The following is a 57,671-nucleotide window of genomic DNA, read 5'->3' as shown; positions in this document are numbered from 1 at the left end:
GTGAGGAGGGGGCTGCGTCGGGTGATGGCGATGCTGTGCCGGATGGCGGGCCGCTGGCCGCCTTCCTGGCGCATGCCTCGCTGGAGGCCGGCGAGCATCAGGCGGGCGAGGGACAGGAAGCGGTTCAGTTGATGACCGTGCACGCCGCCAAGGGCCTGGAGTTCGATGTCGTCTTCATCTCCGGCCTGGAGCAGGGTCTTTTCCCGCACGAGAATGCCGCGCTCGAACGCGACGGCCTGGAGGAAGAGCGGCGGCTGATGTACGTCGCCGTCACGCGTGCCCGCCACCGGCTTTATCTGAGCCACGCGCAGACGCGCCTGCTGCACGGGCAGACCCGCTATTGCCTGCCATCGGCGTTCCTCGACGAACTGCCGCCGGAACTGCTGCGCAAGGTCGGTCGCGCCGCCACGGTCGCGCGTCCGGCGGTTGCCGTCAGCGGGCAAGCGACGGCCCCGGCCGGGGCCGGGGCGCTGCGGGTCGGCCAGAACGTGCGGCATGCCCGGTTTGGCGTCGGTGTCATCGTGTCCGCCGAAGGTTCCGGGCCGGAAGCGCGCGTGCAGGTCAATTTCGGCGCCGGCGGCATGAAGTGGCTGGCGCTCGAGTATGCGCGGCTGGTACCGCTCTGAGCCGAGCGGCGAGCGCGAGAACCGGCCGGCCGACGAAGCTGCTGCCGTGCATCGGCAAAGGCATTTGCGCACGGATTGTGTGCATAAGCCTGTGGAAGGACTGTCCATGCAGGGTTCAAGTGGCAGACAGCAATGGTTTTTTTGCACTTGCCCAGAAAGCGGGCAGACCACTAGACTGTAGCCTTAAACCAGAGGAGGAGATAGTCATGCCGTTTGCCATTCGTATGCACCAGACCGGGGGCCCCGAAGTCATGTGCTGGGAGGAGCTTGAGGTCGGCGACCCGGCGCCCGGGGAGGCGCGTGTGCGTCACCAGGCGGTCGGTCTCAACTACATCGACATCTATCATCGTAGTGGCCTCTATCCGTTGCAGTTGCCGAACGGTCTCGGGCTCGAAGCCGCCGGCTGCGTCGAGGCCGTCGGCGCCGGGGTCAGTGATCTGCATCCCGGCGACCGGGTCGCCTACGCCGGGGGACCGGTCGGCGCTTACAGCCAGGTGCGCTGCCTGCCCGCCGACCGTCTGCTCAAGCTGCCCGAGAACATCGATTTCCGTACCGCGGCGGCGATGATGCTGCAGGGTTTGACCAGCGCCTATCTGCTGCGCCGTACCTATCACGTGCAGGCCGGCGATAACGTACTGATCCACGCGGCGGCGGGTGGCGTTGGCCTGATTGCCTGTCAGTGGGCCAAGGCCCTGGGTGCCACGGTGATCGGTACGGTTGCAGGCGCAGCCAAGGCGGCGCTGGCCCTGGCGCACGGCTGCGACCACGTGATCGACTACTCGCGCGAGGATTTTCCCCGGCGGGTCCGTGAAATCACCGCCGGCGAGGGCGTGGCCGTAGTTTACGATGGGGTCGGCAAGGACACCTTCGGCGGCTCGCTCGACAGCCTGCGGACCTGCGGGATGATGGTCAGCTTCGGCAACGCCTCGGGTCCCGTGCCGCCTTTCGATCCCCTGCTGCTGTCGCAGAAGGGCTCGCTGTTCCTGACGCGCCCGACGCTGATGCATTACACGGCCAGGCGTGCCGATCTGGTTGCGCTGGGCGCCGAGCTGTTCGAGGTCGTCGGCTCGGGCAAGGTCAGGATCGAAGTCAACCAGACCTACCCGCTGGCAGAAGTGGCGCGCGCGCATCGCGACCTGGAAGCACGCAAGCATACCGGATCGACCATCCTGTTGCCTTGATGAAGCGCCTGCAGGCCCGCCTGGTTGCACTGCGCTACCTGCTGGCGACGGCATGGCCGATCGTCCTGATCACGGCCATCGGCCTTGCCGTCGCTTACCAGTTCGTCGAGCCGGAACCGCCCCGACGCATCAGCATCAGCACCGGTAGCGAGAACGGCGCCTACTACGCCTACGCGCAACGCTATGCCGCGCTGCTGGCCGGCAAAGGCATCACCCTGGAGATCATGACCTCGGCGGGTTCGCACCAGAACCTCGAGCGCATCGAAAATGGCGAGGCCGACGTGGCCTTCGTGCAGGGGGGCATTGCCCTGCGGGCGCCCGACGATGACGAGGAAGCGGGTCCTCTGCGTTCGCTCGGCAGCGTCTCTTATGAGCCGGTGTGGGTGTTCTATCGGGGTGCGCAGCGGGTCGACAAGCTCCACCAGCTCGGCGGCAGGCGCATCGCCGTCGGCGAGGAGGGCAGTGGTATTCGGGGCCTCGCCCTGCAGTTGCTGGAAGCCAACGAAATTCCCGCCAACAGCCCGAACCTGCTGCCGCTTGCCGGCTTGAACGCCGCCGAAGCGCTGCAGCAGGAACAGATCGACGCCGCGTTCATCGTCGCCGCGCAGGAAGCGCCGGTGGTGCAGGTGATGCTGCGTTCGCCGGGATTGCGGGTGGTCAGCCTGAGCCAGGCCGATGCCTACCTGCGACGCTTCCCGTTCCTGTCCAAGATCGTGCTGCCGCGCGGGGTCGTCGACCTGGTGCGCGACGTGCCGCCCCGGGACACCGTGCTGCTGGCGACGACGGCCAACGTCATCGTCCGCGAAGACCTGCACCCGGCCGTCGCCGGCCTGCTGTTGCAGGCGATGACCGAGGTTAACGGCAGGGGCGGTTTCTTTCAGCGCGCCGGTGAGTTCCCGGCGTACAAGGACCAGAGCTTTCCGTTGTCGAGCGACGCGGCGCGCTACTACAAGTCTGGTCCGCCCTTCCTGCAGCGTTATCTACCGTTCTGGATGGCGGTGCTTGTCGAGCGCCTGTTGGTGATGATCCTGCCGCTGCTGATGTTGTCGCTGCCGCTGCTGAAGTTCGCACCTGCCCTGTACAGCTGGCGAGTGCGCTCGAAGATCGTGCGCTGTTACGGTGACCTGAAGTTCCTCGAGAGCGACCTGCGCCGGAACTACGAACCGGCCCGCCGGCAGGAGTACGTGCAGCAGCTCGACCGCATCGAAAACGACGCCAGCACACTCAATATCCCACTGGCTTTCAGTGATCTGCTTTACACTCTGCGTGAGCATATCAACCTGGTTCGTGAGGAGCTTCGCCGGCTTGCCACGGTCCATGACAAGGACAATAGAGAATGATGAAATCCTTCCTGATTGCGAATCCCAAGGGCGGTTCCGGAAAATCGACGCTGGCGATCAACCTGGCCGGCCATCTCGCGCGCAGTGGGCATCGGGTGATGCTCGGTGACGTCGATCGTCAGCAGTCGTCGCGGGAATGGCTGCGCTTGCGGCCATCGATCCTGCCGACGATTCGCAGTTGGGAGATCGAACCCGGAAAAACCGCGCGCCCACCGAAAGGGACCACGCATGTCGTGCTGGACACGCCGGCAGGCCTGCATGGCAAGGCGCTCGACACGGTCGTCAAGCAGGTGAACCGGGTGATCGTTCCGGTCCAGCCGTCATTGTTCGACATCCTCGCGACCCGCCACTTCATCGAGGCGCTGCTCGAAGAAAAGGCCGTGCGCAACGAACACGCGTTCGTGGCCGTCGTGGGCATGCGGGTCGATCCACGCACCCGCGCTGCCGCTGAACTCGAGCGTTTTCTCGCCCAGTACGACCTGCCGGTGCTCACCCATCTGCGCAATACGCAGCTCTACGTGCAGACGACGTTGAACGGGATGACCATGTTCGATCTGTCGGCGTCGCGTGCAGCCAAGGATCTCGAACAGTGGCAGGCGATCATCGAGTGGGTGAACAGCTAGCCGTGGGCTGGCACGGTCCTCGTCGCGGCGCCTCTCCGGGCTTGACCGCTGCGGTCAGCACCGCCGACTGAATCGCGCGCCGCGCTGCGATCGTCGCGTTGGGCATTCCGCCTCGGGGTAAAATGGCGGGATGCCTGAAATCCCGTTCATCCACCTTCGCCTGCACAGCGAATACTCGATCACCGATGGCATCGTTCGCCTGAACGACGCGGTCGCACGCGCTGCCAGCTACGGCATGCCGGCGCTGGCGCTGACCGATCTCAGCAATCTCTTCGGCCTGGTCAAGTTCTATTACACGGCACGCAGCAAGGGAATCAAGCCGCTGCTCGGCAGCGACGTCTGCATCGCCAACGAAACCGATCCCGATCGTCCCAGTCGCCTGTTGCTGCTCTGCCGCTCCCGGCAAGGTTACCTGCAGCTCTGCGAGTTGCTGTCGCGTGCCTACCTCGCACCGCGCGTGCGCGGGCGGGCCGAAATCACGCGCCGGATGCTGCAGGAGGTCGGCGTCGATGGCCTGATCGCGTTGTCGGGCGCCGCTGCCGGCGACGTCGGCGAGGCCCTGCTGCAGGGCAACCGCGAACAGGCGGCAAGTCGCGCACGGCGTTGGGAGGAACTGTTTCGCGGTGCCTTCTACCTCGAAGTGCAACGTTATGGGCAGGCGCAACAGGATGTGCTGGTCGCTGCCACCGCCGATCTGGCGGCGGAACTCGAGTTGCCGCTGGTGGCCACGCATCCGATCCAGTTTCTCGAACGCGACGATTTCAAGGCGCACGAAGCGCGGGTGTGCATTGCCGAGGGCTACATGCTCGGGGATGCCCGCCGTCCGCGCCTGTACACCGAGGAACAGTACTTCAAGTCGGCCGCTGAAATGGTCGAGTTGTTTGCCGACCTTCCCGATGCGCTGGCGAACGCGGTGGAAATCGCCAAGCGCTGCAATCTGCAGATCACGCTCGGCAAGAGCTACCTGCCGGATTTCCCGACGCCACCGGGGGTGACGCTCGACGATTTCCTCCGCCGCGAGGCGGTAACCGGCCTTGAGGTGCGCCTGCAGCAGCTCTTCCCTGATCCTGCCGAGCGGGCGGCGCAGCGTCCTGCCTACGATGCGCGCCTGCAGCTGGAAACCGATACCGTCGTGCAGATGGGGTTTCCGGGCTACTTCCTGATCGTTGCCGACTTCATCAACTGGGCCAAGCACAATGGCTGTCCGGTCGGTCCCGGACGCGGCTCGGGCGCCGGTTCCGTCGTCGCTTATGCTCTGGGCATTACCGACCTCGACCCGCTGCGCTACGCCCTGCTCTTCGAGCGCTTCCTGAATCCCGAGCGGGTTTCGATGCCCGACTTCGACATCGACTTCTGCCAGGACAATCGCTGGCGGGTGATCGAGTACGTGCGCCGGAAGTACGGGGCGGCGGCCGTGTCGCAGATCGTCACCTTCGGCACCATGTCTTCGAAGGCGGTCATTCGCGACGTCGGGCGCGTGCTCGACCTGCCGTACAGCTTTTGCGACCAGTTGTCCAAGCTGATTCCGGTCGAGACCAACAAGCCGCTGTCGCTGGCCAAGGCGATTGCCGCCGAGCCGCAACTGAAAACGCGCATCGAAAGCGAGGAAGAAGTCCGGGATCTGTTCGACCTGGCGGCGCGTCTCGAAGATCTGACGCGCAATGTCGGCATGCATGCCGGTGGAGTATTGATCGCCCCCGGCAAACTCACCGATTTCTGCCCGGTCTATTCTGCCGATGGCGGCGGCTCGGTGGTTTCCCAGTACGACAAGGACGACGTGGAAAAAGTCGGCCTGGTGAAGTTCGACTTCCTCGGCCTGCGCAATCTGACGATCATCAAGCTGGCAGTCGACTACGTCGAAAAACTGAGTGGCCAGCGCCCCGATCTGGCGGCGCTGGCCTTCGACGATCCGCGGGCCTACCAGATCCTCAAGGACGGCAACACGACGGCGATTTTCCAGGTCGAATCGGAGGGCATGAAGAAGCTGGTCAGGAAGCTCGCGCCCGACCGTTTCGAGGACATCATCGCCGTGCTTGCCCTCTACCGGCCGGGTCCGCTCGGTTCGGGGATGGTCGACGACTTCATCCTGCGCAAGAAGGGCCAGCAGAAGATCGACTACTACATCGACGATCTGAAGGTCTGCCTCGAACCGACCTACGGGGTCATCGTGTACCAGGAACAGGTGATGCAGATCGCCCAGATCATCGGCGGCTATACGCTGGGTGCGGCCGACCTGTTGCGGCGGGCAATGGGCAAGAAGAAGGCCGAAGAGATGGCCCTGCATCGCGACCTGATGCGCGACGGGGCGAAGAGGAAGGGCTACGACGAAAAGCTGGCGATGCAGCTTTTCGACCTCATGGAGAAGTTCGCCGAGTACGGCTTCAACAAGTCCCATACCGCGGCCTACGCCGTCGTCACCTACCACACGGCCTGGCTGAAGGCGCACCATTGCGCCGCCTTCATGGCGGCAACGCTGTCGTCGGACATGGACGTTACCGACTCGGTGAAGATCTTTCACGACGACGCCGTCGCCAACGGTCTGCGCATCCTGGGCCCCGACGTGAATGCCTCCGAATACCGGTTCACGCCAGTCGACCGGAGCACGATTCGCTATGGCCTCGGGGCGGTCAAGGGAACCGGGGAACAGGCGGTGAACGCGATTCTCAAGGTGCGCGAAGCCGGCGGCGCATTCAAGGACCTCTTCGATTTCTGCCGGCGCGCCGACAAGCGGCTGGTCAACCGGCGCACCATCGAAGCCTTGATCCGCGCCGGCGCATTCGATTCGCTGGACAAACATCGAGCGCGCCTGCTGGCTTCGGTCGGCATCGCCATGGAAGCCGCCGAGCAGGCCGAACGCAACGCCATGCAGGTCAGCCTGTTCGACATCTTCGACGCCGCCGACTGCGGCGGCGAACAGGGACCGAGGTACGTCGACGTGCCGCCGTGGAGCGAAAGGCAGAAGCTCAACGAGGAGAAACTGGCATTGGGCTTCTACTTTTCGGGTCACCCCTTCCATGGTGTCCAGGCCGAAGTGTCGCGCTTCGTAGGCCGGCCGCTGGCCGCACTCGAAGCCAGGAAGGAGACGCAGTTGCTTGCCGGCCTGGTAGTCGGCGTGCGCAGCAAATTCACGGCGCGCGGCAAGATGGCCTTCATCCAGATCGACGACGGTACCACGGCGCTTGAAGTCTCGGTGTTCAACGAATTGCTGGAAGCCGAGCGCGCCAAGATCAGGGAAGACGAGGTGCTGATCATCGAAGGCCGTGTCCAGCGCGACGATTTCGCCGGCGAGGGCCGGGTGAAGATCGTCGCCGATCGCCTGCTGACGCTCGCCGAAGCGCGCAGCCGCTTTGCCCGTCACCTGCGCCTGTCGCTCAATGGCCAGGCCAGCGGCAGCAATGCGCGCAGCGCCGCGCAGCGCCTGCGCAGCCTGCTCGCCCCATACACCCCCGGTGATTGCCCGGTACGCCTGTCCTACCGCAACGCTGACGCGGCCTGCGAACTGGCTTTCGGCGACGCCAACCGGGTTCGCCTCGAAGACGATCTGCTGGCAGCGCTGCGCGAGTGGCTGAGCAGCGACAATGTCTGCATAGACTATGCCTGAGTTGATCCCGGAACCGCAAGTGAGTGCGCTACCGAAAATCCCGCTGCTGATCGACCAGGCGCTGCTCGACGCCGTCAGCCTGGCAGCCAGCGCCAGTCCGCGACGACGTCGGAACTGCAACTTCCACGCTGGCGACGCGGCACCCGCGCATCGTCTGCTCAACGCCATCGAGCCGGGCTCGTACCTGCCTCCACATCGTCACCTCGACCCGAACAAGGACGAAACGATGGTCGTCGTGCGTGGCCGACTCGGTGTCGTCTTTTTTGACGATCAGGGGCAGGTATGGCAGACGGCGGTCCTGGCCGCGGCGGGAACGGTATGCGGCGTCAACATTCCGTATGGTCTCTACCACACCGTGCTGGCCCTCGACCCCGGCACGGTGATGCTCGAAGCCAAGGCGGGCCCCTATCTGCCGCTGCTTGAAAACGAACGTGCCACATGGGCGCCCGGCGAAGGTGAGCCGGCAGCCGCGGCCTATGCGCAGTCGCTGCGCGAGCGCTTTGCCGAAGCCTGACCACCTTCCTTGACCAGAGCCGTGTCGTCGGCACGGCCACCCGCGGTCAATCGTCGAGTACGACGCTGGTGTACACCTCCTGCACGTCATCGAGGCTGTCGAGTACGTCGATCAGCTTCTGCATGCGCAGCGCTTCGTCACCGGTGAGTTGTGTTTCGTTCTCGGCCTTCATCGTGACGTCGCCGAACTCGGCCTTGAAGCCGGCGGCGGCGAGCGCGTCCCTGACCGTCATGTAGTCGCTGGCGGCGGTGATCACTTCCACCGAGCCATCGTCGTTGGTCAACACGTCGTCCGCCCCGGCTTCGATCGCGGCGTCCATCAGTGCCGCCTCGTCGGTGCCCGGGGCAAACAGCATCTGGCCGCAGTGCCTGAACTGGAAAGCGACGCAACCATCGGTGCCGAGGTTGCCGCCATGCTTGTTGAAGGCATGCCGGACGTCGGCGACGGTGCGGGTCTTGTTGTCGGTCAGGCAATCGACGATCACCGCCGCACCGCCGATACCGTAGCCTTCGTAACGAATTTCCACGTATTCGACGCCTTCGAGCTCGCCGGTTCCCTTCTTGATCGCGTTGTCGATCTTGTCCTTGGGCATGTTGACGCCCTTGCCCTTGTCGATCGCCAGCCGCAGGCGCGGGTTGAACGACGGGTCGCCGCCGCCCATCTTGGCGGCTACGGTGATTTCCTTGGCGATCTTGGAAAAGGATGCGCTGCGCTTTTCATCCTGGCGGCCCTTGCGGTGCTGGATGTTGGCCCACTTGGAGTGTCCTGCCATGCTGACCTCTGATGTTTGCTGGTTTGGTGCGGGTGTTGCCCGGAGCAACAAAGCTGACCGCAAATGGTTGATAATCAAGCCCCGCATTCTAGCACTTCCGGTATTGTCCGCCCTCTCTGTCACCATTTCCCGGAGCTCATCATGGTCAAACCTCTTCTCATCGCCAAACACGAAGACATTGAACTGGCGCTGCTGCCGGCGCTGGCCAACCGGCACGGCCTGATTACCGGGGCCACCGGTACCGGCAAGACGATTACGCTGCAGCTTCTGGCCGAACGCTTTTCAGCGATCGGTGTGCCGGTGTTCATGGCCGACGTGAAGGGCGATCTGTCGGGCCTGGCGGCGCCTGGCAGCGTGACGCCCAGGCTGCAGGAGCGCCTGCAGGCGCTCGGCGTCGAGGACTACGCGCCGGCGAAATGTCCGGTCACCCACTGGGATGTGTTCGGCGTGCAGGGACACCCGGTGCGGGCGACCATTTCCGACATGGGGCCGGTCCTGCTCGCGCGTCTGCTGAATCTGAACGACACGCAGGCCGGCGTGCTGCAACTGGTGTTCCGCATTGCCGATGACAATGGCCTGTTGCTGCTCGATCTGAAGGACCTGCGGGCGATGATCCAGTATGTCGGGGAGAACGCCAAGAGTTTTACCACCGAATACGGCAATGTCTCGGCGGCTTCCATTGGCGCCATCCAGCGCGGCCTGCTGACTCTCGGCGAGCAGGGTGCCGAGGTATTCTTCGGCGAACCGATGCTGGACATCGCCGACCTGATGCAGACCGACGACGGCCGGGGAGTGGTCAACATCCTTGCCGGCGACAAGCTGATGGGGTCGCCGCGTCTCTACTCGACGTTCCTGCTGTGGCTGCTTTCCGAGTTGTTCGAGCAACTGCCCGAAGTCGGCGACCTCGACAAGCCGAAGCTGGTCTTCTTCTTCGACGAGGCGCACCTGCTGTTCAACGAGGCGCCTGCGGCCCTGCTGGAAAAAATCGAGCAGGTGGTGCGGCTGATCCGCTCGAAAGGGGTGGGCATCTATTTCGTCACGCAGAATCCGCTGGACATTCCCGACACCGTCCTCGGGCAACTCGGCAACCGCGTGCAGCATGCCCTGCGGGCCTTCACGCCGCGCGACCAGAAGGCGGTGAAGGCCGCTGCCCAGACCTTGCGGGCGAACCCGAAATTCGATGCCGAGACGGCGATTACCGAACTCGGTGTCGGCGAGGCGCTGGTTTCCTTCCTCGACGACAAGGGTAGGCCGGGTGTCGTCGAGCGGGCCTCCATTCTGCCGCCGGCGTCGCGCATCGGTCCGCAGACCGCCGCAGAACGGCAGGCGACGATCACTACTTCGGCGATCTATGGCCATTACGAGAACGTGATCGATCGCGAATCGGCCTACGAGAAGCTCAAGGGCCCAGCCGCCGCGACGCCGCAGAACGCTGATGCCCCGGCGCCGGTCGGCGCGCAGCCAGGCGGTGGTGGCTGGCTCGGCGGCCTGAGCGATCTGTTCGGTGGTTCCGGCGGCGGTCGGGCACGCGCCGGCGACTCGGTGATCGAGACCGCGGCCAAGAGCGCCGCGCGAGCCATCGGATCGCAGGTGGGCCGCGAGATCATCCGGGGTGTGCTGGGTTCGATTCTCGGTGGTGGTAGCGGCGGTTCGCGCCGCCGCTGACCGGTCGCCGTTGGCGGATTTCGTCCTCTTGTGGTCCGGTTGCGGTATCGTCAGGCCAGTCATTGCCGTTTAAGATCGCCTCACACCCAACAAGAGGAGGTCCTGAAATGTCCGCTGATGATCATGTCGTGGGGAGGCGCCGTTGCGCGCTGCTGGTGATCGACGTGCAGGAGTCGTTCCGCCGGATGCCGTTCTGGTCCGAGGCCGACGTACCGGCCTTCAAGGATGCCTTGCTGCGGCTCGACGCCGGCTGTCGCGCACAGCACGTGCCGGTGATACACATTTTTCACGTCGGTCAGTCGGGGCCATTCACCGAGGACTCCGGCTACGTACGCGCGCTCGACTGGTTGCCGGGTTCGCCTGCGGTGAGCTTCGACAAGCACACCCACAACGCCTTTTCGGATACCGGGCTTGATTTGTGGTTGCGCCGCCGCGGCATCGAGCGGCTGATCATTGCCGGCATCCGCACCGAGCAATGCTGCGAGACGACGACGCGGGTCGCGTCGGACATCGGTTACCTGGTCGATTTCGTGACGGAAGCGACGCTGACCTTCCCGATGACGCACGCGTTCAGCGGCCGGACCTATACGCCTGCGGAAATCAAGGAACATGCCGAACTCGTGCTGGCCGGACGCTTTGCGCGCATCGTGAACGTCGAAGACTGCCTGGCTGGCCTGGGAGACGGACGTGCTTGAACTGCGCCCCAACTGCGAGGCCTGCAATCGCGACTTGCCGCCCGATTCGCCGGAGGCGATGATCTGCTCCTTCGAGTGTACGTTCTGTGCCGATTGCGTGCGCACACGCCTGGCCGGCCGCTGCCCGAACTGCGGTGGCGAGTTGCAGCGCCGGCCGATTCGCCCCGCAGACAGACTGGCGCGCCATCCGGCGTCGACGCGGCGCGTCTTCAGGCCGCTCGCCGGCACGCCGAGCGTCGCGACGGCCGGCGTCGCCGAAACGGCGGCGCGCTGAATCGATGCGACCGCTGGATCTGGTGCTGCTGGTGGTCAACCTCTTCGCCACCCGCCTGCTGGCCTGGCTCAGGAACCGCGCATGACCCTCGCGGTGTGGTTTGTGCTGACGCCCAACGTCCTGATGCTCGACTATGCCGGCCCGGCCGAGACGCTGCGCATGGCTGTCGAGATAGGCGGCCAACTGGTCGTCCATACCTGTGCGCCGGTACCCCGGCTGCGTACTTCGCTCGGTGTCGAACTGTCCGGACTCGCGGCCTTGCCGGCGCATCTGCCGCCGCACAGCCTGGTGATCGTTGCCGGCAACAGCCATGAAGCCGATGACTACGCGCGTCCCGAGGCGCACGCAGTGGTCTCCTGGCTGCGCCGTGCGCCGCAGCCCGATACCCGCGTTGCCAGCATCTGCTCTGGTGCGCTGCTGCTGGCCGCGGCCGGTCTGCTCGATGGCCGCCATTGCACCACGCACCACAGCCTGATCGAGGAGTTGCGCGCAGCGGCACCGACGGCGAAGGTCGAGGAGAACCGCGTCTTCGTCGAAGACGGGCCGGTCCTCACCAGCGCCGGCATTACCACGGGTATCGACCTGGCCCTGTACCTGATCGAACGACACGCCGGCACTGAACTGGCCGCTCGCGTCGCACGTCGGCTGGTCGTATATCAGCGCCGCAGCGGCAATGACCCGCAGCTTTCCGCGTGGCTGGACCATCGCAACCACCTGCACCCGGCTGTGCACCGCGCGCAGGACGCCATCGCGCAGGATCCTGCCCGCTCCTGGTCGCTCGAAGAACTGGCCGGACAGGCGCATGTCAGCGCCCGGCACCTGACACGGTTGTTTGCCGAGCACGCAGGGATCAGCGTCGTCGGCTACCAGCAAGGGCTGCGTATCGCCCGCGCGCGCGAACTGCTTGCCGACCGGCAACTGTCGGTCGAGCGCGTCGCCGAGCTGGCCGGTTTTGCCTCGGCGCGCGATTTCCGGCGCGTCTGGCGACGTTACGAAGCCCGCACGCCAAGCGCATTGCGGGCTGCCGATGGCTGAAGCGCCACCGTCGAGGCCGATCACCGTTTGCCCCATGCCGCCATTTCCGGCAAAACCAGCCGTTGATGCGGCAAGCCGACGTAATATGCCAAATAGTACGCCCATGGCCCTGCGGAGCATCCCGAGTTGTCCGACAAGAGGAAGTTCTCCGAGCGAGACATCTGCACCCAGTACATCAACCCGGCCCTGCAGTGTTCGGGGCGGGACCTCGCCAGCCAGGTGCGTGAAGAGGTCAGCTTCACCAAAGGTCGCATCATCGTGCGCGGCAAGCAGAAACATGCCGACCATGTCCTCTATTACGCGCCCAACCTGCCGATCGCCGTGGTCGAGCCCAAGGACAACAGGCACACGCTTGGAGACGGCAGTGGCTAGGCTCCACGCCACTACCAGGTGATTGCCATCAACCGCACCATCGAAGCCATCGCCAGGGGCAAAGGCGCCTCCTGCTGGTCATGGCGACCGGCACCGGCAAGACCTATACCGCCTTCCAGATCATCTGGCGGCTGTGGAAGTCAAAAGCCAGGAAACGAATCCACTTCCTGGCGGACCGCAACATCTTCGTCGATCTGACCCGGACGAACGATTTCAAACCCGTCGGCCCGGCGATGAACAGGAAGCCAAGGCCGAACTCGAGAATTTCTTCAACCCGGAAAGCCGTTCCCCTGTCATCGTCACCTCCAGCAAGCTGCTGACCAACGGCGTCAATGCGCAGAACTGCAAACTCGTCGCCCTCGACCAGCGCATCCTGTCGATGACCGAGTTCAAGCAGTTCGTCGGATGCGGCACGCGCATCAACGAGGATTTCGACAAGTACTGGTTCATCATCATGGATTTGAAGAAGGCGACCGAGCTTTTCGCCGACCCGGCCTTCGATGGCGATCCGGTGCAGAACTTCGAGCCGCAAGGCGATAGATCTCCCGTGCCTCCCGATGATCCTGGCTTGCCCGGAGATGACGCAGCGCCGCCGCCCGAATCGCCACTGTCGCCCGAACCGCCGGGCGAAGGGCGCGTCAGGTACGTCATCGGCGGCGAAATCGTGGTCTACGTCGTCGCCAAGCGCGTGCAGTACTACGGCCCCGATGGCCGGCTGATCACCGATTCGCTCAGGAACTACACCCGACCCGAGGTGCACAGGGAATTCGCTTCACTCGATGACTTCCTGCACCGCTGGAGCAGCGCAGGAAGCAGGCCGTCGTCGAAGGACTCAAAGCCCAGGGCGTGCTCCTCGAAGCGCTGGCTGATGAAGTGGGCAAGACACTCGGGAAGTCCTTCGATCCGTTCGACCTGATCTGCCACGTCGCCTTTGACCGTCCGCCACTCTCCCGCCGGGAGCGCATCGAGCAGATCAGAACGCGGGACATCTTCAGCCGATACGGCGAGCAGGCCCAACGGGTCCTGGCCGGTCTGCTCGACGAGTATGCCTACGCCGGGATTCAGGACCTCGAAAACATCTGTATCCTCACCCTCGACCCCTTCAACCGGCTCGGCACTCCGCATGAGCTGGTCCGCGCCTTTGGCGAAAAGCCCGCTTACCTCAAGGCCGTCCACGACCTCAAGCAACAACTCTACGCCTGAGCCCTTCACTCCATGTCGAACAGCACCACTATCAAGTCCATCCAGGACATCATGCGCAAATGCTGGTGTGTTCATGCCGGGAGGTAAGGTACAGTGATGGCGCGCGTTGACAGCCCTTGTGCCCTTGCCTATAATCCCCGGGCTTCCCGGGTTGGTAGCTCAGTCGGTAGAGCAGTGGACTTTTAATCCATTGGTCGAGGGTTCGAATCCCTCCCGACCCACCAAGCAAAACAAGCACCCAGGCCACCTTCAAAGGTGGCATTTTTGCTTTCGGCGCGGGTCTGTTTTCCGGCACCGGCACGGCTGTCGAAATGACCGAGGTCTTCGGCGTGGCACCTGGACAGGCGCCCTCCCCGCATACGCGCCATTTTTGCCCTACTTATCCCACACCAGGGCGCGGGGCGTTACAAGACGAGCCTCCGTCGGCGTGGTGGCGCAGCCCACCGTCAGGCAGGCAGCACCGGCCACTGCCATCATGGCCAGGCGCATCACGTGCCGGACTCCCGTTTGAGAAGCGCTGCAATTTTTCTGGCGTGGGCCATGCGCTTGGCTGGCTGCCGGCGTTGTAGGCGCCCGCAGCCAGCCAGCCATAGCTCAGAAGATCGATGTTCCGCGCCAGAATCCAGGCGCCAACATAGGTATTGGTGCACGGGTCGAGCAGCGTTTGTTCGCTGATGCCGTGCTGCTGGAGCACCGGTGGCCAGCGGCTGTTGATCTGCATGTTGCCTGATGTCATGGCTACCGTCAGCGTTCCGGTGGATCGGACCTGGATTGCCGGAAGACTCCACCCTGGAAATCGCCTGGAGAAGCGAAGAGGGAACCCGGTAGCGCGCCGCAGCCTCCTCGAACAGGTGGCGTTGCTGGTTATCGGGGGATCAGGAGAAACGGGAGAATGGGCCATGACCTGAACATCCCCGAGATGCTACAAATTCAGCATCCGATATCGACGGGGAAACGCGCACCAAAAGGAAGTGTTTCCGACGCGGCGGTTGGTTCGGCATCGACCCGTCACAACAAGGACACTTTGACCACCTCACGCCCATAAGTGGAGAACTTGCAAAGGCCTCCTCAACCTGACGTTGGATCAATCAACTGGGAATTTGGCAGCAATCCGGAGAAGCGACCGGCCGCTTCCGTGTAGCGCTGGAAGTCACCCGCTGCAGGCAAGTCGAAGGCACGCCGCTTTTTGGAAGGGGGAAGCAGGCGGATGGGGCGCTGGCTCATCCAGATCGACGTGGGCGTTTCGATGCTGATGGAAATAACATCTTGCGCATAAGGACTGGCACCGACCGAGCCGTACTTGTGGAGAATGTCCTTGTAGAGGTGGGCATGCTTCTGCGGCAAGCTCCAGGATTCCATGAGTACGCAGATGTAGTCGGCTGCGTAAATGGCGGCAAGCTGCTTGATGTGGTAAGCCCAGCCATCTTTCTCGTCGTCCGAGTTGCCACTGAAAACAATGGGAATCGTCTGCCCAGTCGAAAACGAGCCGAGAAATGCGGCAGGGTGCAGGCGCTCACCCTTCTTGAGGGTGTCAAGCGCTGTCCGGAAAAACGGACTGACGGCATCCAGATATTGTTGCGGAAGGATCATTTCCCGGCCATCTCCCTGGCGACGCCGTATTCTTTGTCCAGGCCGGACCCCGTCGCCGCCGTCGGGTCGAAGTACTTGATTCCCACATGCATGTAGCAAAGGAGCTGGAGGCCGGAGAAATCGCCTTCCAGGTTTTCCAGCCTATACCGGCGTAAAGGGTCATTGATGGCCAGACCCTGTTCTCCGAGCCTGGCGATCTCGAGCACAGCATTTCCCACTTTTTCGCGGGGTAGCATGTCGAACAGGCGAAACGCGGAGAGCATGTATTCCACTGCGTCGAGGCGGTAGCCCCCGTCCACGGCCTTGCGCAAATCGTCTTGCCCCTGCTTGTTTAATGTGAAAGAACCCAGTCTCCAAGCGCGCGAGTACCTGACCGCGAGCGGTCATGGAGATCGGTTGTCGTGAATCAAGCGGCTGCGGGGATGAAGCCGAAGCGAGTTAGCGCCTTGATCCAGCGAGAGGCGTTGCGCTGCACGGAGAGCTGCTCATAGTTGGTGGCGGAATCCCGGTAATGTTCGCCACGCTTGAGCATGAAAAAAATGGTGCGCAACATCTTGTGAGCCAAAGCGACGATGGCGCGTTTGTGACCACGACGAACGATCAACGACTGGAACTTGGCCTGGAACGCCGATTTTGTGCGGCTGGCGGCGTGAGCGAACTCACAGAGGAGTCGGCGGACGTAGGGATTGCCCTTGCGGACGCGTCCCGACTGGCGCTTCCCGGCCGACTCGTTGTTGCCCGGACAGAGGCCAACCCAGGAGGCTAGGCGGTCCGAGGTGCCGAAGACGCTCATGTCGCTGCCGATCTCGACGAGCAGCATGGCAGCGCCGATGAGATCGACGCCAGGTAAGGTTTGCAGCAGGGCGAGTGCATTGTGCTCGCTCGCCAATTCGGCGAGCAGGCGGGCGTCGAAACGGGCGATGCGCGCTTCGAGTTCCTCGATATGCCGCAATAGTTCGTCAAGAACGAACACGTGACTCGCGGTCAATTCGCCCTGCAGGGCATCGTGCAATTCCTCGCGGCTGGCTTTGAGACGTCGACTGGCGAGTTGAAGAACCTCATGCGGAGCCTGCCCCCGGAGAATCCCCTTGATCATCGCGCGTGCCGACTGACCATGGATATCGCTGACCACCACGCCCAGACGGATGCCGGCATCGGTCAGCACTTTGTGCATGCGGTTCTTCTCGGACGAGAGCAGCCCGACGAGCTTCTGCCGTTGCCGGGCGATCAGACGCAGTTCGCGCAGTCGGGCCGGCGGCACGAAAGACCCTCGGAGCAGACCGGCTCGCGCCAGGGTGGCCAGCCACTGGGCATCTCCGACATCCGTCTTGCGTCCCGGCACCTGCTTGACGTGACGGGCATTGACCACCGTCGCCCGGATACCGACCGCCTCCAGCGCCGCATACGGACTCTTCCAGTAGATGCCCGTGCTTTCCATGACGACTTCGTCCGGATCAAGCGCCGCCGCCCAGACCGCCAGCTCCCGCCGGTCCCGTTTGAACGCGCCAAATTGCCGCTGCTCGAGTCGTGTCTCGCCGCCCGATTCCTCGATGATCGCGCACGCCGTGACCTGGGCCTGATGAATATCCAGCCCAATGACCCGCTTGTGGATCGGAACCAGTTCCATACCGTCTCCTTTCGCCATAAACTTGAACGCGGGAGGCGGTGGGTGCCAGAACCGAAATTGCCTGAAGGCGACAGGTCGCCAACGGCCCTTTTAATGTGTGCGCTCGATGGCAGCAATCCGGGGTACGAGTCGGTTCAGCGGGTCACGTTAGCTTGCGGGGTCGAGCCGCCAAAATGTTGCGCGACCTCTACCCGCCGCTTCCCAACCCGCATCTTCTTTCATCATCCGGGGCGGCGGCAACTGCAATGACCGTTAGCATGCGCTTGGCGGCTTCAGCGTAATCGGTATCTGGGAATTTCTTGACGACGTCCTTGTAGACCTTTAGCGCCTCTTTCCGGTGTTCAAGACTATCCCCCAACGAGTCAAGGCATTGGGCAAGGCCCATGAGCGGCGCGGGGTTCTTGGGCGAGAGTCGAACAGCCTCTCTGAAGAAAACCAAGGCATCAGCGAATTTCCCGGCTCTGGCAAGGGTAGCCGCCAGGTTTTGCACGACCAGAGGGTTATTCGGAGCTATTTTGACTGCCGACCGAAGAATGACTTCCGCCTCTTCAAATCGACGCAGCTTGGACAGGGCCACACCGATGGCGATAGCTGCGTTGTCGTAACCAGGGTCGAGCCGCAGGCATTTGTTGAGCGGGATGAGGCACTCACCGGTTCGCCCCAGTTCCGATAGCGCCAGCCCATAGGTGTAGGCCACATCCGGATCATCCACCATGCCGTCCAGGGCTTCCAGGCCTGGCAGAGCATCTTCGATGAAGCCATGAGCACACAAACCTTCAAGGTACGCGAGGGGCTGAATTCCGGAATGAGGTACCGCCACGACCCTGACAACCCCTGCGTTTGCAACTATGGCCGCATTCCAGCCCATCGCCGCGTAGCCAAGGCTGATCGTGGTGACGACTGTCTGTTCGTGCTCAGGGGTACCCACTGGTGGGTACCCCGGGCCGGAGAACTCGGACAACGGCTTGGCGTAGATTTCGGGAGCTTGACGGCCGGTGGACATGGGGCTCATACCCAAAAATTATAGCGGTGCATTGTACTCCGGCATGCTCGCCGGCCAGCCTTCTACAGGCTGGTCGCCCGGGCATTTCAGGAAAACAGGGTAGCGTAGAGAGCAGGCTTCCGCATGTTGCCTGACCTTGCTCATTGCCGCACTTGAGTTCCGATAGTGGAAGTAGTTGGCCCAGCCTCTCAGGCTGCGGTTACGCTTCCCAAGATGTCGCTCAAGGGGGTGGCGGTCAGATTCCGTCCCGTCAGTCTCGCCTTGGTCTTCTTCAGCGACTTGTCCTCCGGGCGGACATTCGGGTATGGTTTTCCAGTGCTGGCCCTTCGACTCATCTGAATCGTGAAACCCCGGAATTTGAAGCTATCTTGAGTGGCATCCACGAGTTGGGTCTTCGCCTCATCGAGAAGAATCGGGATGCCGGAATCGATGAGGTGGCGAAGGAAATGAAGGAGGTGTGGTGATTGGGGGTGCGATTCCATTGATCGGATCCGGGGCGGTGGGCGGTGGCGCAGGCGTCCGCCAATCACTCCTTCTCGAACCCCTGGCTCGTGAATTTCAGCGTCCGGCTGTTCTCGGTGACGGTGCGCACGACGTGATCCGGCACCCCGGCGGGAATCGCCGCTTCTATTTCCAGCGTGACGGTCACCGTCGCGCCGACCAGTCCTGAGAGATGCGCAATCACTTCCTCGGCGATGCGGCTTGCGTCGCGGCCCACGCGCGCGGTGTCGAGGGTTACTGCACCGTGGAAGCGTTTGGCTTTCGTCGCCACGGGTTGAGGATCTGATGGAGTCACGTGTGGCGGGTGAGACTTCGTTCCAGTGTCGCCCCCTGGCGATTCCGGTCGCGCCACTGGAGGCGCCGTACGTTCCGCCTTGAGTTGCTTCGCCGCCACCTCGGGCTTGACCAGCAACCCCGGCATGTGAGGGTCGGACAGCATTACCATCTGCCCACCGCGCAAGCCTTTGTAGCGACCCGCCGCGGCATCGAAACTGTCGGCAAAGGCGAAGCTGTCCTGCTCCCAGGTCAGCAGCGTCATCCCGTCGCCGATCGCATGCAGAAGCACCGTCGAATCCTTCAGGCGCGGCAGGTAGAGATAACGGGCAAAATCCTCGACGAGTTGCTTCACCGCGACATGGTTGCTGCGCCAGAGCGGCACACGGTCGAGTTCCATGCGCAGGCGCGTCGAGGCGAAGCTGGTCAGGTACAGCTCATCGCTGCGCAGCTTCTTGCTGGCGCGCACGGCCAGCGCCTCCGCCCCGGATAGCCGCTGTGCCTCCCAGGTGATCGGTGCTTGTGGTGTCGCCTGTACCGGCACAAGCAGCCATTGACAGGTTTCCGGCAGCCTCGCGGTGACCGTGCCATCCGCCGCAGCTCTTTGCGTCTCGGCCTGGGTAACCTGATAGGGAGTCAGGTTGAGCTGCCCCTTCTCGGCGAGGATCGACTCCCACGCCAGGTATTTGCGTGCCGCTTCGTCGAGGTCCTGCAAGCGGGTCTTGTCCGCCGCCAGAAAAACCAGCGTGTTCCGGTACAGGCGGGGTGCATTGCCGCGCGATTCCAGAATGGCACGCGCGGCCAGTTCGCCGGCGCTGTTACCTTCCCTGCTGTACGGATGATTGACGCCCAGCACGACCAGGCGCGCGTCCAGATCGTCCGGCACATCGGCGCCGGTCGCTGGCATCGGATGAATGCGCACAAAGTCGCCCTTGCGCTCCAGATCCTTGCGCAGGCGTTGTTCGATCTCCTGCGCGACCTTGTCCGGATTGCGCTTGAACTGCTCGGCGCGGTCTTCGGCGAGCTTGGTGACCGTCGGCTGCGTGGAATACCAGTAGTGCGGCCCGTCCTGGTAGAGGTAGGTTCCCGCGCCGGCCAGGCGACGCAGGGCGTCGCCGAACACCGCCGGCGATTCGCCAGGCATCGCGCAGCCAAGTTTCACGCGCCGATCCTCGATCCCCTTGTGCGCGGCGTCGGTGGTCGGCGCCGAGCCCATGTAGATCGCGCGCGCCACCCGCCGGCACGCCGAGACGCGGCCCAGATTGGGCAAGTCCCGGTCGAGCTTCAGCGGCAGTGAGTTTGGCCCATCGACGTCCTTCTCGATCACCGGCACCCAGTTGTCCGAGAGATAGCGCGTCAGCTCGGACTGCACGCGCGCGTCGTCGATCGCCACGTTGCCGGGCAGGATCAGCGGATTGCGGTCGCCCTTCTCCCAAAGACTGTGAATCACCGCCGCCATCAACCGCAGTACGCCGCGCGTGCGCTGGAATTTGACCAGCGTCGACCAGTCGGTATACAGCCGGTCGAAGACTTCCGGGTGGATCGGATACGCCGCGCGGATGCGTTTCTCGTAGTCGCTTTCGCGGCACTCGGGTGGAAACTCGGCCTGCTGCGTGCGGTAGAAATCGGCGAAGGCGCGCGCCACGACGTCCCGGTCCTTGAACTGCGCCGGGTCGGCAAGCGGCTGGAACAGGCGCCGGCGAACGATTTCGAAACCTTCTTCGGCACTCGCCGGGCGCCACGAGGCTTCGACACGCCCGACGACGTTGCGCAGCCGGTCGAGCGCCTCGCGGCCGCGTGTACCGCCGACTTCGACATCATTGGCCTGCGTGTGTGGCGAGCCGGAGGTATCCGACGCCGGCAAGCTGATCACCAGCAGGCAGTTCTTCGCCAGCTTCGCCGATTCGGTCAGCACCTGCGCAAAGGTGAATTGTGTTTCGAAGCCGCCGGCCGGCAGGTCGCTCTGGTCGTGGAGTTGGCGCGCATAGGCCACCCACTCGTCCACCAGGATCACGCACGGGCAGTAGTCGTTGAACAGCTCGCGCAGCACGTCGCCGGGGCTGGTCGCTTTCTCATCGTCGGCGGCCAGCCGCGCGAACGCCTGTCTGCCGCCAAGCTGCCAGGCCAGTTCGCCCCACAGCGTACGCACGAGCGTGCCGTCGGGCTTGGTCGACGGGTTGCCCGGAGAAATCTTGTTGCCCACCAGCACCACGCGCCGGACGGTCGGAATCCTGCTGGCGCCCGCGGCGGACATCACTTCGTCGATGCCGGCCAGCTCGGTCGGCGCGATGCCCGAGAACAGATGGTAGAGCGCCAGCATCGAGTGCGTCTTGCCGCCGCCGAAGTTGGTCTGCAACTGCACCACCGGGTCGCCGCGGCCGGTGGTGAGGCGCTGCACCGCGCCGACCAGCATCCCCTTCAGGCTTTCGGTCAGGTAGGTGCGGCGGAAGAACTCTACCGGGTTCCTGTATTCGTCTGTCCCCTCGCCCAGATGCACCTGCCACAGATCGGCGGCGAACTCGGCCTGCTGGTAGCGACCGCTGGCCACGTCGGCATGCGGCATCACCACTTCGCGCCAGGGCTTGAGGTTGCCGGCCACGCCGCTCTCGACGGCCGTGCTGGCCGATTTCCGCTTTTCGCTGCGCGCCTGCTCGTCGAAGCGCACGCGCAGCAGTTCCATCTTCATCTTGTCCACGTCGTCCGCCTGCGCGGCCGAAACGGCGGACAGCAGACGCCCGGCGGAATCCAATGCGCGGTAGGCGTCGTCGCTGGAGAAGGGTTCCTGGTGCGCCCAGGCGTTGCGCACGCCCAGCAGTTCATTGACCAGACTGCGCTCGCTCTTGCCGAGAATCTGGCGGAAGACTTCGGTCCATTTGCGGTCCATGACCACCAGCGAGGCGGCGACGTCCTGCAGCGATTCGCCCTTGCCGGCGGCAAGGCGGGTGTCGGAGAGGATGTCCTTCACCTCGAACGCCCAGCCGTTGCCATACTTCGCTTTCAGTTCCCGCTCGATGAACGGCAGCAGACCGGTTTTCAGAAGTTCCAGCGCTTTTCCGACCCGCTCGTGGTTGGTGAGGGCCATGCTCAGTCTGCTTTCTTCAAGTTTTCCACTGCCCAATCGATCGTTCGGGCCACGCAGCCATCGAATCCCTCCGGATCAATCTGCTGCGGCTCGGCGCCCTCGACGTCTTCATACCGCAGCAGCACGACAAAGGGCACCAACAATCCCAATGCATCGGCATCGGGCGGCAACCCGATCTGGGCACGCCGCAACATCTCTACCAGCATCACAAGATTATGAGTCCGCGGGTATTCGATGCCGCGGCTCGACAAGACAGACTTCAACGCTTTTTCAACCGCCTGCCGGGCATGTAAACCCAGAACCCATAGGGGTGCATCCGCTTCCCCGCGCAGATGCCGAACCAGATAGAAATCGTCACGGGCACGGGCGAGCAGCGCACGAGCGTGATCAGGTGGCGAAGTCATGAACCTGCCCCTCCCGGTCCGCACGCCAGGCAAGCGTATTGAAGACCCGCTTCTGGTGCTCGAAAGTCTCGGCGCTCATGACCACCACATCGGCCGGAATCAGGCGTTGCCCGAGCAGGGTCGAGAGCCTCGCGATCTCGGCAAAGCGGTCTGCGACCTCGGGTTCGATCACCAGGAGATCCAGGTCGCTATCCGGCCTCGCATCGCCTCGCGCCTGCGACCCAAACACGATCATCCGACTGCCCTTGGGCAAGCTTTCGGCAAGACAGATCCTTGCCTGGTCAATCCATTCCATGATTGATCTCCCGTAGCACTCCAGAGTATTCAGAAGTTCCAGCGCCTTGCCGACGCGCTCCTGGTTGGTGATGGCCATGTGCGATCCCGGTTCATTCTAGTCGCTTGCCGCCAGCGCTTTCAGTTGACTCAGCAAGGCCGGTAACTCCTCGGTCACTGCCACCCAGACTATGCGCACGTCAATGTCGAAATAGGCGTGGACGAGACGGTTGCGCATGCCGATGATCGCCTTCCAGGGAATCGCACCATGCGCGCTTCGCGTTTCCTCGGAGATCTTGCTCGCCGCCTCGCCGATGATTTCAAGCGCACGCACGATCGCGAAAACAAGCATCTGATCACTGTCCAGATCGGCGCGCTGGCGACCGGAAATGAATTTCTGCACGTTATCGGCGGCCTCGATCATGTGCTGGAGGCGCCAGCGGTCATCCGGCGACATACTGCACCGCTGCCGTGCGCACTACCTCGTCGCGGAAGTAACGGGAGAGATCCTGCGCGGTGCGCAAATCGACCCTCCCCCCCCCCAGCATCTCTGACAGCGTCAGTTCCATGTCGGCAATGCCCAATAGACCGGGGATATGATCCGGTTCGAACTCCACCAGCAGATCGACGTCGCTGTCCGGCCTCGCCGTTCCCTTGAGTTGCGAGCCGAACAGCGACAGGCGGCGAATGTGATGCGCTTCGCAGAAGCGCGCCAGGGCTTCTTCGTCGAGGTTCAATAGCCGTTTCATCAATCGCTCCTTGGCTGCGTCATTCTTGCCCAAAAAGATCAGGCGTACCAGGCGCCACCGCGCGGGGCTTTTCGGCGGCGAGGCGGGTGATTTCCGGCCAGCTCTGCACGAGACCGTTATAGGCCATGGCTTCGACGGCGCGCTTCTTGCGTTCGCACAGGGTATAGAGACGGTAACAGAGTTCGCGGGCGGTTTCCGCCTTGCTGCCGAGCTTGGCGACCAGCACGGCGGCGGCGCTCTCACCGCCGGATTCCAGCGCGCGAATGAGGTGGTGCACGATCTCCCAGTGCGTGAGCCGCTTGTCGGTCAGCGGATCCCAGTCGGCGGGCAGTTCGGCGGGTTTAAGCAGGCGCACCCTACCGGCCCGGGATACCAGAATGCCGGCTTCGTCGAGGCCGCCGACGCTGGTGTTCTTGGACTTGGAAAGCTGCTCGGCGACCCCGTAATCGCCTTCGGCAAAGCCGGTCTGGTCGAACCAGGTGAGCGCCCAGCGGCTGTCGGCGTCGAAGTCGCCTTCCTGCTCGGCCAGCGCTTCGTCGAGGGTCTGGTTGATCAGTGCCAGCGCGGCGCGCACCGGCAATGGATTGCCTTCGGCATCGAGCACCTTGGCGTAGCGCGTATAGACCGCCATGCCGGGACCGATCGCCGCTTGCGCCAGGTCCACCGGGGCGATGAAGGTTGTAGGGGTCAGGGAATAGGTCATAGGGGATTGGCGCTGCGGCAGACCCTGAAGCAAGCGGATGGCGGCAGGCAGTTCGGCCTTGAGCGCGGTGACGAAATCGCGGCGGGTGGCGGTGGGTGCGTTGGCGGGTCGCTGGCGGCAGACGAGGACGATGCTGGAAGCGAGGGCGTTGGTGCCCGAGCCGATCATGCGGTTGCTCAGTTCGGTGCGCATCGGCCAGGTGCCGCTGATGGCGAAACCGGCTTCGATGACGGCAGCGAGAAAAGTGTCCCAGCCGGTATTGGTCGTGCCGTCCGCGCCGTCGCTTTCCGCCTGCTTGAAGGCATAGTAGATGGTCACGGGAAAAGCTGGATGCGCCTGCTCGGCGAGCCGGTGCATGGCCTGCGTCATGCCATCGAGGAAAAAGGTCTCAGCCTTTTGCTTGCTGCCGTGACGGTAGGGCGTTGCCACCAGTTCCTCGGCCTTGGGCACCGCGAGCGTGGCGAAAAGCTCGGGGAAAGTGGGCTTCAACGTGCGACGCAGCCAAACGTAGAAGAAATCCGAGAGGTCGGCGTAGCCGATGTTGTCGTAGTAAGGCGGGTCGCAAGAAACAACCTTGCCACTGGATGTCTCTTGCCTAGTTGCGTCGGCCTGAATTGCACTTCCGCCAGCGTTGCCCAGCATGTTTGCAACAGCTTTCGCGCCCCACTCGACGTTATTCATCCAATTGCCGCTGGACTCCGAGAAAGGGTTTCCCTCTGCAAAATCCCAGACCATCGGAATTGCCTGCCGTCCGAAGGTGTTACGAAGCGCTTCCATCTTGGGACTGTTATCCCATGAGCAGACACTCGACCCCCGGTCGGCGGAGCGACTGATCGCAAACGCCATATACACCCCAACCGCATCGGCATAGGCCGCATCGCCCCGGCCGCCTTTTGCGAGGGCTTTGCCGTCGTCGGGCAGGCCGGCGACGATGGCGTCGCGTTTCACCCGCTCGCGTGCTTCCTGCACCAGGTCGGAAAAGGTCGTCAGTGCGACGAGTTGGCGAGAAGTGAAGAGGTCGCACCAAGTGGTCAGTCCGTAGGGCGTGCAGTTGCCACCGGTCATTCGTATGGGAATATCGCCTTCCGGTTTCCACGTCGGCCGCGCGGTCAGGGTAATGGCTTCCATTTCAGGCGTTGGTGCGAGATAGACCCGCCCGCGATCACCCTCGGCGACGATGGACATCAGCCGCGCGCCCATGCGCCCGGCCTTGCCCTCGGCCTTGATGTAGTCGCCGGAAATGGGTGCTCCAGACATTAGGCATCCGAAATTTGCCCGTGCGAGTTTGGTGCCCGCCTTCGCACCCACAGCATCTTGCGGCGCTCCGACCTTCACAGTGAACCCATAGCCGCTGCCTTCGATCACCGGTTCGACATAGGCTTCCTTGCCGGCCTTGGTCGAGAGCATGAAGGTCGAGGCCAGCGGCACATCGACGTGGGCGAAAGCCGGGTTGGGGCTCTTGACCGTGCGCGCCCACAGCCAGGCGATCACCGTGAGTTTCCTGCCCGTATAGGGGCTCAGGTCGGGTCGATCCTTCGCCATGTCGGCGGTGACCTCGATCTTCGGGTAGAGATGGCCGATGCGCTTCTCGGCCTCGTCGCGCATCCACTGGCCGTAATGGCGCACGTCCTCGGCCAGGCCGGTCGCTCCCCGCCACGATCCCGATGCGTCCAGCTTCCGGCGCGATTCCGGATTGACCGGCGGCTTGCCGGCGAACTTCGGCGGTATCTCGATCATCGCCTTGTTGATCAGCACCGCCACCGGATTCAGGTCGCTGGCGTAGCTCTCCAGCCCCAGCCGCTGCGCTTCGAGCGGCAGCGCGCCGCCGCCGGCGAAGGGGTCATGAAAAGCCGGGAGTTTGTAGCGGTCGAACAGTTCCTTCGCCCGTGGATGGTCGGCATTCTCGGCGCAGGTGTAGCGCCAGCTCTGCCAGATTTCGTCGCGCGCCTGCTGCAATACCGTCTCGTTGGTCGTGTTCTCCCACTTGACCAGTTCCTCGATGATGCGGAACAGCCGCTGCCGCTCCTTCTCCTGCTTCTTCTCGGTGGGGAAGATGTCCGGGTGCGCCGACGGGTCATCGACCATCTGCGCGAAGATCACCGCCCGCGCTGCCGCCAGTGGTCGCCGCGCCCACCACAGGTGCAGCGTGCTCGGGTGGCCGTGGCGGATGGATTTCTCGCGTGCGCTGGCGATGTTGATCGCCTCCAGCGGCAGCGCGACTTCGATGAGTTTCTTCTTGTGGATCACGTGATGTCCTTCTGATCGGCCACTTGCGCGAAATGCCGGAGCACGTGGTGAACCGAGGTGTACGGGTTGTGCCCGGTGTGCTCTGCCCGATTCTCGACCCAGGCGGCGCTTTCGAGGGCGTCTTGCAGCCTCGACATGAGTTGCCGGACGATTGCGGCATTCGCTTTTTCGTAGCCGGGCATGCGCTCGCGAAGCCGTTCGATGACGTCCGCGCAACGGTTGAACGGAGCGTCCGTTCTTTCGTGGTGCAGGAGCACCCAGAATTCGAAGCAGGGGATCGAAATCGCTTCCAGAACGGGGAGCGGCTTGTTCTTGCGCCCGGCCAGCGTTGCGATCCGTGTCCGCGCCCGGTCAAAGCTTTCGTGGCCGTTACGGTCGAAGACGCAAAAAATCCGATCATAGCCGCCGCGCTCCGCACACTTCGCCTCGGCACAGGCAACGACGCTGATCGGCGCCGCGCCTTTCGTGTTCTCGGCAAGAACGATTTCCGCCGTCGTCAGCCCGTACTTGATACGCGCGGCCTCGAAATACTCCTGTTCGGTTTCGCCCTCGCACACGATGAGGGTGATGGATCGAGGTGGCTTCTGTCCTGCCGTACGACGGAATGATCCACTGTCCCGCAGCTTCGAAATCGGCATACGGCGCACCATGTGTCAATCCCCGTAGCTGCCGATGAACGGAATCGCTCCGTAGCGGCCTTTGAGATAGCCACGTTCCAGGGCTTCATCCTTCCTGGGCGAGTATTCCAGCAGCGAATAGAGGGATGAGGAACCCTGCTTGTCTTTCTCCACGAACCAGATCTGGTCGCGCCGTAGAAGTTCAGTGTCCAGCAAGGTCGTGTCATGCGTCGTGAAAACCAGTTGCGCGTTCTTTTCGTTCTTGCGGCTATGGAAGAGACCCACGAGGAAGCGCGTCATGTGAGGATGCAGGCTGCGGTCCAACTCGTCGACGAGTAGCGTTGCTCCCCATTCAAGAGCCCGCAGCCAGCCGCCCGAGAATTCAAACAGTTTTTGCGTGCCGTCGGATTCGTCGCCGATGTCGAGCGCCACTTCCTCGCTGGAATCCACCCGCTTGTGCCACGCCAGGACGCGCAAGAGCTTCTGCGCTTGCGGAAGAGAACCCAATGGCAGACCAAGCTCCAGGTGAACCCGTACGGCGCCCGGAGGGAGCTTGCCCGCAGGGGGCGAGGGATGGTCTTCTTCCAGCAGTTCCAAACGATCAATGCCGATATCCGCCGCGCGCATAAAACGCATGATCTGTTCTTGCTCACCCGCGTCCCGCAGGAGGTTCAGACTCAGAAATGGGTTCATGTCGACGCCGGGAACCAACACGATGAGTTTCTGGGTAATCCAGTTGAAAATCGGCCGGAGTTGAACATTGTTCAGTTGAATGGCCGTCGATAGAAACAAGGCGTTGTCCCGGGTGAACTCCTGCCAGACCTTGCGCTCCGCCCGTTCGGCACTGAAGTTGGGACCGAACCACCACCTTTGTGTCTTGCTTTCCGCGTCGTATTCCCGTTCAAACCACCGCTGCGCGCGGCCATGCGGATAAGCCACCAGCCATTCCTTGAATACGCGCCCCGAACTTGCCGCCCAGCCGTAGTGATAGCGGACACCCTCGTCGGTGGTGAAGATGATCTCGAATTCCGAAGGCTCCGCACATGACGCCTGTGCAAAGAGAAACGGCGTCACGGGGATGGCTTGGCCTTCCTGGAAACCCGTAGCGGAGTTCTGCACCATTTGCCGGAAGGTCTCCACGGCTCGAAGAACGTTGCTCTTGCCTGCCGCATTGGCACCATAGATGACCGCCGATCGTAGCAGGCGCAGCTCTTTGGTCTGCCCCGGGCTAACGTTGCGCTGAAGATGCGCGACGTCCGGGCTCGCCACCATGCTTAGCTTTTGCTGGGTCCGGATCGAGCGGAAATTTGTGACACTAAACTCAATCAACATGTCTGCCGATTCATCAAAAGAAAAATATACGCTCAATTCTTGCTTATTTTCCGCAATTTCGCAACCCAAATCCAGGTTGCAAGGATCGTTACCAGCTTGTTACCGTGGCGCCTCCGCCCGCACCAGTAGTTCGGCAAAGTCATAGTTCACGCTGGTGACGCCAAAATCTGGCTCTCGACTGAAGGGTTGGCGCAGGTAGTGCGCCTGGTGTGTCTCGCTGTCGAGAAACTCGACAATGGCAAGAATGAAGTCCTCAGGCTTGTTGAGCGAGTAGAGAATCTCGTTGCGCGTGACGGTGATCGTCGGCGCACCGGCAACGCGGCCCTTCACTTCGAGGAAGCGCAGCTTGCCGGTGCCGGGAACGCGGCTTTCGATGTCGTAGCCTAGCTTCTCGAATTCACGGTCGGTGGGGTCGAAGCCGAGCTGGCGCTCGATGTCCATGATGATCGCGCGCGCGCGGGCGGCGCTGATTTGCGTATCGACGGGCGCCGTGGGCGTGCTCGCTGTTTCGCCGGTCATGGCCTTGATCAGACCGATCGGTACCACCAGCATGCCGCCCAGCACCACCGGCGGCAGCGGTGAGATTTGCGCTTCCAGCTTCAAGTCGTCCAGACGTTTTTCGAGCCGCCCTTGAAGAAGGTCTGCGCGCTTGCGTGCCTCGCCGGAGTTGAGTTTGGCATTGGGTCTCCCTGCCAGCTCCTGGAGCTTGAGTTCTTCGGCGCGGTGGTCCCACCAGGTGATTTCCTTGGTGAGGCGCTCCTTGACCGCAGCCTCGGTCTTGCCGATCAGTTCGAGCTTGCGCCCGCGGACCTCGGCCAGGTGTTCCGGTACGACCTGGGTGATGGCATGGCCCTGGACCTGCTTCTCAAGCTCGCGCGTGATCCACTGGCACTCGGGGCGGTCGAGGATCGTTTCGATACCGGGTTCGCCCGTAGCGATTGGGCGATAGTCGAGATAGGGCGCGTAGTGCACATGCCGCGTCGTCGTGTCGGCGTTGACTTCGACATAGAGCATGCGTTTCGACACGACCCGACGTTCGCCGGCGCGGGTGAGGCCGGCGTCCTGGATGGCATGTTCGAGGTAGAACAGCACCCGCGGCCGCATTCCGGGATCGCGTTCGTCAACCAGCACGCTGCCGCGTTTCAGCAGATCACGATGACGTTCCAGCGTCAGGTCGATCACGGCGTCGAGCAAGGGATGACCGGGGCAGACAAATGCTGCCAGCGGGTGGCCCTGCGGTGCGACGAGCGATTTTTCGAAGGCGATCCGCTCATAGCGCGGCAGAACGGGTTCGCCGATGCCGATCAGGCGATCGCGGTTGCGCACCGGTGCGGGAACGTGGGTGATTTCGTAGCGCCGGGGTTCGCGCTGCCTGGCGGTGCCGCCGAGTCGCTTGAAGGCTTCGTGGAAGAACGACTCGATGTAATGGGGTTGCAGCCGCCGGCCGTCGGCGCGCTCCATGTCTTCGCGGATGCGCTGCACCCGGCTGGCGTCCATGGCGTCGTGGGCGAGCGCGCGTTCTTCGAGCAGGCTCTGCAGGTGTTCGCAATCCGTCGCGACATCGAGGACCGTGGTGAGGAAGGCTTTGACCTCGGGCTTCTCACCGTGGCGGATGGCCTCGATCAGCAGTTCGCGCAGTGACATGACCTTGCCGTTGGACTCGAAGGCGAGTTTGCCGAGCACGTCGAACACCTGCCCACCAAGGGCCTGGCGTGCCTGTTCGAGCTTTTCCAGCAGGCGGCGATAGACGTCGCCTTCGCGCGTGTCGTCCGCCACCAGATTCCACAGGTGGCAAACCTCGGTCTGGCCGATCCGGTGGATACGGCCGAAGCGTTGTTCGATCCGGTTGGGGTTCCAGGGCAGGTCGTAATTGACCATCAGATGCGCGCGCTGCAGGTTGATGCCCTCGCCGGCGGCATCGGTCGCCAGCAGTACCTGCACTTCGGGGTCGTGCTTGAACGATTCCTGCACCTTGAGGCGCTCTTCGCGGCCGATGCCACCGTGGATGACGACGACCGCTTCCTGGCGGCCGAGCAGCGTGCCGATGCGTTGTTGAAGATAGTTGAGCGTGTCGCGATGCTCGGTGAAGATGACCAGCTTCTGGTGTGGAGAAGGGATGGGGGGTGGGATCGGACCGGCGCCGTAGGGGGCCGGCGGTTCGGCGACGCGGTGGCCGCTGCCGGCCGGTGTGAAGATCTCGGAGAGCAAGCTGGCCAGTTGGCACCACTTGGTGTCGGTGCCGCTGCGGCGGACGGCCAGTGCCTGGCTTTCGAGCCCTTTCAGGGTTTCGATCTCGATGCGCAGTTCGGCGATCGAGCGCGCGGCGGTGGCCTGGTCGAGGATTTCTTCCTCGGCGGCAGCGACTTCGTTGTCGGGTGCTTCGTCCAGGTCTGCAACGTCTTCGTTGTCGAGGGCAGGCAGTGACGCCGGGAGGATGTTCGTGGTTTGGCCGCCACGCTGCAGCACCTCCAGTTCCCGCAGTCGGCCTTCCAGCCGTTCGCGCCGGCGGCGCAGCGATTGGTAGATGGCCTCGGGCGAGGACGCCAGACGCCGCTGCAGGATGGTCAGGGCGAAACCGACGGTGCCGGCGCGCTTGTCGTTTTCCAGCGCCTCGGCACGGTTGAATTCCTCGCGCACGTAGTCGGTGACTGCCCGGTACAGCGCCGCCTCGGCGTCCGAGAGTCTGTAGGGCACGGTGTAGGCGATTCGCTCGGGGAACAGCGGCGTGCCGTCGAACTTGCGCAGGCTCTCCTTCACCATCCGGCGCATCAGGTCCGACACGTCGGCCGTGTGCACGCCATCGCGGTAACGTCCCTCGAAACGGTCGCCGTCGAGCAGCGCCATGAACAACTGGAAATCGGCTTCCTTGCCGTTGTGCGGCGTCGCCGACATCAGCAGGAAGTGGCGTGTGAGCGTCGAGAGCAGTTGACCAAGGCGATAGCGCTTGGTGTACTTGGTCTCGCCACCGAACACGGTCGCCGACATCTTGTGCGCTTCGTCGCAGACCACCAGATCCCAGCGGCAATCGGGCACCTGCAGTTTCTGCTGCACGTCTTCATTGCGCGAGAGCTTGTCGAGGCGGGCAATGCACAGGTTGGTTTCGAGGAACCAGTTGCCGGTGCGTGCCGCTTCGAGCTTGTCGTTGGTGAGGATCTCGAAGGGCAGATGAAACCGGCGATAGAGCTCGTCCTGCCACTGTTCGGCCAGGCTGCCGGGGCAGACGATCAGGCAGCGTTGCAGGTCGCCACGGGCGACCAGTTCCTTGATCAGCAGGCCGGCCATGATCGTCTTGCCGGCGCCGGGATCGTCCGCCAGGAGGAAGCGCAGCGGCTGGCGAGGCAGCATGGTTTCGTAGACGGCGGTGATCTGGTGCGGCAGCGGGTCGACGATCGAGGTGTGTACCGCCAGCACCGGGTCGAAGAGATGCGCGAGGCGAATGCGCTGAGCCTCGGAAACCAGGCGGAAGAGCGCGCCGTCGCCATCGAAGCTCCACGGACGACCCTGCTCGACGAGTTCGAGGCGCGGTTCGTCGTGGCGGTAGAGCAGTTCGTTGGCCACCTTGCCGGCAGCCGTCTTGTAGGTCAGCTCCAGCGCCTCTGAGCCAAACCACTGGACGTTGACCACGCTCACCAGGGTGTCGGGAACGATGCCGCGGATAGCGGCATTGGTCTTAAGTTGTTCGAGTTTCATGGCCAATCGTAGCCTGGATTTATTCCCCGGCATGATAAATGGCGACAGCCATCGTTCCAGATAGCGCTATGGCACGGGTCTATCATCCCCAAAGGCCTTCAAAGTCAAATGAAAGTTGCCGCTGATGCCGGACAGGGAAGTGCTCAAGATTGGGGATCACCGTTCATCATACGCGTGGGCAGTCAGCGGCGAAAGTCGAGTCGGCGCGTCTCGTTGAGGCGTTGCACCGGGGAATGACAGAATGCAGACTGCCCGCAATGTGGCTGTCCAGCCCGGCAAAGTCATCAATCCTGAAATACTTTGCCGCATGGCGCCAAGATATCGTGGCACCCTGTGATTTCTTCATTATGATCAGCCTGTTAACGCCATGAACGTGCATCAGCGCCAGACCTGTCGCCAGATGCGTAGCCATTTGCTTATTGCCACAGCGGAAGTCATTCATAAATAACATGTTACGAATTGGAATCGACCTCGGCGGCAGCAAGATCGAGCTGGTTGCTCTGGAGGCAAGCGGGCAGGTGCTGCTGCGCAGGCGTCGCCCAACGCCAAAGGGTGACTACCAGGCGACGCTCCGAGCGATCGGCGATATGGTCGCAGCCGCAGAAAGCGATTTGGGGCGGAAAGCCAGCGTCGGCATCGGCATCCCCGGTGCCGAATCGTTCAGCGACGGTCGCATCAAGAATGCCAATTCGACCTGGCTGATTGGGCAAACGCTGCGGCTGGATCTCGAGGCACTGCTGCAACGTGAGGTCCGTCTGGCCAACGACGCCAACTGTTTTGCCCTCTCCGAGGCAGTCGATGGTGCCGGCCGTGGCGCGGAAGTCGTTTTCGGCGTCATTCTCGGTACCGGCGTTGGCGGTGGAGTGGTGGTGCATCGGCGCGCACTCGCCGGCGCCAATCGCATCGCCGGCGAGTGGGGTCACAATCCGCTGCCCCTGCCAGACGAGGAAAGTCTGCCGCCGGCACCCTGTTACTGCGGGCGCAGCGGCTGTGTCGAAACCTGGCTGTCCGGGCCGGGACTCAGCGACGACCACTGGCGTCATGGCGGGCAGTCGCTGAGTGCCGAGGAGATCGCGAACAGGGCCGAGGCGGGCGACGCGGCGTGCGCGGCGGCGCTTGGGCGCTATGAACGGCGCCTGGCCAAGGCACTGGCGCAGGTGGTCAACGTCCTCGACCCCGATGTGGTCGTGCTGGGTGGTGGACTTTCGAACATCGCGCGGCTGTACGATACGGTGCCCAGGTTGTGGGCGGCGCATGTGTTTTCGGATACGATCCGCACCCGCCTGTTGCGCAACCTGCACGGCGACTCATCCGGCGTGCGCGGTGCGGCCTGGCTCTGGAACGGAGAGTGAAATGGCGACAGTGCAGTTGTTCAGTGGCGGGCTGACGAAGATCGACGCCGAAGGTCAATGGACCGGCATCTACAAACAGGCGATCAGCGGGCCGGTTCATCTGGCTGTCGACGGCCTGGCCGGAGACATGCAAGCGGACCGTCGTGTCCATGGTGGACCCGAAAAGGCCCTCCATTACTACGCCGCCGAGAACTATCGTCAGCTTGCCGAGCGTTTTCCGGGCGTCGCCGAGAAGTTTGTTCCGGGCAGCATCGGCGAGAATGTTTCAGCGAATGGCTTCGATGAGTGGAACGTCTCGATCGGAGACATGTTCCGGCTCGGTGGCAGCCTGCTCCAGGTCAGCCAGCCGCGCAGCCCGTGCTGGAAGATCGACTATCGCTACGGCAGCGACGGGGTGGCGCGAACGATTGCGGAAACCGGCCTTACCGGCTGGTACTACCGGGTACTCGAACCCGGCATGCTCAGCACAGGCGATGTACTCGAACTCGTGGACCGTCTGCCGGGCGCGGTGTCGCTCGCCGAATTGTGGCAGGTCTGGCGCGAACATCGCCCGCATCCCGCGCAGGTCGAGGAACTGTCCGGGGCGCCGGGGTTGACCGCTGACTGGCAGCGGAAGCTGATCGAGCGTGCGCGCTGGTTGCGCCGGCACGGCGGCGAACGGGCCCAGCGCTAGTCATGCTCTGGGTCAGACTTTTCCTGCCTTTCGCAGGCGCTTATTTTCTCTCGTACCTCTACCGCACGGCCAACGCCGTGATCGGCCCGGTCCTGAGCAAGGACCTGGATCTTGGCGCTGGCAGTCTGGGACTGCTGACCAGTGCCTATTTTCTGGCTTTCGCTGCCGCGCAACTGCCGCTCGGCATGCTGCTCGACCGCTTCGGGGCACGCCGGGTCGAATCCGGTCTATTGTTGATCGCTGCCGCCGGCGCGGTGGTCTTTGCCCTCGGTCAGAGCGTCACGGAACTGGCGATCGGTCGCGGTCTGATTGGACTCGGCGTTTCGGCGTGCCTGATGGCCGCCTTCAAGGCATTTTCCCTGTGGTTTCCGCTTGACCGGCAGGCGTCGCTGACCGGCTGGATCATGACCTCCGGGGGCCTCGGTGCCCTCGCCGCCAGCGCCCCTCTGGAGGCGGCGTTGCGCTTCGCCGGCTGGCGGGAGATCTTCTTCGCCCTCGCCGCGCTGACGCTGGCGGTGGCCGTCTGGCTGTTCCTGAGCGTTCCCGAGCGTCACGCCGACCACCCGCCCGAGCCGCTGTCCGTGCAGTGGAACGGCGTCAAGACGGTTTTCGCCAGCGCCCACTTCTGGCGCTTTGTGCCGCTCGGGCTGACGCTGACGGGCGGTTTCATGGCGGTGCAAAGCCTGTGGTCGATCTCCTGGCTGATGCAGGTCAACGGTTACGACCGTACGACAGCCGCCGACCACCTGGCCGGGATGAGCGTGGCGATGCTGATCTCCTACGTTCTGATCGGGCTGTTGGCCACCGGCCTGGCGCGTCGCGGGATCAGGCCGGTGATGCTGCTCGCCAGCGGACTCGGTCTGTCGTTGCTGACGCTCGCGCTGATCGCCACCGAAAGCACGCATCATAGCTACCTGCTGTGGGTCGCCTACGGCAGCTTTTCGAGCTTTGGCACGCTGGCCTATTCACAGGCCGCTGCGGGCTTTCCGGTAGTGCTGTCGGGTCGCGCCAACACCGCTTTCAACCTGATGGTTTTCGTGGGCGCCTTTGGCGTGCAGTGGGGACTGGGGGTGCTGATCGATTGCCTGCAGGCGCAGGGGCAGAACCTGGCCATGGCTCACCGCAACGCTTTTCTGTCCCTGCTTGCCGCCCAGTTGGCAGCCTACGCCTGGTTTTGCATCAGCAGCCGACGCGGGCGCTGAGCAATCGAAGCGAAAGCTGCCGAGACACCAGGGGCCCTCAACGGTACAGCGGCAAGGCAGCCAGGCGGCGCTCGATTTCAGACAGCAGTTGCCGATAGGCCGGGTTGTCGCGGCCACCATAGCGGCGCTGGAATTCGGCTTCGGAGAGGGCCTCGGGAAGCCCATCGAGAGAGGGAGCCAGATCGCTGTCGCCGAGACTGCCGCGCAGCGCGACGTCCAGGCGTGATGAACCCTCGGCAACCAGTTCGCCGAAACGTGTCCCGGCACGGTCCGCGGCCAGATCGGCGAAAGAAAAGCCGCTGCCACCCCGGGAGTCCTCGACTTCCTTGTACAGTCCAATCGCATTCGCCGCGGGTTCACCGGCCCAGGCTGCCAGGGCCGCCGAAACGGCAAAATGTTGGGCGCTGTCGTAGCGGCCGAGCAGGATCAGCTTCAATCGCCGGGGACGCGGCCAGTGCCTCGCCTCGGGGATCAATACCGCCAGGTTCTTTTCCGCCAGATAGCTCGCAAGAACGAGCAGCGCGGCTCGCCGCTGACGAAGCGTGGCCTCCCCGGAGGCTGCCGCTGCCAGAAGACCACTGAGGACCTGCCCGAGAGGAACGCGCGCGCGCGCGGAGTAATGGTCGAGTTGGGCGGCCAGGGCTTTCTGGGCAGCCGCCATGCTCGCGATGTCTTCGGGTGGAAAGGCCCGAGCGCGCGCGTGTGCGAGTACCCCGGGCTCCCACACGTAGCTCACCTCGACGACGCCGCGAGCCGGTTCGAAGGCCAGCTTGCGGATGAGTTGCCGGGCGGCCCGCCATTCATCCGAGAAGCCGGCGAGGCCGATCGCCGAGTTGAGGCAGAACTCCGCCAAACGCGAGGGAACCGGCAAATTGGCAAGCGAGGCGGCAACGATGCGCGGTTCGCCTTCGGCCTCCTGGAGTTGCGCGCGCAGATTCCAGTATCGGTATCCCGCCAGACCGGGAACCGGGACGCTGATCCGTATTTCCGCCGTTTCCTCGGCCAGCGCGAAGGTGCCGCGCCCGTGCAGGCTGCGACTCACCAGGTGATTGATGGCCTCGTCGATCAGCGGCGCGGGGATAGACGCCGTTCGCTGATCACCGCGTTGCAGGCGGCGAGGATCGTTATTGGCCAACAAGCGCTTGGCCTCGGCAATCGACGCCGGTGAGATGCTTTCGCTGCGGCTGACCAGCGGCGCCCGCTCAAGGGTGGCAAGGACGATCAGCAGCGGCAGCAGCAAGCATCCCAGCAGCCAGATCAGGAGACGCTTCACGCCGGCGGGATGACGGTGAGGCCGCGAAACCAGACCGGCTTGCGGGCACCCGAATTCAACGGCCAGGCTGCAGCACGAATCCCGCCTTGGCGAGCAATCGGGCTTCATGCTGCAGGTCGGCGCGTGTCAGGGGATGCGCCGCCAGCCATCCCGAAGGGAATTGCAGGCGCAGGCGCTGCCGCTGTACGCGCAGACTGATCTCCGGCAGGGGCTCGTTGCTCCGCCCGCGATGCAGGACCACCGCCAATCGCAGCAGAACACACAGGCGGCGCGCCGGGCGCGCCCAATCGCACGGCAAATGCGCGAACGCATCGTTGGGAAATGATCGCCGGTGGCGCCGCACCAATGCCGAGAGCAGACGTTGATCGTCCCGCGAGTAGCCCGGCAGATCGGAATGTTCAAGCACGTACGCGCCATGTTTGTGGTATTGGTCATGGGTCAGCAGCAAGCCGATCTCGTGCAGGCGTGCTGCGCGGTCGAGAACGTGCCGCGCCTCCCGACCGTTCAAATCCCAGGCCGCGCGCACCTGTCGCAGGAAGTCGAGGGCCGAGGCACTCACTCGGGCGGCCTGGCCCTCATCGAGGTCAAAACGCCGGATGACGTCAGCGATGGTGCGGTCGCGTACGTCTTCGTGACGGATGCGGCCCAGCAGGTCGTAAATCAGCCCCTCGCGCAGGGCACCCTCGGAAACCTCCAGATGCTGGACGGCGAGCGCCTCGCAGAGTCCGTGCAGGGCCACGAAGCCGCCGACGAAGACACGCGCGCGCGCCGGCTCCAGTTGCCAGCGTTCGGCTATCCCGGCCGTGTCGCGCGCCTCCAGCAGCGCCGCCCGCAGCCGCCGCAGGCCTTCAAGGGTGATCCCTTCACGGCTCCAGCCTTCGCTGATGAGCACGTCCTGAATGGCCTTGATCGACCCGGAGGCCCCGGTGACCACTTCCCAGCCACGCGCCAGATACTCCTCGCGCACCGGTGCGAGGTGCAGTTGAACCAGTAATTCGGCTTCACGCAGGCGCGCGGCGGTTACCCGACCATCGGCAAAGCAGGCACGGCTCAAACTGACGCAGCCCATGCGCAGGCTCGCCAAATGACGCGGTTCGAACTTCTCCCCGATAATCAGCTCGGTACTGCCACCGCCGATATCGATCACCAGGCGCTGGCCGGTCACGTCGCCGACGCTGTGGGCGACGCCCAGATAGATCAGCCGTGCCTCCTCCTGGCCGCTGACGATTTCGACCCGGTGCCCGAGGACCTGCTCGGCGCGGGTGATGAATTCGGCGCTGTTGCGTGCCTGCCGCAGGGTGTTGGTACCGACGATGCGCAGACGCGCCGGTGGAATGTGGCGCAATCTCTGACCGAAGCGTGCCAGGCATTCCAGAGCCCGCTGCTGCGAGTCCGCCGAGAGACGGTTGCGGCCGTCCAGGCCGGCGGCGAGCTGGACCATCTCCCGCAAGCGGTCGAGAACCTGCACGTGCCCATTCACGATGCGGGCGACGATCATGTGAAAACTGTTCGACCCGAGGTCGATTGCGGCTACGAAGTCGGAAGACACGTCGGAACTCCTGCACAGGGTTAACCAAAGCCGCAGACCGGAACCTGCTCGACCCACCCAGCGTCGGGCTGCCCGGGCCAGGGGACCTGCTGGAGATTCATCCCCAGCCACCTCGCCGAAAGACCCGCGAAATGCGTTGCGTGGCCGAGCGGAGCATAGCGGAGCTGCGCTCGGCAGCGCGTGAATTCCTTCACACTACGGGCAGGTTGCGCGGCCGCAAGGGTTTTCCTGGCCTGGGATCAGAATTCGAGCGGGTCAACTTCTAGGTGCCAGCGGAGGCGTGAGGGCGCGCGGATGGCTTCGACCTGCGTCACCCATACGTCCAGGAAGCGCTGCAACGCGCGCCGGGATGAGGACTCGACCAGTAACTGACCGCGTTCGAGGCTGGCCCGCCGCGAAAGGCGCATCGGCACCGGATCGTAAAAGGTCACTGAATGGCTGTCGTCGTGCAGGGAACAGGCCCGCGCGGCGGCAAGAAAGGACAGTGCATCGGCCATCCGTGGGGCCTCGGCGCGAAGCATCGCCTGGTAAGCGTAGGGCGGGAAACCGGCCTGTTGCCGCTCTCCGAGTTGCGCCGCGGCGAAGGCGGGATAGTCGTGGCGAACGAGGGCCTGGTAGATCGGGTGGTCGGGGTACTGGGTCTGGATCAGCACCTCGCCCGGCCGTTCGGCGCGGCCGGCACGACCGGCGACCTGCATCAACTGCGCGAACAGGCGCTCGGGCGCACGCCAGTCGGCGGCAAACAGCGCCGCGTCGGGAGCCACGGCGCCAACCAGCGTGAGCTTCGGGAAATCATGGCCTTTGGCCAGCATCTGGGTGCCGACCAGGATGTCGGCCGCGCCGTTCTGAATCGTCTCCACCACCGCCTCCCACTGCTTGCGGCTGCTTGCCGAATCGCGGTCCACGCGCAGGATGCGGGCCTGCGGGAAGCGCTCGGCAAGAGCCACTTCGATCCGCTGTGTCCCGCGGCCGAAGGCGCCGAGATCCTGGTTGCCACAGGTGGGGCAGGTTTTCGGCACACGTGTCTCGTAACCGCAATGGTGACAGCGCAGGCGACGGTCGGCGAGATGCAGCACCAGGTGGGCAGCACAGCGCTGGCAGGATGAACTCCAGCCGCATGCAGCGCAGGCCAGCACCGGTGCGTAGCCGCGCCGATTGAGAAAGACCAGGCTCTGCTCGGCACGCGCCAGACGCTGTTCGATGGCCAGCAGCAAGGTACTGGAGAGGCCGTCCCGGGGTTTGTCGACACGCGTGTCGATGCAGCGGACGAGAGGCAGACGCGCTCCGTCCACGGCCCGCCCGCGCAAGGTCAACAGCCGGTAGCGCCCGCTCGTGTCGCTGCCACTGGCGTTGGCCCAGCTCTCCAGGGATGGCGTCGCGGAACCAAGAACAATCGGAATGCCTCTGTCGCGAGCGCGGAAGACGGCAAGATCGCGCGCCGAATAGCGAATCCCGTCCTGTTGCTTGAAAGAGGCGTCATGCTCCTCGTCGACCACGATCAGGCCGATCTCGGGCAGTGGGGTGAATACCGCGAGCCGCGTGCCGACGACGATCCTCGCCTCGCCGTTCAGTGCGGCCCGCCAGTTGCGGCTGCGGGCGGCCTCGCCCAGTTCACTGTGCAGACTGACCAGGCCGGCGGCAGGAAAACGGGCGGCAAGACGCGCTTCGAGTTGTGGAGTGAGGTTGATTTCTGGGACCAGCAACAGCGACTGCCGTCCGGCAGCCAGAGCGCGCTCGATCAGCCGCAGATAGACCTCGGTCTTGCCGCTGCCAGTCACACCGTGCAGCAGATAAGCACGGAAACCTTCGGCGCCTACGGCAATCGCGGCCAGCGAAGCCTCCTGTTCGAGGGTCAGGACAGGTGCCTGTTGTGCGCCGGCAAGGGGGTGTTCCGGCCGGCGCTGCCGGTGCCTCCGGGGCGCCAGCGCACGCAGGCTGGCCGGCAGGGTGGATAACATCACCTGGCCGAGAGGCGCGTGGTAGTAGCTCGCGCAAAACCCGGTCAGGCGGAACCAGTCTGGAGGGAGGGTCGGCACATCGCGCAGGATGCCATCGATCGCTTTGAGCTGGGCGATCGGAATATCGGTCGCCACCGGCAACTCGACGAGGATTCCGATCTTGTTTTGCTGACCAAACGGCACCCGTACACGATAGCCGATGTCCGCCATCGACAAAAACTCGCCGTCGGCAACGCGATAGTCAAAAAGGCGGCGCAGCGGCACATCGAGTGCGACGCGGGCAATTTGCGGCACGGTCATGAGGTCGGCAAATGGGGTTTTGCGCGGCGGGAATTCGCTGTCCACTTAGCGCGTGAAGCTCGCGCCAGTTCTCTCAAATGCGGGTAAGGTGTTCAGTTTTAGACGCTTTCCGTCCGATACACAGATCCTGTGGATAACTCTGTGGAGCAAACCCTCCGCAAAGGCCGCAAAGGCCCTCCCTGCAAGGGTTTCAGAGTCATTGCCGGAAAAATAGGCAATTTAAACCTCCTTACAAATCAGCCAGTTGCCAATCTACCCGGGATTTGCAGAAGACCCACTCGGCGGACCGGAAGTCGCCATGGTTTCTGTGAATAAGTCAAGCGCCTGGGGGGATTTCCGGTCGGTACCGCTCCGCAGGAGGCGGCTACGGGTGTGCACCGCATCAACCAGCGCCGTCACGTTTTCCGGTGGCGTAAACTGGGAGATGCCATGACCCAGGTTGAAGACATGGCCGGTGCCGTCCGCACCATAGCTGGCCAGCACCTTTCCGGCCTCCGCGGCGATCGTCTCCGGGGTGGCAAACAGCACGCCCGGATCGAGGTTCCCCTGCAATGCCACCTGGTGACCGACACGCCGGCGTGCTTCGCCGATGTCGATGGTCCAGTCGACACCGATGGCGTCGCAGCCGATATCGGCTATTGATTCCAGCCATAGTCCGCCGCCCTTGGTAAACACGATCGATGGCACACGTTCGCCGTTCTGCTGGCGAATGAGGGTGGCGATGATGCGCCGCAGGTAGGGCAGCGAGAACTCCTGATAAGCCGCCGCCGAAAGCGACCCTCCCCAGGAATCGAAGATCATGACCGCCTGCGCTCCCGACTCGATCTGGGCATTGAGGTAGGCGCTCACGGCGTCGGCGGTCACCGACAGAATGCGATGCAGCAGGTCGGGGCGGTTGTAAAGCATGCTCTTGATACAACGGTAGTCGGTACTCGAAGCGCCTTCGACCATGTAGCAGGCCAGGGTGTAAGGACTGCCGGAAAAACCGATCAAGGGCACCGAGTTGTTCAGTGCGCGCCTGATTTCGCTCACCGCGTCCATCACGTAACGCAGGTGGTCCCACGGGTCCGGCGCGCTGAGGTCGCGGATTGCCCACTCCTCGCGTAACGGGCGCTCGAAGCGGGGTCCTTCGCCGTCACTGAAGTACAGCCCGAGCCCCATCGCATCGGGCACGGTCAGGATATCGGAGAAGAGGATCGCCGCGTCCAGATCATAGCGCGCGAGTGGCTGCAGCGTGACCTCGCAAGCCATCGCCGGGTTCTTGCACAACTGCAGGAAACTGCCGGCACGCCTGCGCGTTTCACAATACTCGGGCAAATAGCGACCCGCCTGGCGCATCAGCCAGACCGGCGTATATTCGGTGGGTTCCTTGAGCAGGGCGCGCAGAAAGCTGTCATTGCAGGGTCGGGTCACGAGAGGCTCCACCGGCGAGGGGAATGGGCAGCGTCGATTATCGCCTTTCCCCGCTACTTGCGCCAGAAAGCCGGCGTCATGACCACCAGCAGGGTGAAGATCTCCAGACGACCCAGGAGCATGGCGAAGGTACACACCCAGGTCTGGAAATCGCTCAGGCTCCCGAAGTTGGTCGCCGGCCCGACCTGGCCGAGGCCTGGTCCCATGTTGTTGATGCTGGCGACCACCGCCGTGAAGGCGGTGACGATTTCCAGGCCGGAAAACGACAACGCCAGGGTCATCGACACGATGCACACCATGTACATGAAACCGAAGGACAGCACGGCGAAAAGAATGTTCGACGAAAGGAGTTCGCTCCCGATCTTTACCGGATGGACCGCATTCGGGTGCATCGCGCGCGTCAACTCCCGGTACACCTGCTTGTACAGCACGATCGCGCGGATCATCTTGATGCCGCCGCCGGTCGACCCGGCGCTGGTCGCGAAGCTGGACAGGAACAGCATCCATAACGGCGCAAACATGGGCCACAAGGCATAGTCGGTATTGGCGTAACCCGTGGTTGTGGCAATCGACACCACGTTGAAAGCGGAAAAACGCAAGGCCTCCGAGAAGGTCGGGTAGACCCCATGCACATCGAGGAAAATGGCAATCGCGATGACACTGCCGACGCTCACCAGCAGAAAAGCCCCGGCCTCCGGATCAGTCAGGTAAGGGCGAAAGGAACGCCGCGAGAGAACGACGTAGTGTGTTGCAAAATTGCAGCCGGCGATCAGCATGAAAGCGATGCTCACGGCTTCGATCGCCGGCGAATCGAAGAAACCAAAGCTCGCATCATGGCTGGAGAAGCCACCAAGTCCCATGGTGCTGAACATGTGCATGATGGCATCGAGCCAGGTCATGCCGGCCCAGCGGTAACCCAGCACGCAGCAGACCGAGATCAGCGTATAGACTGCCCACAAGCCCTTGGCGGTCTCGGCCATGCGCGGAGTCATCTTCGAGTCCTTCATCGGCCCTGGCGTTTCGGCCTTGAACATCTGACGACCGCCGATGCCGAGCAAGGGCAGGATGGCCACCGCCAGAACGATCAGGCCCATGCCGCCAAGCCAGACGAGTTGGCAACGCCAGAAGTTGATCGACACCGGCAGCGCGTCGAGTCCCTCGAATACCGTCGCTCCCGTCGTCGTCAGCCCGGAAACGGCCTCGAAGTAGGCGTCGGTGAAGCTCGCGTGCAAGTGCAGAACCAACGGCAGCCCGGCGTACACCGGCAGCACGGTCCACACCAGCGCGACCATCAGGAATCCATCGCGGATCGTCAGGTCGCGCTTCTCCTTGCGGGTCGCGTACCACAAACCCAGGCCGGTAGCGACGGTCAGCAGAACGGCCTCGTCGAAGGCGCTCTGCGCGCCATCCTGCAGCGCCCAGGACAGACCCCAGGGAACCAGCATCGTCAGACCGAACATCAGGATCACCAGCGAGAGGACCCGCACTACCGGGTAGTAGCGTTGCATGGCGCAGCCCTCTCAGAAGAAATGGAAGCCGACTGCAAACAGCTTTTCGACCTTCTTGACCACCTTCTTGTCGAGGCAGAAGACGATCAGGTGGTCGCCGGAGGCGATCAGCACGTCCCGGTGGGCGATCAGCACGTGACCCGCCTGCTTCTTCTTGGCCAGGCCGAGAAAGCCCAGATCCTGGCTCTTGTCGAGATCGCGGACGATCGCCGCGATGAAGGCTCCTGGAATCGTCGGAATTTCACCGATACGCCGACCAACCACCTTGGAGGTCTTCTGATCGCCATGGGCGACGATCTCGAGGGCCTCGGCAGCACCCCGGCGCAGGCTGTGAACCTGCGCGACGTCACCGCGACGAACGTAGGTCAGCAGCGTACCGATCGATACCTGCGCAGGTGAAAGCGCGATGTCGATCGGGCCGCCCTGGACCAGTTCGGCATAGGCACGGCGGTTGATCAACGCCACCACCCGCTTGCAACCCATCCGTTTGGCCAGCGACGCGGCCATGATGTTGTCTTCGTCGTCATTGGTCAGCGCCAGGAAGAGGTCCATCTCGTCGATGGCCTCCTGCTGCAACAACTCTTCATCGGTGGCATCGCCGCAAAGTACCAGTACCGACTTCAGGGTGGTGGCCACGAATTCGGCACGCCGCCGGTCGACCTCGATGGCCTTGACCTCGCACCTGCTTTCCAGAGCCTGTGCCACGCGCAAGCCGATATTGCCACCACCAGCGATCATCACTCGCCGTACCGGCTCGACCGAGCGTCGCAACTCGCGCATTACGGTGCGGATATGCTCTTCGGCTGCGAGCAGAAAGACCTCGTCACCGTCTTCGATCACCGTCTCGCCGCTAGGCATGATCGCCCCGTCGCGGCGATAGATCGCGGCGATCCTGCCGTCGACCTCGGGTGGCAAATGCGTGCGCATTTGCTTGATTTCGTTGCCGACCAGCAACCCGCCTTCGTAGGCGCGGACGGCGACCAGCGCCAGGCGTCCACCGCCAAAGCTCAGCACCTGCAGGGCTTCCGGGAAATCGACCAGGCGCGCGATATACTCGGTGATGACCTGTTCCGGGCACAAGGCATAATCCACCGCGAAATTCGCTGTCGACAGCAGTTTTTCACTGTCCAGGAAGTCGCGCGCGCGCAACCTCGCGATGCGCGCGGGCACATTGAAAACACTGTGGGCAACCTTGCAGGCGACGAGATTGGTCTGATCGCTCTGAGTCACGGCAATCAGCAAGTCGGCGTCATCCAGGCCGGCACTGGCCAGAACCGAAGGATAGGCGGCATTGCCGACTACCGTCTGCAGATCGAGGCGATCCTGCAGATGCGCCAGACGCTCATGGTCGTTGTCGACCACCGTGATGTCGTTGTTTTCCGAGGCGAGGCTCTCCGCGACGCTGGCCCCGACCTGACCCGCGCCCAGAATGACGATACGCATTGTTATTGATCTCCCTGAAAGCCTGGCGGCCGGAACCTATTAGTCACGTTCGTCGCCGCGTCGACCGATGTTCAGGCCGAGTTGCTTCAACTTCCGGTATAGATGGGTCCGCTCCAGCCCCGTCTTCTCCGCCAGGCGCGTCATACTACCGCGTTCGCCGGTCAGATGGTATTCGAAATACATCCGCTCGAAGGCTTCACGTGCTTCCCGCAAGGGCTGGTCGAAGAACATCGCCGGCAATGGCAACGGCATCCCGATCTGGGCGACCTCGGTCTGCAGGATGCGCGCCACATCTTCCGCGCTGATCTCTTCCTCGAGCGCCGAAAGCGCGAGGTTTTTCACCGTGGTCAGCAACTCGGCCCATTCACCCTGCCAGCGGTGAAGTCGCAGCGAGTTCTGCGCGCCGCTGGAAAAATGCCGGAGTGGAACTTCACCGCGCTCGGCGAGATGGGACAGCAACATGGAAGCAATTTCCGGAACGTCGTCGGCGTGTCCTGAAATCTGCGGCAGTGCCACCCACACTTCCCCAAGGCGGCTGACCAGCAGCGCATCCCAACCCACTTCGACGAGTCCCGCCATTGGGCGAGTCGATGCGGCGACGAGTTGCAGATTGTGTCTCTCCAGCCGTTCGAGCGCAAAGACGAGATTCATCTGTTGCAGTTTTCCGAGCTGTGCCAGGTCGGAGATGAAGACAATGCCGCCGCTGGCGTTCTGCAGCATTTCCTGGGTCAACGGCGCACTCGAAGCGGAAAGATCAAGCCAGGGCGTCCGATGGGTCTGCAGCGTACGCGCGCAGATCTCGGCGATGCTGCCCGAAGCACTCTTGAGGAGCAGCACCGATGTCTTTGCCGCGGCCTGTTCAAGGCGTCGCTTGAGATCCTTGAGCAGGGGCGAGCGGGCGAAAGCGTCGAGCGTCAGTGGCTTCTTTTGCAGAACGGTTTCGTGCTTGAGCGCTTTCTTTACCGTGAGCAGCAGCTTTTGCAGGGCAATCGGCTTTTCGAGAAAATCGGTGGCACCGATGCGGGTCGCTTCCACCGCCGAATCGATCGTTCCGTGTCCGGACATCATCACCACCGGCATGGTCAGGAGGCCGCTCGCGGACCACTCCTTGAGCAACGAGATACCGTCGGTATCCGGCATCCAGATGTCCAGCAGAACCAGATCAGGCCGTTTTTCGGCGCGCAGCTTGCGGGCCGCTGCAGCGTTTTCGGCCAGCCACACTGAGTGACCCTCGTCGGCCAGAATCTCGGAGAGGAGTTCGCGGATTCCCATTTCGTCATCGACGATCAGTACTTGCGCCATGGTCAGGTCTCGGAAGGTAGTGTGCTTGAGCGCCGCTTGCGGGTGGGCAGGGAGGCCAGCGGCAACAGGATGCTGACTTCGGCGCCGGCCGGCTGACGGTTGTTGATCCTGACGCGGCCGTGATGTTCGTCGACGATCTTCTTGACGATCGCCAGGCCCAGGCCGGTGCCGCGCGCCTTGGTGGTGACGTAGGGCTCGAAAACCCGGGCAATGATTTCGGGTGGAAAACCTGGCCCCTGATCGCGGACGACCATCTCGGCCATGCCTTCTGCGCGTCGCGTGCTGATCGCAATGAACGGCGCATCCAGAGCTTCCTGCGCGTCTTCGGCGTTGCGCAGCAGATTGTGGATGATTTGCCGCAACTGCGTGGTATCTCCCCAGACCGGCGGTAGCCGCGGCGCGAGTTTGGTCTCGATCGTCGCCCGCGAGGTCTCATAGAGGCCGAGTACTTCAAGCACCAGGGCGTTGAGATCAACGGCTGCCAGTTCAGGAGCAGGCAGGCGCGCGTAGTCACTGAAATCATTGACCATGCGCTTCATCGCCTGCACCTGCGTAATGATCGTCTGCGTGGAGCGCGCGAGCACCTGCGCGTCGACGCCGCTCAGGTGGTCGGCGAGTTTCATCTGCAGGCGCTCGGCAGACAACTGGATCGGCGTTAGCGGATTCTTGATCTCGTGTGCGAGCCGCCGCGCCACTTCTCCCCAGGCGGCACTGCGCTGGGCGGCGATGAGCCGGGTCACGTCGTCAAACACGACCACATACCCGCCATGCGACCCGGCCGGCAACTGTGTGCCGCGCAGCAGCAGAATTTGCGGCAGTCCGCCGGGATGTTCGAGCTCGATCTGTTCCTGCCATTCGGTGCGTTCGTCTTCGGCAAAGGCATCAAGGATGGCCTGGCCAATCACCTGCTGCCGCGGCCAGACTTCAGCCGCCTCGCCGAGCAGAGCAGCGAAATCGTCCGAGAGGATGGTCAGCGCACCTTCGTTGACCGTACGCAGGACGAAGCGATGGTCAAAAACCAGCACCCCTGCAGAAAGATTGGCCAGGATCGATTCGAGATAGGCGCGTGCGGCTTCGAGTTCGGCACGATGGCGCTCATTGTCCCGTCGTGCTTCGTCGAGCTGGCTGGTCATCTGCTTGAACGATCGGGTCAGGACGCCCAACTCATCGCGGCTATAGACGGCCTGCCGGGGCGTGTAATCGCCGGCGGCCACGGCCTGCGTCCCCTCGGCGAGGATCGACAGCGGTGCCGACAGGCGACGAGCCAGTACGAAAGCCAACGCGATGGCGGTAAACAGGGCCAGTAATACAGTCAGGGTCAGCGTCATCGCGTAGATGCGGGTGAGGCCTTCGCGGCCCAGCGAGAGTTCCTGATAATCGGCGTATACCGTCTGTACGCTGTCCGCGTTGAGCGCCAGGCTGGTCGGCACCGGCTCGGTGAGTTGCAGGATGCGGGTTTCGACGCCAAGGCCAGGCGGCGAGACTGCCACCAGCACACGCAAGGTGAGATCCTTCTCGCCATTGCTTTCGATGACCGCGTAGCGGCGCTCGGTGCGCGCCCGCCGTAACTGGTCGGCGGCCGGCTGCAGCGGCAACAAGGTATGCAGTTCGCCGGTCGCCGTTGCCAACAGCTCGCCAGCGGTGGAGAACAGGGCGACCGATTGCACGCCATTCTGCTCGCGGAGGCGACCAAGCTCGAGACGCCGCTGCGCTTCAGATCGTTCACCAAGTTCTAGGGCCATGGCCTGCCCTTTGTCCGCCAGGTCTTCAAGCAATGAATCGAGAGCGCTGCGACCGAGATTCAGGCCCGCTTCGAGGGCCTTCTCGACGCGCACGTCGAACCAGGTTTCAATACTCTTGGTCACGAACTGTACCGACACGGCGTAGATCAGCACGCCGGGCAGCACCGCCATCAGGCCGAACATCAGCATCAGGCGCAGCTTGAGGCGTGAGCCGAAGACCTGTGCCCGGTGTTCTCGCCAGAGGGCCAGCAGTTGCCAGGCGATCAGCGCCAATAGCGACAACGCCACAATCGCGTTCAGCGCCAGCAGCCACGGATAGTGGCGGGCAAAGAGCGCGGTGTTGGCGCTGGCCGAGGCCAGCAGGAATAGCAGGATGCCGCCCAACGAGGCGGCAGCAACGATCAGACTTTTCATCTGGCGTCTACGGCGCCCGGCGACAGCGGGGCTCCACCAGGCGCGGATGTCTCGGTGGGCGTGAAGTTCCAGCGCGCCCACTCCGAGGAAAGATTCCAGTCCCGGTTGGCCAGTGCGTTTACCTGGAAGGTTTTGGGCATCTGGCTCAGGTCGAGGCGCATGCGCACCGCAGCAAAGTACGGTTGATCGGCCCTGACGGTACCCTTTTCGAGCACCAGCCAGTTGCGCAGCCGCGACAGTATGCGCTGGGCGTCGTCGAGCGAGGGAAAGCTCTGGTGCAGGGCACCGCTGGACAGCCGGTACTGCCGGGTGAGGGCGTGGTATGAAAGCTGGAATGTCTGACTGCGACTGACCACCTGCTCGTCGAGCCAGTACCAGCGGGAGCGCGTCAGCTCGAAATCGACGACGAAATACAGGGTTATCCCCTTGGCGATGGCCTCGTCGAGGCGGGAGTTGAGATTGATGTTGAAGTCGGCAGCCAACGTGTAGCCATCTTCGGCGACCGATAGATTCGGGTTGCGGACACTGATGTCGGCCGCTTGCCCCGCAAACGAGGTGAACAGCGTCAGGCCGAACAACAGCGTGCTAAAGAGCTTTCCGCAGCAACGCATAAAAGAATCCGTCATGTTCTTCCCGAGGCAGAAGTCTTTCTTCGGCGAGCCGCAGGGCTCCCGGTTGGCGAACGAGAAAGGCGTCGATCTGCGCGCCGTTTTCTTCCGGGAACACCGAGCAGGTCGCGTACAGCAGCCTGCCGCCCGGCCTCAATAACGGCCAGAGTTTGTCGAGCAACGTGCTCTGCAGGCGAGCGAAGCGTCTGACATCGCTTTCCCGTCGCAAATACTTGATATCCGGATGGCGGCGGACCACCCCGGAAGCAGTACATGGCACGTCCGCGAGAATCGCGTCGAAAGGCTGCCCATCCCACCACTGTTCCGAAGCCGTACAATCGGCCACCCGCACGGTGGCGACCAGACCGAGCCGCCGCAGGTTGTCCTGTACGCGCCGCGTGCGGTCGCCGTCGATGTCGAGTGCCAGCAGTTCAATGTCTGCCAGCTCCAGCAGATGGCCGGTCTTTCCCCCCGGCGCGCAGCAGGCGTCGAGGACACGCTCACCAGCCATCGGCTGGAGGAGTTCCGCGGCACGTTGGGCACCGGCATCCTGGATCGATACTAGGCCATCGGCAAAACCCGGCAAAACGTCAACCGCAACCGGCCTGTCAAGCATCAGCGCGGATCTGCCCAACTCCCGGCAAGGCAAGCCGGAACGTCGCAGGCTTTCGACGTAATCGTTCAGGGTGACGCGACGCCGATTAACGCGCAGGGTCATTGGGGGAAGGCTATTGCCAACGCCGACAAGCTCCGGCCAACAATCGGGATAGGTCCGCCGCAAGCGCGCCAGCCACCAGGCGGGGTGCTGGAACGTCGCCTCCTGGTCATCGGCCATGGCGGTAAGCAGGGCCTCGCGCTGGCGCAGATAGTTACGCAACACGGCGTTGACCAGCCCGCGAAAGGCACCTCCCACGAGCTCTCCTGCCGCCGATACTGCCTGATCGACCACCATGTAGGCGGCGTCGGGCCGCGTATGCAGACGGTAGAGCGTCGCCAGCAACAGGGCCTCCGTCTCGGCATGCGGCAATGTCCGGTCCAGTAGACGCCGGAGAATGAACTCGCCACAACCGTAGCGGCGCAGGCTGCCGTAGGCTACCTCCTGTGCCGCTGCGCGGGTCGCGGGATCGGCCGGGTCGAGAGCACGCAGAGCAACCGTCAGGCTACGTCCGGATCGCACTGCGGCGATCACGTGCGCGGCCCGCAGCAAGCTTTCGGCGAGTGAATCCGGAGCCAGCGTCGAACGTGCGCCGGCAGCGGCAAGCGGCGCCGTACCGTTGCCGGCCAGGATGGGTTTGCGCACGCGCTGGGCGCGCGGCGAAGGTGACGAGGAAGGTGGAAGAGAAGGCACGGCCTGGATTCGCTGCTGTCGACGGTGGAATGAGTTTAGCACGATGCCTGCGGGTGGCGAGATCGCCAAGGGAGGGCGATAATGTGCGCATGCCTTCGGCCACTTCACGACCTCGCTCCCAGGCAACTGCAGTTGGTGGATACATTCCGCCGATCCTGACGCCTCGCTTGCGATCGCCGTTCCGGCGGTGGCGTGCATGGCTGTGGTACTTCAAGGAGGTGGCCGCACGGACCCCAGGTCAAGGCAGTTTGGCCCGGTCGCCGGCATTCCCTCGTTGGCGACTGCTGTTCCTGTTGACAATCTCTACTCCAGCTTTGGCGTGGAATGCAACCGGGCACCGGATCACCGCGATGATTGCCTGGGAGCAACTCGACGGAGGCACGAGAGCGAAGGTCGCAGCGATCCTTCGGCAGCACCCGGATTTCGCGCGCTGGCAGGCGCGGGCCAGGACGCCTGATCACGATCTGGCGGCTTTTCTAGAGTCTTCGACCTGGCCCGACGACATTCGCCACGACACTCGCTTCTATACCAGAGGAGTCGATGCGCCAACTCCGACCCTGGCGGGTTTCCCCGACATGGAGCGTCGGCTGGATTGGCACTACCTCGATCATGATGATCCCAAACCAGCGACAGGTGAATCCAGGTCCTCCGGAAGTCTTGATCGACAACTAGCGACTCTGGTGTCGATCGTCGGCGATGCGAAGGCGGCGGTCGAACTACGCGCCTATGCAATTCCCTGGCTGATTCACCTGGTCGGGGATGCGCATCAGCCGCTCCACACGGTCAGCCGCTACGGGCCGGACGGGGAGAGTGACCGTGGCGGCAACAACCAGGTGGTCGTCAACACATTTTTCTACGCCCGTCCCACATCAATGAGTCTGCACCGCTATTGGGACGATCTTCCTGGACCACCCTGGCTGCGTGGCAGCCGGCTCGAAGCCGCGGTCAGCTCACTGCTCAGCCGGCACGCCTCACCACCAACCGCGAAGGTGCCGGAGCAGTGGATCGAGGAGAGCCAATCCATTGCGCGAACCCAGGCCTACCCCCCGGAAATCGGCGACGCCGTTCCGACGATCAGCGCCGAATTCCACGCCCGAGCGCTGGCAATCGCCGAGCGTCGGGTGACCGAGGCGGGTTATCGCCTCGCCGAAGTATTGCAGCGCCTGCTGCGCGATGAAATCCAGAGCGGCGATGCGATCCGGCACTAGACTATGGGCAGGCAATGTTCCACGTGAAACACTGCCTCGCAGCACTTAAGATCGGACCATTGCCCGCAGCCGTGCCACACGCTCCACAGTCGCCGGGTGGGTGCTGAACAGTCCGGCAATACCGCCACTGGACAAGGGATTCATGATCATCATCTGCGCGGTTTCCGGATGGGCCTCGGCGGGAGCCATCGAAATACCGCGCGCACAGGCATCGATCCTCATCAAGGCATCGGCCAGCGCATTCGGATCACCGCAGATTTCCGCACCACCGCGATCGGCCTCGAACTCGCGTGCTCGGGAGATCGCCATCTGAATCAGACCGGCAGCCAGCGGCGCAAGCACAGCCACCAGTACGCCAGCCAAGGGATTGCTCGGACGCCCATCGGCATCGCGACCGCCGAAAAACACCGCGAAATTGGCAAGCGCCGAAATGGCTCCCGCCATCGTCGCGGAGATCGTCGAGATCAGGATGTCGCGATGCCGCACATGCGCCAGCTCATGCGCCATGACTCCACGCAACTCCCTGGCCGAAAGCAACTGCAGGATCCCGGTCGTCGCCGCAACTGCCGCATGTTCCGGGTTGCGACCGGTGGCGAATGCGTTGGGCTGGGCCTCGTCGATCAGATAGACCTTCGGCATCGGCATTCCAGCGCGCTGCGCAAGCTCCCTGACCATGCCGTAGAACTGCGGCGCAGAACCCGCGTCCACCTCCTGCGCGTTATACATTCGCAGCACCATCTGGTCCGAGAACCAGTACGCAAAGACGTTCATGCCGCCGCCCAGCAACAGCGCCAGCAACATCCCCGTCTTGCCGCCAATAAACGCTCCGAGAATTCCAAACAGGGCCAGAATCGCGGCCATCAGGATGGACGTCTTCAGCCAATTGCCGAACATTGCCTTACCCTCCGTCGCTTCAGCATGGTGATGCTCTGCCAGATGGGGCTGTGCCGACAGCTTTCAAGCCGTACCGGTCAAACAGCGGATGCCGGGAAGTATGCGCGTCCCTGCGAGGAACAGCGCTGCCGGGAGGCGTTTGCCACCTGCCTTCTGCAGTTCCGTGAGCCGCAGTGCCCCCTCACCACAGGCCACTACCACCCCGCTGCGGTCAGCCGCCAGGACCGTCCCTGGACGACCCTCGCCAGCAGCGGTCTGCGCGCGCCAGACCTTGAGCAGCTTGCCCTCGATGACGCATGTCGCTCCCGGCACAGGATCAAAGGCACGCACCTGCCGCGCTAGTTGTTCTGCCGGGAGGCGCCAGTCCAGCGCCGCCTCACGCTTGTCGATTTTCGCCGCATACGTTATCCCCCCTTCCGGCTGCGGTTGTGCCGTCAGCGGCAACTGCGCCAATACCTCGATGACCAGGCGAGCGCCGGTCGCCGCCAACCTGTCGTGCAGCACTGAAGCGTTATCATCTCCAGCGATCGGCACCACCGCCGACATCAGCACCGGACCACTGTCCAGCCCGGCGTCCATCTGCATGATCGACACGCCGGTTTGCGTGTCGCCGGCAAGGATTGCCCGCTGCACCGGAGCGGCACCCCGCCACCGCGGCAGCAGCGAAGCATGAATGTTGATGCAGCCGAAGCGGGGAACATCCAAAACGGCTTGTGGCAGAATGAGCCCGTAGGCCGCCACGACCATGACATCTGCAGCAAGCGCACGTATCCGCTCCTGTGCTGCGTGGTCCCTGAGGTTTGCCGGCTGCAGGACTTCGATCGCCGCGGCATCAGCGAGCTGTTTAACTGGCGCGGGACGTACCACCAGGCCCCGACCCGAAGCACGGTCAGGTTGTGTCATGACCAGCACCACCTCATGTCCGGCCGCCATGATCGCCCGCAGTGCGACAGCCGCGAACTCCGGAGTACCGGCGAAAATCAGTCTCATGCGGTGATTCGGGCCTGCTTGGCGAGCTTGTTCCTGATCCGCAACTGTTTCAGTTGCGAGAGATGTTCGACAAAAACCCGCCCTTCGAGGTGGTCGATCTCGTGCTGCAGGCAAACCGACAACAGACCAGCCGCCTCGATGGTCTGCTCCCTGGCTTCGAGGTCGAGATAGCGGACGACCACATGCTCGGCGCGCTCGACCTTGTCGTAAATTCCGGGCACTGAAAGACACCCTTCCTCGCAGACCTGAACACCCTCCCGAGTGATGATCTCCGGATTGACCAGGGTCAATAGTTGATCCCTTGCCTCCGAGGCGTCGATGACGATCAGCCGTTGGTGCACGTCCACCTGTGTCGCGGCGAGACCGATCCCGGGTGCCTCATACATCGTCTCCGCCATGTCTCGGGCCAGGCGACGTATGCCTTGATCAATTACTGCAACGGGTGTGGCCACCTTTCTCAGGCGCGGATCCGGAAAGCGAAGTATTGGTAGTAAGGGCATAAAAAGCTTGATCGAAGAAATAACTGCGTGCAGAATCCAACGTAGCCTCTTGGCAATGTCGGGCTAATACCCACGACAACTAGACAGCTTCCAGCCAGCAGCCCGCCAGACGAAAAACTCCGACAAACGCAGGGAGCGGGAGTTCAATTCCCGCGCGCAACCGTTCCCATGAGGATAACACGATGATCCGCATTATATCCGCGTTCCTTCTAGTCATGGTCAGTGGGCTCTGCGGTGCCACCGGACAAGACCTCCAGTTGGCCAACGGCGCACCCGACCGACATGTCGTTCTCCCAGGCGACACCTTGTGGGGGATTTCCGGGAAATTCCTCAAGGAACCCTGGCGGTGGCCGGAAATCTGGCGCATGAACCGGGACGAAATCAGGAATCCGCACCGCATCTTTCCCGGCGACGTGATTGTTCTCGACCGTGATGCGCAAGGTCGCCCTTACCTTCGCCTGCAGAGCGCACGCGTGTTGCCGCAAGTTCACTCGACAGCGCTTGCCGAGGGGATTCCGGCCATCCCGCCGAACGTCATCAGGCCTTTCCTGTCCGACCCACTGATTGTCGAAGCGCACAGTCTCGACAGCGCGGCGCAGATCGTCGCTACACAGCAGGATCGCGTCTTCCTCGGCAACGGTGACCTCGCCTACGTCGCCAATGCTGATCCTTCCAAGCAGGACTGGCAGATCTATCGCAACGGCAAAGCACTGCTCGACCCGGCAACTTCGGAAATTCTCGGATACGAGGCGTTTTATCTCGGTACCGCAAGACAGGTCCAGGTCGGTGAGCCGGCGACCTTTGAAGTGGTCACCATGAAACAGGAAATTGGCCGCGGTGATCGTTTGCTTCCGGCCATTCGCCCACCACTGATCGCCTACGTACCCCACAAACCGGATTTTCAAGTCGACGGTCGCGTCATTTCTGTATATGGCGGGGTCGACGCGGCGGGTCGCGGCTCGATTGTCTCGATCAACCGCGGTGTTCAGGATGGCATCGAAATCGGACATGTCCTGGCCCTGGAGCGTAATCGCACCGTAGTCGAACGCGATGGTAATGATCAGAAGATGATGGTACCGATTCCACCCGAGCGGATCGGCCTGCTCTTCGTGTTCAGAACCTTTCAGCGCCTGGCCTACGGCCTGGTGGTGCAGGCCGAAGCGACCGTGGACGTCAACGACTTCGCCCGTACACCCTAGCGATGTCGGCGCAGGAGTCGCTGAGGAACTGGCTGCGACTGACGCTGACTCCGGGCATTGGCGGTCAGACTCAGCGCAAGTTGCTGGACGCGTTCGGACTGCCGGAAGTTATCTTTGCTACCGGTCGCAACACGCTGAGCGGCGTCGTTGGCGACCGAGCCACAAGGCTCCTGCTTGACACCGAAAACCATTCTGCGATTGACCGCGCTCTTGCCTGGTCCAAGCAACCCGGACAACACTTGCTCTGTCTTGCCGATCCCGAGTATCCCCAAAGCCTCCTGCAAACCCCCGACCCGCCGACCCTGCTCTATGTCCGGGGTCGCCTGGACTTGCTGAATTCTGCTGCCTTGGCCGTAGTCGGGAGCCGCAACCCGACACCACAGGGGGCAATGAACGCTGAACGCTTCGCGTCAGCCCTGGCTGCCGCGGGTCTCACCATCGTCAGCGGCCTCGCCTTGGGGATTGATGCTGCCGCACACCGCGGGGCCTTGTCCGCGAACGGGCATACCATCGCCTTGATCGGTACCGGAATCGATCGGCTTTACCCTGCATCGAACCAGGCATTGGCATTCGAGATTGCAGACAGGGGCGCAATCGTCTCCGAGTTTCCTCTCGGCACACCTCCTGCCGCGTCCAACTTTCCACGACGCAATCGCCTGATTGCCGGCTTGTCAAGAGGCACTCTGGTAGTCGAGGCGACCACCGAGAGCGGCTCGCTGATCACCGCGCGGCTCGCTGCAGAGTTGAGCCGCGAAGTATTCGCCATCCCGGGGTCGATTCACTCTCCACAGTCCCGCGGCTGTCACAAGCTGCTCAAGGAGGGAGCAAAACTTGTCGAGACGGTTCAGGATGTCCTCGACGAACTGCGTTGGCAGCATTCCGCTGGCCCCCTCGAACAGGCTCCCGAGGCAAACGAGGAAAGCCTTGGGCTGCTACTAAGTATGGGTTTTGACCCTTGCAGTCTCGACGACCTGGCTACCCGCACCGGGTTGACGGCGGACGCTGTTTCGGTGATGCTGCTGCACTTGGAACTGGATGGTCAGGTCGCCAACTTGCCGGGTGGCCACTATCAACGGATTTCCCGAGCCTGAGAGCCCTTTTGATGATCGACATCCTCGTCTACCTTTTCGCCACCTATCAGGATTTTGGTAGCCGCCCCAAGAGCAGAACACTCAAGCGTGCCCTGAGTGCTGTCGGCTTTGAGGATGCCGCGATCAGCACTGCACTGCGCTGGTTGGACGGTCTGAATACAGCCGCCGTGGTAGAACTGCCTGGAAATGATCGCGCACTGCGTGTTTACCGCGTTGAAGAGCAGCGCAAGCTGGGCAGTGACGGCCTGGGTTTCATCGCTTCTCTTGAGGCGGCCGGTCTTATGCGTCCTGCCTTGCGTGAATTGGCGGTCGAGCGAGCCATGCTTCTTGGCGACGAACCGGTTCCTCTGGCCAAGTTCAAGATCATTGTATTGATGGTGCTCTGGTGCCAGGAACAGAACATCGAACCGCTGGTAGTCGAGGAGTTGCTGGATGACGGTGACACGCGGCTCCTCCACTGATCGCGCGCCAGGAGTACTTCCCCACAAGTAGCGAGCGGCTCGGCACAGGCCAGGGAGTGGCGTTGCGCGCGCCCGTCAGTTGATCTTTCGCAACACCACGAGCGGCGGCCGGTTCCCAAGAGAGTACCAGATCCCGGGTTGTTGGCCATACACCTCCTGCTCTCCCAGCCAAGCTCGCTTGCCAAGCGAGGCAGAGTACTTTTATTATGAGTCTCGCGAAGCTAACCTTGGCCGTCGTCGAAGTCCACCTTTCGTCCCTCTCCACGGCTGATGAAGACCCCATGAGCAAGAAACTGATCATCACCGAGAAGCCGTCCGTTGCCGCTGATGTCGCGCGCGCACTCGGCGGATTCGTTCGCAACGACGACTACTACGAAAGCGACGAATACGTTCTCGCGTCGGCAATCGGTCACCTTCTGGAACTGGCCTGTCCCGAAGAGTATGAAGTCAAACGCGGCAAGTGGTCTTTTGCCCATCTACCGGTGATTCCACCTCACTTCGCACTGCAGCCTATCGCCAAGACCGAGCCCCGCCTCAAAGTGTTGGTCCGTCTGATCAAGAGAAAGGATGTCACGAGCCTGATCAATGCCTGTGATGCCGGGCGAGAGGGTGAGTTGATCTTCAACTACATCGTCCAGCACTCCGCCGCCGCCAAACCCGTTGAGCGCCTGTGGTTGCAATCGATGACCCCTCAAGCCGTGCGCGATGGTTTTTTACGGCTTCGCAACGGTACAGAAATGTCCGGCCTGGGTGATGCCGCCGTGTGCCGATCGGAATCCGACTGGCTGGTCGGCATCAACGGCACACGTGCGATGACCGCCTTCAACTCGAAGACAGGCGGTTTCCACCTCACGACCGTGGGTCGCGTGCAAACGCCAACGCTGGCGCTGATCGTTGACCGCGAGGACCGGATACGCAAGTTCAAACCGCGCGCCTATTGGGAACTCGAGGGTGTCTTTGGCTGTGCTGCTGGCGAGTACCGGGGCAAGTGGTTCGATGAGAAATTCAAGGGCAAGGACGACGATGAACACGCACGCGCCGATCGCCTGTGGGACCAGGCCTGCGGCCAGATGCTCCAGCAGAAGTGCTCCGGCAAGATCGGCGAGGTCAGCGAGGAATCCAAGGCGTCGACGCAACTGTCACCGCTGCTCTATGATCTCACCAGCCTGCAGCGCGAAGCGAACGGCCGTTTCGGTTTCTCCGCAAAGGCGACCCTGGGCCTGGCGCAGGCGCTTTACGAGAAGCACAAAG

48 protein-coding genes, 1 tRNA gene and 1 pseudogene (2 of these 50 only partly in view) are annotated in these 57,671 nt (G+C 63.2%); 20 read left to right on the top strand and 30 right to left on the bottom strand.

Annotation, left to right across the window (positions count from 1 at the left end; all coding sequences use genetic code 11):
- The 6 genes from AC15MQ_RS08490 to AC15MQ_RS08465 form a co-directional block, all read left to right on the top strand.
- Positions 1-626: the 3' portion of a UvrD-helicase domain-containing protein gene (locus tag AC15MQ_RS08490; protein WP_483079876.1), read on the top strand. Its footprint begins 1,552 nt before the window's first position; the window shows 626 of its 2,178 coding nt (coding positions 1,553-2,178); its start codon lies beyond the left edge, outside the window; the stop codon is at positions 624-626.
- Between the two features lie 206 nt (positions 627-832).
- Positions 833-1,807, top strand: a complete 975-nt coding sequence (locus AC15MQ_RS08485; RefSeq protein WP_287654890.1) for a quinone oxidoreductase family protein — start codon at positions 833-835, stop codon at positions 1,805-1,807.
- Complete coding sequence (locus AC15MQ_RS08480) at positions 1,807-3,147, top strand: TAXI family TRAP transporter solute-binding subunit (RefSeq protein ID WP_287667787.1); 1,341 nt, start codon at positions 1,807-1,809, stop codon at positions 3,145-3,147. Before AC15MQ_RS08485 ends, AC15MQ_RS08480 begins: the two co-directional genes overlap by 1 nt.
- Positions 3,147-3,770 (top strand): ParA family protein, encoded by a 624-nt coding sequence (locus tag AC15MQ_RS08475; protein WP_287654922.1) that lies wholly within the window; start codon positions 3,147-3,149, stop codon positions 3,768-3,770. Before AC15MQ_RS08480 ends, AC15MQ_RS08475 begins: the two co-directional genes overlap by 1 nt.
- Before the next feature lie 130 nt (positions 3,771-3,900).
- Positions 3,901-7,371: a DNA polymerase III subunit alpha gene (dnaE, locus tag AC15MQ_RS08470; protein WP_483079875.1), complete on the top strand. Its 3,471-nt coding sequence runs from the start codon at positions 3,901-3,903 to the stop codon at positions 7,369-7,371.
- Positions 7,364-7,885, top strand: coding sequence for a WbuC family cupin fold metalloprotein (locus AC15MQ_RS08465; protein WP_287654886.1), 522 nt, complete (start codon positions 7,364-7,366; stop codon positions 7,883-7,885). The genes dnaE and AC15MQ_RS08465 overlap by 8 nt, the downstream gene beginning before the upstream one ends.
- Before the next feature lie 46 nt (positions 7,886-7,931).
- Here the strand turns inward: AC15MQ_RS08465 and AC15MQ_RS08460 are convergent, their stop codons facing one another.
- Positions 7,932-8,657 carry a YebC/PmpR family DNA-binding transcriptional regulator gene (locus tag AC15MQ_RS08460; protein WP_483079874.1) on the bottom strand — a complete coding sequence of 242 codons (726 nt, stop codon included), beginning with the start codon at positions 8,655-8,657 and terminating at the stop codon, positions 7,932-7,934.
- A gap of 141 nt (positions 8,658-8,798) precedes the next feature.
- Here AC15MQ_RS08460 and AC15MQ_RS08455 point away from each other — a divergent pair, with 141 nt between their 5' ends.
- From AC15MQ_RS08455 to AC15MQ_RS08430, 6 genes and pseudogenes are all read left to right on the top strand, one after another.
- Positions 8,799-10,322: a helicase HerA-like domain-containing protein gene (locus AC15MQ_RS08455; RefSeq protein ID WP_287653271.1), complete on the top strand. Its 1,524-nt coding sequence runs from the start codon at positions 8,799-8,801 to the stop codon at positions 10,320-10,322.
- A 107-nt stretch (positions 10,323-10,429) separates the two neighbouring features.
- A complete protein-coding gene (locus AC15MQ_RS08450) occupies positions 10,430-11,017 on the top strand; it encodes a cysteine hydrolase family protein (protein ID WP_483079873.1) in 588 nt (195 codons plus the stop codon).
- On the top strand, positions 11,010-11,291 hold the full coding sequence (locus AC15MQ_RS08445; RefSeq protein ID WP_287653269.1) for a DUF1272 domain-containing protein: 282 nt from the start codon (positions 11,010-11,012) through the stop codon (positions 11,289-11,291). The genes AC15MQ_RS08450 and AC15MQ_RS08445 overlap by 8 nt, the downstream gene beginning before the upstream one ends.
- 81 nt (positions 11,292-11,372) lie before the next feature.
- A complete protein-coding gene (locus tag AC15MQ_RS08440) occupies positions 11,373-12,326 on the top strand; it encodes a GlxA family transcriptional regulator (protein ID WP_483079872.1) in 954 nt (317 codons plus the stop codon).
- 126 nt (positions 12,327-12,452) lie between these two features.
- Positions 12,453-13,901: pseudogene (locus AC15MQ_RS08435) on the top strand (type I restriction-modification enzyme R subunit C-terminal domain-containing protein).
- Between the two features lie 148 nt (positions 13,902-14,049).
- A tRNA-Lys gene (locus tag AC15MQ_RS08430) sits at positions 14,050-14,125 on the top strand.
- 155 nt (positions 14,126-14,280) lie between these two features.
- On the opposite strand, the gene AC15MQ_RS08425 is transcribed toward AC15MQ_RS08430, so the two are convergent.
- The 16 genes from AC15MQ_RS08425 to AC15MQ_RS08350 form a co-directional block, all read right to left on the bottom strand.
- Complete coding sequence (locus AC15MQ_RS08425) at positions 14,281-14,622, bottom strand: lytic transglycosylase domain-containing protein (RefSeq protein WP_483079871.1); 342 nt, start codon at positions 14,620-14,622, stop codon at positions 14,281-14,283.
- 347 nt (positions 14,623-14,969) lie between these two features.
- Positions 14,970-15,491, bottom strand: a complete 522-nt coding sequence (locus AC15MQ_RS08420; RefSeq protein WP_287667305.1) for a hypothetical protein — start codon at positions 15,489-15,491, stop codon at positions 14,970-14,972.
- Complete coding sequence (locus AC15MQ_RS08415; protein WP_483079870.1) at positions 15,488-15,802, bottom strand: hypothetical protein; 315 nt, start codon at positions 15,800-15,802, stop codon at positions 15,488-15,490. Before AC15MQ_RS08415 ends, AC15MQ_RS08420 begins: the two co-directional genes overlap by 4 nt.
- Before the next feature lie 95 nt (positions 15,803-15,897).
- Complete coding sequence (locus AC15MQ_RS08410) at positions 15,898-17,118, bottom strand: IS110 family RNA-guided transposase (protein WP_483079533.1); 1,221 nt, start codon at positions 17,116-17,118, stop codon at positions 15,898-15,900.
- A 187-nt stretch (positions 17,119-17,305) separates the two neighbouring features.
- Positions 17,306-18,121 carry a tetratricopeptide repeat protein gene (locus AC15MQ_RS08405; protein ID WP_483079869.1) on the bottom strand — a complete coding sequence of 272 codons (816 nt, stop codon included), beginning with the start codon at positions 18,119-18,121 and terminating at the stop codon, positions 17,306-17,308.
- Positions 18,122-18,139: 18 nt separating this feature from the next.
- On the bottom strand, positions 18,140-18,313 hold the full coding sequence (locus tag AC15MQ_RS08400; RefSeq protein ID WP_353739655.1) for a hypothetical protein: 174 nt from the start codon (positions 18,311-18,313) through the stop codon (positions 18,140-18,142).
- The gene (locus tag AC15MQ_RS08395) at positions 18,310-18,603 is read right to left on the bottom strand and encodes a hypothetical protein (RefSeq protein ID WP_483079868.1); all 294 of its coding nucleotides are present in this window, start codon (positions 18,601-18,603) and stop codon (positions 18,310-18,312) included. Before AC15MQ_RS08395 ends, AC15MQ_RS08400 begins: the two co-directional genes overlap by 4 nt.
- A gap of 44 nt (positions 18,604-18,647) precedes the next feature.
- Entirely contained in the window at positions 18,648-21,977 is a 3,330-nt protein-coding gene (locus AC15MQ_RS08390; protein WP_483079867.1) for a Swt1 family HEPN domain-containing protein, read from the bottom strand.
- Positions 21,978-21,979: 2 nt separating this feature from the next.
- Positions 21,980-22,381, bottom strand: a complete 402-nt coding sequence (locus tag AC15MQ_RS08385) for a HEPN domain-containing protein (protein WP_483079866.1) — start codon at positions 22,379-22,381, stop codon at positions 21,980-21,982.
- Entirely contained in the window at positions 22,365-22,754 is a 390-nt protein-coding gene (locus AC15MQ_RS08380) for a nucleotidyltransferase domain-containing protein (protein WP_287653259.1), read from the bottom strand. The genes AC15MQ_RS08385 and AC15MQ_RS08380 overlap by 17 nt, the downstream gene beginning before the upstream one ends.
- Before the next feature lie 18 nt (positions 22,755-22,772).
- Complete coding sequence (locus AC15MQ_RS08375) at positions 22,773-23,111, bottom strand: HepT-like ribonuclease domain-containing protein (RefSeq protein WP_287653258.1); 339 nt, start codon at positions 23,109-23,111, stop codon at positions 22,773-22,775.
- On the bottom strand, positions 23,098-23,403 hold the full coding sequence (locus AC15MQ_RS08370; RefSeq protein WP_287653257.1) for a nucleotidyltransferase family protein: 306 nt from the start codon (positions 23,401-23,403) through the stop codon (positions 23,098-23,100). Before AC15MQ_RS08370 ends, AC15MQ_RS08375 begins: the two co-directional genes overlap by 14 nt.
- 19 nt (positions 23,404-23,422) lie before the next feature.
- Positions 23,423-26,353, bottom strand: a complete 2,931-nt coding sequence (locus AC15MQ_RS08365; RefSeq protein ID WP_483079865.1) for a DUF1156 domain-containing protein — start codon at positions 26,351-26,353, stop codon at positions 23,423-23,425.
- Positions 26,350-26,991 (bottom strand): RloB family protein, encoded by a 642-nt coding sequence (locus AC15MQ_RS08360; protein ID WP_287667320.1) that lies wholly within the window; start codon positions 26,989-26,991, stop codon positions 26,350-26,352. The genes AC15MQ_RS08365 and AC15MQ_RS08360 overlap by 4 nt, the downstream gene beginning before the upstream one ends.
- Positions 26,992-27,006: 15 nt before the next feature.
- Positions 27,007-28,338, bottom strand: a complete 1,332-nt coding sequence (locus AC15MQ_RS08355; protein WP_483079864.1) for an AAA family ATPase — start codon at positions 28,336-28,338, stop codon at positions 27,007-27,009.
- Positions 28,339-28,401: 63 nt separating this feature from the next.
- On the bottom strand, positions 28,402-31,992 hold the full coding sequence (locus tag AC15MQ_RS08350; RefSeq protein ID WP_483079863.1) for a helicase-related protein: 3,591 nt from the start codon (positions 31,990-31,992) through the stop codon (positions 28,402-28,404).
- A gap of 449 nt (positions 31,993-32,441) precedes the next feature.
- Here AC15MQ_RS08350 and AC15MQ_RS08345 point away from each other — a divergent pair, with 449 nt between their 5' ends.
- Genes AC15MQ_RS08345 through AC15MQ_RS08335 form a run of 3 tightly spaced genes read left to right on the top strand, consistent with a single transcriptional unit; the run spans position 32,442 to position 35,219 of the window.
- Positions 32,442-33,344 (top strand): ROK family protein, encoded by a 903-nt coding sequence (locus AC15MQ_RS08345; RefSeq protein WP_483079862.1) that lies wholly within the window; start codon positions 32,442-32,444, stop codon positions 33,342-33,344.
- Between the two features lies 1 nt (position 33,345).
- A complete protein-coding gene (locus AC15MQ_RS08340) occupies positions 33,346-34,017 on the top strand; it encodes an MOSC domain-containing protein (RefSeq protein ID WP_483079861.1) in 672 nt (223 codons plus the stop codon).
- Between the two features lie 2 nt (positions 34,018-34,019).
- A complete protein-coding gene (locus tag AC15MQ_RS08335) occupies positions 34,020-35,219 on the top strand; it encodes an MFS transporter (protein WP_483079860.1) in 1,200 nt (399 codons plus the stop codon).
- 37 nt (positions 35,220-35,256) lie between these two features.
- Here the strand turns inward: AC15MQ_RS08335 and AC15MQ_RS08330 are convergent, their stop codons facing one another.
- The 10 genes from AC15MQ_RS08330 to rsmB all read right to left on the bottom strand — a co-directional run bounded on the left by AC15MQ_RS08330 (position 35,257) and on the right by rsmB (position 50,029).
- Positions 35,257-36,492 carry a hypothetical protein gene (locus AC15MQ_RS08330; RefSeq protein WP_483079859.1) on the bottom strand — a complete coding sequence of 412 codons (1,236 nt, stop codon included), beginning with the start codon at positions 36,490-36,492 and terminating at the stop codon, positions 35,257-35,259.
- A gap of 55 nt (positions 36,493-36,547) precedes the next feature.
- On the bottom strand, positions 36,548-38,041 hold the full coding sequence (locus AC15MQ_RS08325; protein WP_332337627.1) for a Ppx/GppA phosphatase family protein: 1,494 nt from the start codon (positions 38,039-38,041) through the stop codon (positions 36,548-36,550).
- A gap of 239 nt (positions 38,042-38,280) precedes the next feature.
- Positions 38,281-40,299, bottom strand: coding sequence for a primosomal protein N' (locus AC15MQ_RS08320; RefSeq protein ID WP_332337626.1), 2,019 nt, complete (start codon positions 40,297-40,299; stop codon positions 38,281-38,283).
- A gap of 252 nt (positions 40,300-40,551) precedes the next feature.
- Positions 40,552-41,712, bottom strand: coding sequence for a uroporphyrinogen decarboxylase (gene hemE / locus AC15MQ_RS08315; RefSeq protein WP_287667334.1), 1,161 nt, complete (start codon positions 41,710-41,712; stop codon positions 40,552-40,554).
- Between the two features lie 53 nt (positions 41,713-41,765).
- Positions 41,766-43,220: a TrkH family potassium uptake protein gene (locus tag AC15MQ_RS08310; protein WP_483079858.1), complete on the bottom strand. Its 1,455-nt coding sequence runs from the start codon at positions 43,218-43,220 to the stop codon at positions 41,766-41,768.
- A gap of 12 nt (positions 43,221-43,232) precedes the next feature.
- Entirely contained in the window at positions 43,233-44,663 is a 1,431-nt protein-coding gene (trkA, locus tag AC15MQ_RS08305; protein WP_483079857.1) for a Trk system potassium transporter TrkA, read from the bottom strand.
- Between the two features lie 39 nt (positions 44,664-44,702).
- On the bottom strand, positions 44,703-45,965 hold the full coding sequence (locus tag AC15MQ_RS08300; RefSeq protein WP_483079856.1) for a sigma-54-dependent transcriptional regulator: 1,263 nt from the start codon (positions 45,963-45,965) through the stop codon (positions 44,703-44,705).
- Between the two features lie 2 nt (positions 45,966-45,967).
- On the bottom strand, positions 45,968-48,121 hold the full coding sequence (locus tag AC15MQ_RS08295) for a sensor histidine kinase (RefSeq protein ID WP_287667336.1): 2,154 nt from the start codon (positions 48,119-48,121) through the stop codon (positions 45,968-45,970).
- Entirely contained in the window at positions 48,118-48,732 is a 615-nt protein-coding gene (locus AC15MQ_RS08290) for a DUF4390 domain-containing protein (RefSeq protein WP_287667338.1), read from the bottom strand. Before AC15MQ_RS08290 ends, AC15MQ_RS08295 begins: the two co-directional genes overlap by 4 nt.
- Entirely contained in the window at positions 48,707-50,029 is a 1,323-nt protein-coding gene (gene rsmB / locus AC15MQ_RS08285) for a 16S rRNA (cytosine(967)-C(5))-methyltransferase RsmB (protein WP_483079855.1), read from the bottom strand. Before rsmB ends, AC15MQ_RS08290 begins: the two co-directional genes overlap by 26 nt.
- A 77-nt stretch (positions 50,030-50,106) precedes the next feature.
- Between rsmB and AC15MQ_RS08280 the strand changes: the two genes are divergently transcribed.
- The gene (locus tag AC15MQ_RS08280; RefSeq protein WP_483079854.1) at positions 50,107-51,285 is read left to right on the top strand and encodes a S1/P1 nuclease; all 1,179 of its coding nucleotides are present in this window, start codon (positions 50,107-50,109) and stop codon (positions 51,283-51,285) included.
- Positions 51,286-51,330: 45 nt separating this feature from the next.
- Here AC15MQ_RS08280 and htpX read toward each other — a convergent pair whose 3' ends face one another.
- The 3 genes from htpX to def all read right to left on the bottom strand — a co-directional run bounded on the left by htpX (position 51,331) and on the right by def (position 53,669).
- Complete coding sequence (gene htpX, locus AC15MQ_RS08275; protein ID WP_350497017.1) at positions 51,331-52,179, bottom strand: zinc metalloprotease HtpX; 849 nt, start codon at positions 52,177-52,179, stop codon at positions 51,331-51,333.
- A 63-nt stretch (positions 52,180-52,242) separates the two neighbouring features.
- Positions 52,243-53,169 (bottom strand): methionyl-tRNA formyltransferase, encoded by a 927-nt coding sequence (gene fmt, locus AC15MQ_RS08270; protein WP_350497016.1) that lies wholly within the window; start codon positions 53,167-53,169, stop codon positions 52,243-52,245.
- Entirely contained in the window at positions 53,166-53,669 is a 504-nt protein-coding gene (def, locus tag AC15MQ_RS08265) for a peptide deformylase (RefSeq protein WP_287653233.1), read from the bottom strand. The genes fmt and def overlap by 4 nt, the downstream gene beginning before the upstream one ends.
- 182 nt (positions 53,670-53,851) lie before the next feature.
- Between def and AC15MQ_RS08260 the strand changes: the two genes are divergently transcribed.
- From AC15MQ_RS08260 to AC15MQ_RS08245, 4 genes are all read left to right on the top strand, one after another.
- Positions 53,852-54,868, top strand: a complete 1,017-nt coding sequence (locus AC15MQ_RS08260) for a LysM peptidoglycan-binding domain-containing protein (RefSeq protein ID WP_287653232.1) — start codon at positions 53,852-53,854, stop codon at positions 54,866-54,868.
- Between the two features lie 2 nt (positions 54,869-54,870).
- Positions 54,871-55,959: a DNA-processing protein DprA gene (gene dprA, locus AC15MQ_RS08255; protein WP_350497015.1), complete on the top strand. Its 1,089-nt coding sequence runs from the start codon at positions 54,871-54,873 to the stop codon at positions 55,957-55,959.
- Positions 55,960-55,970: 11 nt separating this feature from the next.
- Positions 55,971-56,420 carry a Smg family protein gene (locus tag AC15MQ_RS08250; RefSeq protein WP_350497014.1) on the top strand — a complete coding sequence of 150 codons (450 nt, stop codon included), beginning with the start codon at positions 55,971-55,973 and terminating at the stop codon, positions 56,418-56,420.
- Positions 56,421-56,701: 281 nt separating this feature from the next.
- Positions 56,702-57,671 carry the 5' portion of a DNA topoisomerase III gene (locus AC15MQ_RS08245; RefSeq protein ID WP_350497013.1) on the top strand. Its footprint extends 1,625 nt past the window's final position, so the window shows 970 of its 2,595 coding nt (coding positions 1-970); its start codon is at positions 56,702-56,704; its stop codon lies off the right edge, out of view.

This window comes from Candidatus Accumulibacter propinquus, from assembly GCF_056856495.1.
This window is presented reverse-complemented; position numbering and strand designations above follow the sequence as displayed.

Excerpts from the sequence above, each read along its gene's own strand:
- AC15MQ_RS08350 (WP_483079863.1), bottom strand. The coding sequence starts at position 31,992 with ATGAAACTCGAACAACTTAAGACCAATGCCGCTATCCGCGGCATCGTT.
- AC15MQ_RS08425 (WP_483079871.1), bottom strand. The coding sequence starts at position 14,622 with ATGCAGATCAACAGCCGCTGGCCACCGGTGCTCCAGCAGCACGGCATC.
- AC15MQ_RS08300 (WP_483079856.1), bottom strand. The coding sequence starts at position 45,965 with ATGGCGCAAGTACTGATCGTCGATGACGAAATGGGAATCCGCGAACTC.
- fmt (WP_350497016.1), bottom strand. The coding sequence starts at position 53,169 with ATGAGACTGATTTTCGCCGGTACTCCGGAGTTCGCGGCTGTCGCACTG.
- trkA (WP_483079857.1), bottom strand. The coding sequence starts at position 44,663 with ATGCGTATCGTCATTCTGGGCGCGGGTCAGGTCGGGGCCAGCGTCGCG.
- AC15MQ_RS08395 (WP_483079868.1), bottom strand. The coding sequence starts at position 18,603 with ATGGAATCGCACCCCCAATCACCACACCTCCTTCATTTCCTTCGCCAC.
- AC15MQ_RS08310 (WP_483079858.1), bottom strand. The coding sequence starts at position 43,220 with ATGCAACGCTACTACCCGGTAGTGCGGGTCCTCTCGCTGGTGATCCTG.
- AC15MQ_RS08390 (WP_483079867.1), bottom strand. The coding sequence starts at position 21,977 with ATGGCCCTCACCAACCACGAGCGGGTCGGAAAAGCGCTGGAACTTCTG.
- AC15MQ_RS08290 (WP_287667338.1), bottom strand. The coding sequence starts at position 48,732 with ATGCGTTGCTGCGGAAAGCTCTTTAGCACGCTGTTGTTCGGCCTGACG.
- htpX (WP_350497017.1), bottom strand. The coding sequence starts at position 52,179 with ATGTTCGGCAATTGGCTGAAGACGTCCATCCTGATGGCCGCGATTCTG.
- AC15MQ_RS08385 (WP_483079866.1), bottom strand. The coding sequence starts at position 22,381 with ATGACTTCGCCACCTGATCACGCTCGTGCGCTGCTCGCCCGTGCCCGT.
- AC15MQ_RS08295 (WP_287667336.1), bottom strand. The coding sequence starts at position 48,121 with ATGAAAAGTCTGATCGTTGCTGCCGCCTCGTTGGGCGGCATCCTGCTA.
- AC15MQ_RS08280 (WP_483079854.1), top strand. The coding sequence starts at position 50,107 with ATGAGTTTAGCACGATGCCTGCGGGTGGCGAGATCGCCAAGGGAGGGC.
- AC15MQ_RS08460 (WP_483079874.1), bottom strand. The coding sequence starts at position 8,657 with ATGGCAGGACACTCCAAGTGGGCCAACATCCAGCACCGCAAGGGCCGC.
- AC15MQ_RS08480 (WP_287667787.1), top strand. The coding sequence starts at position 1,807 with ATGAAGCGCCTGCAGGCCCGCCTGGTTGCACTGCGCTACCTGCTGGCG.
- AC15MQ_RS08485 (WP_287654890.1), top strand. The coding sequence starts at position 833 with ATGCCGTTTGCCATTCGTATGCACCAGACCGGGGGCCCCGAAGTCATG.
- AC15MQ_RS08345 (WP_483079862.1), top strand. The coding sequence starts at position 32,442 with ATGTTACGAATTGGAATCGACCTCGGCGGCAGCAAGATCGAGCTGGTT.
- dprA (WP_350497015.1), top strand. The coding sequence starts at position 54,871 with ATGTCGGCGCAGGAGTCGCTGAGGAACTGGCTGCGACTGACGCTGACT.
- AC15MQ_RS08465 (WP_287654886.1), top strand. The coding sequence starts at position 7,364 with ATGCCTGAGTTGATCCCGGAACCGCAAGTGAGTGCGCTACCGAAAATC.
- AC15MQ_RS08335 (WP_483079860.1), top strand. The coding sequence starts at position 34,020 with ATGCTCTGGGTCAGACTTTTCCTGCCTTTCGCAGGCGCTTATTTTCTC.
- AC15MQ_RS08450 (WP_483079873.1), top strand. The coding sequence starts at position 10,430 with ATGTCCGCTGATGATCATGTCGTGGGGAGGCGCCGTTGCGCGCTGCTG.
- AC15MQ_RS08360 (WP_287667320.1), bottom strand. The coding sequence starts at position 26,991 with ATGCCGATTTCGAAGCTGCGGGACAGTGGATCATTCCGTCGTACGGCA.
- AC15MQ_RS08475 (WP_287654922.1), top strand. The coding sequence starts at position 3,147 with ATGAAATCCTTCCTGATTGCGAATCCCAAGGGCGGTTCCGGAAAATCG.
- AC15MQ_RS08340 (WP_483079861.1), top strand. The coding sequence starts at position 33,346 with ATGGCGACAGTGCAGTTGTTCAGTGGCGGGCTGACGAAGATCGACGCC.
- AC15MQ_RS08420 (WP_287667305.1), bottom strand. The coding sequence starts at position 15,491 with ATGATCCTTCCGCAACAATATCTGGATGCCGTCAGTCCGTTTTTCCGG.
- AC15MQ_RS08320 (WP_332337626.1), bottom strand. The coding sequence starts at position 40,299 with ATGACCGTGCCGCAAATTGCCCGCGTCGCACTCGATGTGCCGCTGCGC.
- AC15MQ_RS08260 (WP_287653232.1), top strand. The coding sequence starts at position 53,852 with ATGATCCGCATTATATCCGCGTTCCTTCTAGTCATGGTCAGTGGGCTC.
- AC15MQ_RS08440 (WP_483079872.1), top strand. The coding sequence starts at position 11,373 with ATGACCCTCGCGGTGTGGTTTGTGCTGACGCCCAACGTCCTGATGCTC.
- dnaE (WP_483079875.1), top strand. The coding sequence starts at position 3,901 with ATGCCTGAAATCCCGTTCATCCACCTTCGCCTGCACAGCGAATACTCG.
- AC15MQ_RS08405 (WP_483079869.1), bottom strand. The coding sequence starts at position 18,121 with ATGTCCACCGGCCGTCAAGCTCCCGAAATCTACGCCAAGCCGTTGTCC.
- AC15MQ_RS08455 (WP_287653271.1), top strand. The coding sequence starts at position 8,799 with ATGGTCAAACCTCTTCTCATCGCCAAACACGAAGACATTGAACTGGCG.
- AC15MQ_RS08380 (WP_287653259.1), bottom strand. The coding sequence starts at position 22,754 with ATGGCCATCACCAACCAGGAGCGCGTCGGCAAGGCGCTGGAACTTCTG.
- AC15MQ_RS08410 (WP_483079533.1), bottom strand. The coding sequence starts at position 17,118 with ATGGAACTGGTTCCGATCCACAAGCGGGTCATTGGGCTGGATATTCAT.
- AC15MQ_RS08370 (WP_287653257.1), bottom strand. The coding sequence starts at position 23,403 with ATGAAACGGCTATTGAACCTCGACGAAGAAGCCCTGGCGCGCTTCTGC.
- AC15MQ_RS08375 (WP_287653258.1), bottom strand. The coding sequence starts at position 23,111 with ATGTCGCCGGATGACCGCTGGCGCCTCCAGCACATGATCGAGGCCGCC.
- AC15MQ_RS08250 (WP_350497014.1), top strand. The coding sequence starts at position 55,971 with ATGATCGACATCCTCGTCTACCTTTTCGCCACCTATCAGGATTTTGGT.
- def (WP_287653233.1), bottom strand. The coding sequence starts at position 53,669 with ATGCCCTTACTACCAATACTTCGCTTTCCGGATCCGCGCCTGAGAAAG.